General features: G+C 39.3%; 70 protein-coding genes, 1 rRNA gene, 1 pseudogene and 2 other annotated features (1 of these 74 running past the window's edge). Of the genes and pseudogenes, 71 read left to right on the forward strand and 1 reads right to left on the reverse strand.

Annotated elements, in window-relative coordinates; translation table 11 throughout:
- Positions 1-80 precede the first annotated feature (80 nt).
- From rrf to salA, 70 genes and pseudogenes are all read left to right on the forward strand, one after another.
- Positions 81-196, forward strand: a 5S ribosomal RNA gene (gene rrf, locus IEV41_RS18350).
- 223 nt (positions 197-419) lie between these two features.
- On the forward strand, positions 420-881 hold the full coding sequence (locus IEV41_RS18355) for a CtsR family transcriptional regulator (protein WP_188389970.1): 462 nt from the start codon (positions 420-422) through the stop codon (positions 879-881).
- 26 nt (positions 882-907) lie between these two features.
- Positions 908-1,450, forward strand: a complete 543-nt coding sequence (locus tag IEV41_RS18360) for a hypothetical protein (protein WP_188389971.1) — start codon at positions 908-910, stop codon at positions 1,448-1,450.
- A gap of 2 nt (positions 1,451-1,452) precedes the next feature.
- On the forward strand, positions 1,453-2,538 hold the full coding sequence (gene mcsB / locus IEV41_RS18365; RefSeq protein ID WP_188389972.1) for a protein-arginine kinase McsB: 1,086 nt from the start codon (positions 1,453-1,455) through the stop codon (positions 2,536-2,538).
- Positions 2,535-4,970, forward strand: coding sequence for an ATP-dependent protease ATP-binding subunit ClpC (clpC, locus tag IEV41_RS18370; protein WP_188389973.1), 2,436 nt, complete (start codon positions 2,535-2,537; stop codon positions 4,968-4,970). The genes mcsB and clpC overlap by 4 nt, the downstream gene beginning before the upstream one ends.
- Before the next feature lie 100 nt (positions 4,971-5,070).
- Positions 5,071-6,447, forward strand: a complete 1,377-nt coding sequence (gene radA, locus IEV41_RS18375) for a DNA repair protein RadA (RefSeq protein ID WP_188389974.1) — start codon at positions 5,071-5,073, stop codon at positions 6,445-6,447.
- A 47-nt stretch (positions 6,448-6,494) separates the two neighbouring features.
- Complete coding sequence (gene disA, locus IEV41_RS18380) at positions 6,495-7,568, forward strand: DNA integrity scanning diadenylate cyclase DisA (protein WP_188389975.1); 1,074 nt, start codon at positions 6,495-6,497, stop codon at positions 7,566-7,568.
- A 186-nt stretch (positions 7,569-7,754) separates the two neighbouring features.
- Entirely contained in the window at positions 7,755-8,855 is a 1,101-nt protein-coding gene (locus IEV41_RS18385) for a PIN/TRAM domain-containing protein (RefSeq protein WP_188389976.1), read from the forward strand.
- A 12-nt stretch (positions 8,856-8,867) separates the two neighbouring features.
- On the forward strand, positions 8,868-9,545 hold the full coding sequence (gene ispD, locus IEV41_RS18390) for a 2-C-methyl-D-erythritol 4-phosphate cytidylyltransferase (protein ID WP_188389977.1): 678 nt from the start codon (positions 8,868-8,870) through the stop codon (positions 9,543-9,545).
- A gap of 8 nt (positions 9,546-9,553) precedes the next feature.
- Entirely contained in the window at positions 9,554-10,030 is a 477-nt protein-coding gene (ispF, locus tag IEV41_RS18395; RefSeq protein WP_188389978.1) for a 2-C-methyl-D-erythritol 2,4-cyclodiphosphate synthase, read from the forward strand.
- Between the two features lie 55 nt (positions 10,031-10,085).
- Complete coding sequence (gltX, locus tag IEV41_RS18400) at positions 10,086-11,534, forward strand: glutamate--tRNA ligase (protein WP_188389979.1); 1,449 nt, start codon at positions 10,086-10,088, stop codon at positions 11,532-11,534.
- 38 nt (positions 11,535-11,572) lie between these two features.
- Positions 11,573-11,800: a binding site (T-box leader), on the forward strand.
- A gap of 120 nt (positions 11,801-11,920) precedes the next feature.
- Positions 11,921-12,595: a serine O-acetyltransferase gene (cysE, locus tag IEV41_RS18405; protein WP_188389980.1), complete on the forward strand. Its 675-nt coding sequence runs from the start codon at positions 11,921-11,923 to the stop codon at positions 12,593-12,595.
- A complete protein-coding gene (cysS, locus tag IEV41_RS18410) occupies positions 12,576-13,976 on the forward strand; it encodes a cysteine--tRNA ligase (protein WP_188389981.1) in 1,401 nt (466 codons plus the stop codon). Before cysE ends, cysS begins: the two co-directional genes overlap by 20 nt.
- A 2-nt stretch (positions 13,977-13,978) precedes the next feature.
- Positions 13,979-14,392: a Mini-ribonuclease 3 gene (locus tag IEV41_RS18415; RefSeq protein WP_229722288.1), complete on the forward strand. Its 414-nt coding sequence runs from the start codon at positions 13,979-13,981 to the stop codon at positions 14,390-14,392.
- Positions 14,393-14,397: 5 nt separating this feature from the next.
- Positions 14,398-15,141 carry a 23S rRNA (guanosine(2251)-2'-O)-methyltransferase RlmB gene (rlmB, locus tag IEV41_RS18420; RefSeq protein WP_188389983.1) on the forward strand — a complete coding sequence of 248 codons (744 nt, stop codon included), beginning with the start codon at positions 14,398-14,400 and terminating at the stop codon, positions 15,139-15,141.
- Between the two features lie 2 nt (positions 15,142-15,143).
- Positions 15,144-15,653: an NYN domain-containing protein gene (locus IEV41_RS18425; RefSeq protein ID WP_188389984.1), complete on the forward strand. Its 510-nt coding sequence runs from the start codon at positions 15,144-15,146 to the stop codon at positions 15,651-15,653.
- 45 nt (positions 15,654-15,698) lie between these two features.
- A complete protein-coding gene (gene sigH / locus IEV41_RS18430; protein WP_188390038.1) occupies positions 15,699-16,370 on the forward strand; it encodes an RNA polymerase sporulation sigma factor SigH in 672 nt (223 codons plus the stop codon).
- A gap of 89 nt (positions 16,371-16,459) precedes the next feature.
- Positions 16,460-16,606, forward strand: a complete 147-nt coding sequence (gene rpmG / locus IEV41_RS18435) for a 50S ribosomal protein L33 (RefSeq protein WP_188389985.1) — start codon at positions 16,460-16,462, stop codon at positions 16,604-16,606.
- Between the two features lie 41 nt (positions 16,607-16,647).
- Entirely contained in the window at positions 16,648-16,830 is a 183-nt protein-coding gene (gene secE / locus IEV41_RS18440; protein ID WP_188389986.1) for a preprotein translocase subunit SecE, read from the forward strand.
- A gap of 202 nt (positions 16,831-17,032) precedes the next feature.
- The gene (gene nusG, locus IEV41_RS18445; RefSeq protein WP_188389987.1) at positions 17,033-17,566 is read left to right on the forward strand and encodes a transcription termination/antitermination protein NusG; all 534 of its coding nucleotides are present in this window, start codon (positions 17,033-17,035) and stop codon (positions 17,564-17,566) included.
- A gap of 177 nt (positions 17,567-17,743) precedes the next feature.
- The gene (gene rplK / locus IEV41_RS18450) at positions 17,744-18,169 is read left to right on the forward strand and encodes a 50S ribosomal protein L11 (protein WP_028397322.1); all 426 of its coding nucleotides are present in this window, start codon (positions 17,744-17,746) and stop codon (positions 18,167-18,169) included.
- Positions 18,170-18,276: 107 nt separating this feature from the next.
- Positions 18,277-18,966 carry a 50S ribosomal protein L1 gene (rplA, locus tag IEV41_RS18455; protein WP_188389988.1) on the forward strand — a complete coding sequence of 230 codons (690 nt, stop codon included), beginning with the start codon at positions 18,277-18,279 and terminating at the stop codon, positions 18,964-18,966.
- 61 nt (positions 18,967-19,027) lie between these two features.
- Positions 19,028-19,162, forward strand: a sequence feature (ribosomal protein L10 leader region).
- A gap of 40 nt (positions 19,163-19,202) precedes the next feature.
- On the forward strand, positions 19,203-19,703 hold the full coding sequence (gene rplJ, locus IEV41_RS18460) for a 50S ribosomal protein L10 (RefSeq protein ID WP_188389989.1): 501 nt from the start codon (positions 19,203-19,205) through the stop codon (positions 19,701-19,703).
- 60 nt (positions 19,704-19,763) lie between these two features.
- Entirely contained in the window at positions 19,764-20,123 is a 360-nt protein-coding gene (gene rplL / locus IEV41_RS18465) for a 50S ribosomal protein L7/L12 (RefSeq protein ID WP_188389990.1), read from the forward strand.
- A 161-nt stretch (positions 20,124-20,284) separates the two neighbouring features.
- Positions 20,285-20,884, forward strand: coding sequence for a class I SAM-dependent methyltransferase (locus IEV41_RS18470; RefSeq protein WP_188389991.1), 600 nt, complete (start codon positions 20,285-20,287; stop codon positions 20,882-20,884).
- Between the two features lie 226 nt (positions 20,885-21,110).
- A complete protein-coding gene (gene rpoB / locus IEV41_RS18475; protein WP_188389992.1) occupies positions 21,111-24,644 on the forward strand; it encodes a DNA-directed RNA polymerase subunit beta in 3,534 nt (1,177 codons plus the stop codon).
- Positions 24,645-24,790: 146 nt separating this feature from the next.
- On the forward strand, positions 24,791-28,393 hold the full coding sequence (rpoC, locus tag IEV41_RS18480; RefSeq protein ID WP_188389993.1) for a DNA-directed RNA polymerase subunit beta': 3,603 nt from the start codon (positions 24,791-24,793) through the stop codon (positions 28,391-28,393).
- A 328-nt stretch (positions 28,394-28,721) separates the two neighbouring features.
- Complete coding sequence (rpsL, locus tag IEV41_RS18485) at positions 28,722-29,144, forward strand: 30S ribosomal protein S12 (protein ID WP_188389994.1); 423 nt, start codon at positions 28,722-28,724, stop codon at positions 29,142-29,144.
- 38 nt (positions 29,145-29,182) lie between these two features.
- Complete coding sequence (gene rpsG / locus IEV41_RS18490; RefSeq protein WP_188389995.1) at positions 29,183-29,653, forward strand: 30S ribosomal protein S7; 471 nt, start codon at positions 29,183-29,185, stop codon at positions 29,651-29,653.
- 75 nt (positions 29,654-29,728) lie between these two features.
- Entirely contained in the window at positions 29,729-31,810 is a 2,082-nt protein-coding gene (fusA, locus tag IEV41_RS18495; protein ID WP_188389996.1) for an elongation factor G, read from the forward strand.
- 120 nt (positions 31,811-31,930) lie between these two features.
- Complete coding sequence (gene tuf / locus IEV41_RS18500) at positions 31,931-33,118, forward strand: elongation factor Tu (protein WP_188389997.1); 1,188 nt, start codon at positions 31,931-31,933, stop codon at positions 33,116-33,118.
- 327 nt (positions 33,119-33,445) lie between these two features.
- On the forward strand, positions 33,446-33,754 hold the full coding sequence (rpsJ, locus tag IEV41_RS18505; RefSeq protein ID WP_188389998.1) for a 30S ribosomal protein S10: 309 nt from the start codon (positions 33,446-33,448) through the stop codon (positions 33,752-33,754).
- 32 nt (positions 33,755-33,786) lie between these two features.
- Entirely contained in the window at positions 33,787-34,410 is a 624-nt protein-coding gene (gene rplC, locus IEV41_RS18510) for a 50S ribosomal protein L3 (protein WP_188389999.1), read from the forward strand.
- 29 nt (positions 34,411-34,439) lie between these two features.
- A complete protein-coding gene (gene rplD / locus IEV41_RS18515) occupies positions 34,440-35,063 on the forward strand; it encodes a 50S ribosomal protein L4 (RefSeq protein WP_188390000.1) in 624 nt (207 codons plus the stop codon).
- Positions 35,063-35,353, forward strand: a complete 291-nt coding sequence (gene rplW, locus IEV41_RS18520; protein ID WP_188390001.1) for a 50S ribosomal protein L23 — start codon at positions 35,063-35,065, stop codon at positions 35,351-35,353. Before rplD ends, rplW begins: the two co-directional genes overlap by 1 nt.
- A gap of 26 nt (positions 35,354-35,379) precedes the next feature.
- Positions 35,380-36,210, forward strand: a complete 831-nt coding sequence (rplB, locus tag IEV41_RS18525; RefSeq protein WP_188390002.1) for a 50S ribosomal protein L2 — start codon at positions 35,380-35,382, stop codon at positions 36,208-36,210.
- A 57-nt stretch (positions 36,211-36,267) separates the two neighbouring features.
- On the forward strand, positions 36,268-36,546 hold the full coding sequence (gene rpsS, locus IEV41_RS18530; protein ID WP_188390003.1) for a 30S ribosomal protein S19: 279 nt from the start codon (positions 36,268-36,270) through the stop codon (positions 36,544-36,546).
- Positions 36,547-36,563: 17 nt separating this feature from the next.
- The gene (gene rplV / locus IEV41_RS18535; protein ID WP_188390004.1) at positions 36,564-36,905 is read left to right on the forward strand and encodes a 50S ribosomal protein L22; all 342 of its coding nucleotides are present in this window, start codon (positions 36,564-36,566) and stop codon (positions 36,903-36,905) included.
- A gap of 3 nt (positions 36,906-36,908) precedes the next feature.
- Complete coding sequence (gene rpsC, locus IEV41_RS18540) at positions 36,909-37,565, forward strand: 30S ribosomal protein S3 (protein ID WP_188390005.1); 657 nt, start codon at positions 36,909-36,911, stop codon at positions 37,563-37,565.
- Position 37,566: 1 nt separating this feature from the next.
- Entirely contained in the window at positions 37,567-38,001 is a 435-nt protein-coding gene (gene rplP, locus IEV41_RS18545) for a 50S ribosomal protein L16 (RefSeq protein ID WP_188390006.1), read from the forward strand.
- On the forward strand, positions 37,991-38,191 hold the full coding sequence (rpmC, locus tag IEV41_RS18550) for a 50S ribosomal protein L29 (protein WP_188390007.1): 201 nt from the start codon (positions 37,991-37,993) through the stop codon (positions 38,189-38,191). Before rplP ends, rpmC begins: the two co-directional genes overlap by 11 nt.
- A 22-nt stretch (positions 38,192-38,213) precedes the next feature.
- On the forward strand, positions 38,214-38,477 hold the full coding sequence (gene rpsQ, locus IEV41_RS18555; protein ID WP_188390008.1) for a 30S ribosomal protein S17: 264 nt from the start codon (positions 38,214-38,216) through the stop codon (positions 38,475-38,477).
- Between the two features lie 43 nt (positions 38,478-38,520).
- The gene (gene rplN / locus IEV41_RS18560; RefSeq protein WP_188390009.1) at positions 38,521-38,889 is read left to right on the forward strand and encodes a 50S ribosomal protein L14; all 369 of its coding nucleotides are present in this window, start codon (positions 38,521-38,523) and stop codon (positions 38,887-38,889) included.
- A gap of 38 nt (positions 38,890-38,927) precedes the next feature.
- Positions 38,928-39,239, forward strand: coding sequence for a 50S ribosomal protein L24 (gene rplX / locus IEV41_RS18565; protein WP_188390010.1), 312 nt, complete (start codon positions 38,928-38,930; stop codon positions 39,237-39,239).
- Between the two features lie 29 nt (positions 39,240-39,268).
- On the forward strand, positions 39,269-39,808 hold the full coding sequence (rplE, locus tag IEV41_RS18570) for a 50S ribosomal protein L5 (RefSeq protein WP_188390011.1): 540 nt from the start codon (positions 39,269-39,271) through the stop codon (positions 39,806-39,808).
- Between the two features lie 33 nt (positions 39,809-39,841).
- Positions 39,842-40,027 carry a type Z 30S ribosomal protein S14 gene (locus tag IEV41_RS18575; protein ID WP_025909738.1) on the forward strand — a complete coding sequence of 62 codons (186 nt, stop codon included), beginning with the start codon at positions 39,842-39,844 and terminating at the stop codon, positions 40,025-40,027.
- 30 nt (positions 40,028-40,057) lie between these two features.
- Positions 40,058-40,456, forward strand: coding sequence for a 30S ribosomal protein S8 (gene rpsH, locus IEV41_RS18580; RefSeq protein ID WP_188390012.1), 399 nt, complete (start codon positions 40,058-40,060; stop codon positions 40,454-40,456).
- 30 nt (positions 40,457-40,486) lie between these two features.
- Positions 40,487-41,026 carry a 50S ribosomal protein L6 gene (rplF, locus tag IEV41_RS18585; RefSeq protein WP_188390013.1) on the forward strand — a complete coding sequence of 180 codons (540 nt, stop codon included), beginning with the start codon at positions 40,487-40,489 and terminating at the stop codon, positions 41,024-41,026.
- Between the two features lie 31 nt (positions 41,027-41,057).
- The gene (gene rplR / locus IEV41_RS18590; RefSeq protein WP_188390014.1) at positions 41,058-41,420 is read left to right on the forward strand and encodes a 50S ribosomal protein L18; all 363 of its coding nucleotides are present in this window, start codon (positions 41,058-41,060) and stop codon (positions 41,418-41,420) included.
- A gap of 21 nt (positions 41,421-41,441) precedes the next feature.
- Positions 41,442-41,942, forward strand: a complete 501-nt coding sequence (rpsE, locus tag IEV41_RS18595) for a 30S ribosomal protein S5 (protein WP_188390015.1) — start codon at positions 41,442-41,444, stop codon at positions 41,940-41,942.
- Between the two features lie 19 nt (positions 41,943-41,961).
- Positions 41,962-42,144 carry a 50S ribosomal protein L30 gene (gene rpmD / locus IEV41_RS18600; protein WP_188390016.1) on the forward strand — a complete coding sequence of 61 codons (183 nt, stop codon included), beginning with the start codon at positions 41,962-41,964 and terminating at the stop codon, positions 42,142-42,144.
- A 33-nt stretch (positions 42,145-42,177) separates the two neighbouring features.
- Positions 42,178-42,618 (forward strand): 50S ribosomal protein L15, encoded by a 441-nt coding sequence (rplO, locus tag IEV41_RS18605; protein WP_188390017.1) that lies wholly within the window; start codon positions 42,178-42,180, stop codon positions 42,616-42,618.
- Positions 42,618-43,913, forward strand: coding sequence for a preprotein translocase subunit SecY (secY, locus tag IEV41_RS18610; RefSeq protein WP_188390018.1), 1,296 nt, complete (start codon positions 42,618-42,620; stop codon positions 43,911-43,913). The genes rplO and secY overlap by 1 nt, the downstream gene beginning before the upstream one ends.
- Before the next feature lie 60 nt (positions 43,914-43,973).
- The gene (locus IEV41_RS18615) at positions 43,974-44,627 is read left to right on the forward strand and encodes an adenylate kinase (protein WP_188390019.1); all 654 of its coding nucleotides are present in this window, start codon (positions 43,974-43,976) and stop codon (positions 44,625-44,627) included.
- Complete coding sequence (gene map, locus IEV41_RS18620) at positions 44,624-45,370, forward strand: type I methionyl aminopeptidase (protein ID WP_188390020.1); 747 nt, start codon at positions 44,624-44,626, stop codon at positions 45,368-45,370. Before IEV41_RS18615 ends, map begins: the two co-directional genes overlap by 4 nt.
- A 78-nt stretch (positions 45,371-45,448) precedes the next feature.
- Positions 45,449-45,667, forward strand: coding sequence for a translation initiation factor IF-1 (gene infA, locus IEV41_RS18625; RefSeq protein WP_188390021.1), 219 nt, complete (start codon positions 45,449-45,451; stop codon positions 45,665-45,667).
- 39 nt (positions 45,668-45,706) lie between these two features.
- The gene (gene rpmJ, locus IEV41_RS18630) at positions 45,707-45,820 is read left to right on the forward strand and encodes a 50S ribosomal protein L36 (RefSeq protein WP_003156543.1); all 114 of its coding nucleotides are present in this window, start codon (positions 45,707-45,709) and stop codon (positions 45,818-45,820) included.
- Positions 45,821-45,841: 21 nt separating this feature from the next.
- A complete protein-coding gene (gene rpsM / locus IEV41_RS18635; RefSeq protein ID WP_188390022.1) occupies positions 45,842-46,207 on the forward strand; it encodes a 30S ribosomal protein S13 in 366 nt (121 codons plus the stop codon).
- A gap of 23 nt (positions 46,208-46,230) precedes the next feature.
- Positions 46,231-46,620: a 30S ribosomal protein S11 gene (gene rpsK / locus IEV41_RS18640; protein WP_188390023.1), complete on the forward strand. Its 390-nt coding sequence runs from the start codon at positions 46,231-46,233 to the stop codon at positions 46,618-46,620.
- Positions 46,621-46,756: 136 nt separating this feature from the next.
- Positions 46,757-47,448 (forward strand): annotated as a pseudogene (gene rpoA, locus IEV41_RS18645) (DNA-directed RNA polymerase subunit alpha).
- 102 nt (positions 47,449-47,550) lie between these two features.
- Positions 47,551-47,913 carry a 50S ribosomal protein L17 gene (rplQ, locus tag IEV41_RS18650; protein WP_188390024.1) on the forward strand — a complete coding sequence of 121 codons (363 nt, stop codon included), beginning with the start codon at positions 47,551-47,553 and terminating at the stop codon, positions 47,911-47,913.
- Positions 47,914-48,116: 203 nt separating this feature from the next.
- Positions 48,117-48,959, forward strand: a complete 843-nt coding sequence (locus IEV41_RS18655; RefSeq protein ID WP_188390025.1) for an energy-coupling factor ABC transporter ATP-binding protein — start codon at positions 48,117-48,119, stop codon at positions 48,957-48,959.
- Positions 48,935-49,810, forward strand: coding sequence for an energy-coupling factor ABC transporter ATP-binding protein (locus IEV41_RS18660; protein ID WP_188390026.1), 876 nt, complete (start codon positions 48,935-48,937; stop codon positions 49,808-49,810). The genes IEV41_RS18655 and IEV41_RS18660 overlap by 25 nt, the downstream gene beginning before the upstream one ends.
- Positions 49,800-50,594 (forward strand): energy-coupling factor transporter transmembrane component T family protein, encoded by a 795-nt coding sequence (locus tag IEV41_RS18665; RefSeq protein WP_188390027.1) that lies wholly within the window; start codon positions 49,800-49,802, stop codon positions 50,592-50,594. Before IEV41_RS18660 ends, IEV41_RS18665 begins: the two co-directional genes overlap by 11 nt.
- A 12-nt stretch (positions 50,595-50,606) precedes the next feature.
- Positions 50,607-51,362, forward strand: coding sequence for a tRNA pseudouridine(38-40) synthase TruA (gene truA / locus IEV41_RS18670; protein ID WP_188390028.1), 756 nt, complete (start codon positions 50,607-50,609; stop codon positions 51,360-51,362).
- Positions 51,363-51,521: 159 nt separating this feature from the next.
- Positions 51,522-51,959, forward strand: a complete 438-nt coding sequence (gene rplM, locus IEV41_RS18675; RefSeq protein ID WP_188390029.1) for a 50S ribosomal protein L13 — start codon at positions 51,522-51,524, stop codon at positions 51,957-51,959.
- 24 nt (positions 51,960-51,983) lie between these two features.
- Positions 51,984-52,376 (forward strand): 30S ribosomal protein S9, encoded by a 393-nt coding sequence (gene rpsI, locus IEV41_RS18680; protein WP_188390030.1) that lies wholly within the window; start codon positions 51,984-51,986, stop codon positions 52,374-52,376.
- Positions 52,377-52,504: 128 nt separating this feature from the next.
- Positions 52,505-52,951, forward strand: coding sequence for a DUF2521 family protein (locus IEV41_RS18685; protein WP_188390031.1), 447 nt, complete (start codon positions 52,505-52,507; stop codon positions 52,949-52,951).
- Positions 52,952-53,015: 64 nt separating this feature from the next.
- Positions 53,016-53,729, forward strand: a complete 714-nt coding sequence (cwlD, locus tag IEV41_RS18690; RefSeq protein WP_188390032.1) for an N-acetylmuramoyl-L-alanine amidase CwlD — start codon at positions 53,016-53,018, stop codon at positions 53,727-53,729.
- A gap of 102 nt (positions 53,730-53,831) precedes the next feature.
- Positions 53,832-54,890: an iron-sulfur carrier protein/transcriptional regulator SalA gene (gene salA / locus IEV41_RS18695; protein WP_188390033.1), complete on the forward strand. Its 1,059-nt coding sequence runs from the start codon at positions 53,832-53,834 to the stop codon at positions 54,888-54,890.
- A 40-nt stretch (positions 54,891-54,930) separates the two neighbouring features.
- On the opposite strand, the gene gerD is transcribed toward salA, so the two are convergent.
- Positions 54,931-55,560, reverse strand: coding sequence for a spore germination lipoprotein GerD (gerD, locus tag IEV41_RS18700; RefSeq protein ID WP_188390034.1), 630 nt, complete (start codon positions 55,558-55,560; stop codon positions 54,931-54,933).
- Positions 55,561-55,700: 140 nt separating this feature from the next.
- Between gerD and IEV41_RS18705 the strand changes: the two genes are divergently transcribed.
- Positions 55,701-56,093, forward strand: the 5' portion of a protein-coding gene (locus IEV41_RS18705; protein WP_188390035.1) for a KinB-signaling pathway activation protein. Its footprint extends 258 nt past the window's final position; 393 of the gene's 651 nt are visible here — the first part of the coding sequence; its start codon is at positions 55,701-55,703; the stop codon falls past the right edge of the window.

Consider the following 56,093-nt stretch of genomic DNA (forward strand, 5'->3'; position numbering starts at 1 on the left):
AGGACTTAACTAACGTTTATGCAAGGTTTAGCACACATTATCTAGTTTTGAAGGAATAAATACTTCAAAAATTAAATAAGTCTGGTGATGATGGCAAAGAGGTCATACCCGTTCCCATACCGAACACGGAAGTCAAGCTCTTTAGCGCCGATGGTAGTTGGGGGTTTCCCCCTGTGAGAGTAGGACGTCGCCAGGCAATGTAAAAAGAACTAGCATATATATGCTAGTTCTTTTTGTGTTTTCCTTTATATACAAAGAGAATATATTCCGTATTCTTTTTCAATAGAATAGTATGGATTTATATAGAAAATGGTTAGGATGTAAATAAATGCAGAAACAAAATAGTTGAAAAAATTCTATGTAGTTATATAATGTAACTAAAGTCAAAGTTAGTCAAAGTCAATAAAGGTGGAGGATGAATGAAAAACGTATCCGATATCATTGAACAGTACTTAAAGCAAGTGTTTAATGGGAATGAAAATAATGTGGTAGAGATTAAACGGAGTGAGATTGCAGATCGCTTTGATTGTGTACCATCTCAAATTAACTATGTTATTAATACTCGTTTTACGTTAGAAAGAGGTTACTTAGTAGAGAGTAAGCGAGGTGGGGGAGGCTATATTCGCATTATTAAGGTGAAGCTTCATGAAGACATTCATGTAATTGATCAAATGCTAGAGCTAATTGATAACAATATCCCTCAATCAAGCGCCGAAGACATTATTGAGCGCTTAATGGAAGAAAAACTAGTAACGAAGCGTGAAGCAAAATTAATGCTTAGTGTTTTAGACCGATCTGTGTTAATGATTGATTTACCATTTCGAGATGAATTAAGAGCAAGAATGTTAAGGGCAATGTTAAAGAGTTTAAAATATAAGTAATGTTTTGTTGCAAAGGAGGGATTTTTTTGATTTGTGAAGAATGTAAAGAAAGACCTGCAGCATTGCATTTTACAAAAATAATAAATGGAGAAAAGACAGAAGGACATTTGTGTGAACAATGTGCAAAAGGTGATACGTTGTTTAATGACTCTAGTCATGACATACCCATTCACAATTGGTTAGCGGCGTTTCTTCAGGCAGAGCATCCATTTATACAAAAGAAGGCAGATATGCATGTGCATCCGCATATATTAATATGCGATAAATGCCATTTAACGTACAAAAGATTTACAGAATTAGGTCGTGTCGGTTGTGACCATTGTTATGACGTATTTGAAAAACAACTACCACCATTTTTGAGAAGATTACAAGGTGGAAATACGATGCATAAGGGAAAAGTCCCTACGAAGTTGCAATATAGTATTTCTATGGAAAAAGAAATTATGTATTTAAAAGAATGCTTACAACAACAAATCCAAGAAGAAGAATTTGAAGAAGCAGCAAAAACTCGTGATCACATTCGTACCCTTGAACAACAATTAGTTGTTCAACGAAAGGGGGAGAACTAGGGATGTCATTACATCGTGTGATGAATCAAGTAATTAGTCCATGGATGATAGAAGATGGCCCTGACTCTGACATTGTGATGAGCACGAGAATACGTTTGGCGCGTAATATAAAGCATTATCGTTTTCCGCACTTAATGGACGAAGAAGAAGCGTTAACAGTTGTAGATGAGTTAAATGAAAAGTTAGATGGAAAGGCATTTGAACAGAAAGTCCCACTTCTGACATTGAGGATGGAAGAGTTACAGCCAATACATCGACGTGTCCTTATGGAAAAACATGTGATTAGTCCATATCTAGCGCAACATGCTACATATGGGGCATGTATGCTATCTGATGATGAGAGAATTAGCATGATGGTAAATGAAGAGGATCATATTCGTATTCAATGTTTATTTCCCGGCTTACAATTAGAAGATTCATTAGAGATGGCCAACAAAGTAGATGATTGGATTGAGCAAGAAATAGATTATGCATTTGATACACAACTTGGATATTTAACAAGTTGCTTAACGAATGTTGGTACTGGGCTCAGAGCATCCGTTATGATGCATCTACCAGGGCTTGTATTGACAAAACAACTCAACCGTATTGTTCCGGCTATTAACCAATTAGGATTTGTAGTAAGAGGAATATACGGAGAAGGTAGCGAAGCACTGGGGAATATTTTTCAAGTATCTAATCAAATGACACTAGGGAAATCAGAAGAAGAAACAATAAGTGATTTAAAAAATGTCGTAAAACAAATTATTTCCCAAGAAAGAATCGCAAGGGAGGCAATGAAAAAAGTGTCTCCGATTTCCTTAGAAGATAGAGTATATCGCTCATTAGGTACCTTAATGAATAGCAGAATTATTGATTCAAAAGAAGCAGCAAAGTGTTTGTCTGATATTCGACTCGGAATGGACTTATCATTTATTACGAACATCTCTACGCATGTGTTCAATGAATTGATGATTTTAACACAACCAGGAATTTTACAGCAATACGCAGGAGCTCCATTGGATACAAAGGAAAGAGATATACGTAGAGCTTCGTTAATTCGTGAGAGATTATTATTAGAGATACACAAGGAGGATGAGGATAAATGATGTTTGGAAGATTTACAGAACGTGCCCAAAAAGTTTTAGCTTTATCTCAAGAAGAAGCGATTCGAATTGGTCATAATAATATTGGAACAGAGCATATTTTGTTAGGACTTGTTCGTGAAGGAGAAGGCATTGCTGCGAAGGCATTAACAGCATTAGGTTTAAGCCCAGAGAAAGTCCAAAAAGAAGTAGAATCGTTAATTGGTCGTGGGCAAGAAAGCGTCCAAACGATTCATTACACACCAAGAGCTAAGAAAGTAATCGAATTATCTATGGATGAAGCTCGAAAACTAGGACATTCGTATGTTGGAACAGAGCATATTCTATTAGGGTTAATTCGTGAAGGAGAAGGTGTTGCCGCACGCGTTTTAAATAACTTAGGTGTAAGTTTAAATAAAGCGCGCCAGCAAGTGCTTCAGTTGCTAGGTAGCAATGAAACTGCATCTGGCCATCAAAATAGTGCAACTTCGAATGTGAATACACCAACGTTAGATAGTTTAGCACGAGATTTAACAGTGATTGCCAGAGAAGATCGATTAGATCCAGTCATTGGCCGTAGTAAAGAAATTCAACGTGTTATTGAAGTGTTGAGCCGCCGTACAAAGAATAATCCAGTACTCATTGGAGAGCCTGGTGTCGGAAAAACCGCTATTGCAGAGGGATTGGCACAACAAATTGTTCATAATGAAGTGCCTGAGACGCTACGCGACAAGCGAGTGATGACATTGGATATGGGGACAGTAGTAGCTGGTACGAAATACCGAGGGGAATTTGAAGATCGCTTAAAGAAAGTAATGGATGAAATTCGCCAAGCAGGAAATATTATTTTGTTCATTGATGAGTTGCATACATTAATTGGTGCTGGTGGTGCAGAAGGTGCGATTGATGCATCAAATATCTTAAAACCATCTCTTGCACGAGGCGAATTACAATGTATTGGTGCTACAACGTTAGATGAGTATCGTAAATACATTGAAAAAGATGCTGCACTAGAGCGTCGTTTCCAACCAATTCATGTAGATGAGCCAAGTATGGAAGAGTCGATTCAAATTTTAAAAGGGTTACGTGATCGTTATGAGGCACATCATCGTGTATCTATCTCAGATGAGGCGATTGTTGAAGCTGTAAAGTTATCAGATCGATACATTACAGATCGTTTCTTACCAGATAAAGCAATTGATGTTATTGATGAGGCAGGCTCTAAAGTGCGTCTTCGTTCTTTCACAACACCACCTAATTTAAAAGAATTAGAAATAAAGTTAGAAGAGGTTCGCAAAGAGAAAGACGCAGCTGTTCAAAGTCAAGAGTTTGAGAAAGCAGCATCATTACGTGATGCTGAACAACGTCTACGTGAACAGTTAGAAGACACGAAGAGAGTATGGAAAGAGCAACAAGGAAAAGAAAACACGGAAGTAACCGTTGAAGATATTGCAAGTGTTGTATCTACATGGACACGAATTCCTGTATCAAAAATTGCCCAAACAGAAACAGATAAGTTACTTAACATGGAGAAACTGTTACACTCTCGTTTAATTGGGCAGGAAGAAGCTGTTGTAGCAGTATCAAAAGCGGTTCGTCGTGCAAGAGCAGGATTAAAAGATCCAAAACGCCCAATTGGTTCGTTCATTTTCTTAGGGCCAACAGGTGTCGGAAAAACAGAATTAGCAAGAGCTTTAGCGGAAGCAATGTTTGGCGATGAAGATGCAATGATTCGTGTAGATATGTCTGAGTACATGGAGAAGCATTCGACATCTCGTCTCGTTGGTTCACCTCCAGGATACGTTGGACATGATGAAGGTGGTCAGTTAACGGAGAAAGTACGTCGTAAACCGTACTCAGTTATCTTGTTAGATGAAATCGAAAAGGCACATCCAGAAGTATTTAATATTTTATTACAAGTATTAGAGGATGGGCGTTTAACGGATTCGAAAGGGCGCACAGTAGACTTCCGTAATACAATTGTTATTATGACTTCAAACGTTGGAGCTAGTGCACTAAAGAAAAATAAATATGTTGGTTTTAACGTACAAGATGAGTCGGCAAAGCATAACGATATGAAAGGAAAAGTGATGGATGAACTAAAGAAAGCATTCCGTCCAGAGTTCTTAAATCGTATCGATGAAATTATTGTGTTCCATTCATTAGAAGACAAACACTTAAAAGAAATTGTAACATTAATGGCGCGTCAGTTAACGAAGCGTCTAGAAGAACAACAAATCGAGTTAATTCTAACCGATGCAGCAATTGATAAGCTTGCAAAAGAAGGCAGTGATTTAGAATATGGAGCTCGTCCGTTACGCCGTGCAATTCAAAAGCATGTAGAAGATCGCTTGTCAGAAGAACTACTACGTGGTGAAATTGAACGTGGTCAACAAGTAACGTTAGATGTTGAGCAAGAATCATTTGTCATTCGCACAGTAGAAAAGGTAAAATAATAAATAAGAGAAGTAGAACAAAGGGGCTTGTCGATAGCTCCTTTGTTTGCATTATAAGGTTATGCAGATAGTGTTGTAGAAAAGTGAGGAAAGTATAGACATGGCAAAACAAAAAACAAAGTTTATGTGTCAAGATTGTGGGTATGAATCGCCGAAATGGATGGGGAAATGTCCAGGTTGTAACGCTTGGAATAAGATGGTTGAAGAGATAGCGCCACAAAAATCCTCTAGAAGATTAACATATACAACAACTTTATCCACTGAAGCATCAAAACCACAAAAAATCACGAGTGTTGAGACAAAGAATGAGGCTCGTATCCCAACGAAATTTAGTGAATTTAATCGCGTATTAGGCGGGGGAATTGTACAAGGGTCTCTTGTACTAATTGGAGGCGATCCTGGAATTGGAAAGTCGACGATTCTCTTGCAAGTATCTTCACAAGTAGCAGAAGCAAATCATCGTGTTTTATATATATCAGGGGAAGAATCTCCGAAACAAATTAAGCTACGTGCAGAGAGATTAGGTGTAGAGAGCGACAATCTTTACGTGTTATCAGAAACTGATCTACAATATATTACCCGCTATATAGAGGAAGTAAATCCGGACTTAGTTGTTATTGACTCGATTCAAACGATCTATCTGTCGGAGGTTACTTCTGCACCGGGAAGTGTATCCCAAGTACGAGAGTGTACGGCAGAGTTAATGAAGTTAGCTAAGACGAAAGGCATTCCTATTTTTATCGTTGGTCATGTAACAAAAGAAGGATCAATAGCTGGACCAAGAATGTTAGAACATATGGTTGATGCAGTGCTCTACTTTGAAGGAGAACGTCATCATACGTATCGAATTTTGCGAGCTGTAAAGAACAGATTTGGTTCAACAAATGAGATGGGTATTTTTGAAATGAAAGAGCTTGGATTAGAGGAAGTGTTGAATCCGTCTGAAATCTTCTTAGAAGAGCGTCCGGTAGGAGTAGCTGGATCTACGGTTGTTGCTTCTATGGAGGGAACGCGCCCGGTTCTTGTCGAGATTCAAGCGTTAATTTCTCCGACGAGTTTTGGGAATCCTAGAAGAATGGCGACTGGTATTGATCATAACCGCGTATCCTTGATTATGGCGGTGTTGGAGAAACGTGTCGGGTTACTGTTACAAAACCAAGATGCATATTTAAAGGTAGCTGGTGGGATGAAGTTAGATGAACCAGCAATTGATTTAGCAGTGGCACTGAGCATTGCATCAAGTTTCAAAGATAAGCCAACATCTCCAACTGATGTTGTTGTAGGGGAAGTTGGACTAACAGGTGAAGTAAGACGTGTTGCACGCATTGAACAACGTGTCCAAGAAGCAGCGAAGCTTGGGTTTAAGCGAATTATTATCCCCAATAAAAACTTCGGTGGTTGGACAATCCCAGATGGTATTGAAGTAATTGGTGTAAATAATGTTGGAGAGGCAATACGTCATACATTAGGACAATAGGGAAGGAGGATACTGGTTTCTAGATGATGAATACCAGAGTAACCTAGATGGAAGAAAACAAACAAAAATCAAAAAATATTGTTAATTTATTACAACTCGTTGCACCTGGGACACCGTTACGTGATGGTATTAATAACGTTTTACGAGCTGAAACAGGTGGATTAATTGTGTTAGGATATAACGAACTTGTGAAAGAGATGGTGGATGGTGGATTTTTTATTCAATGTCCATATTCTCCAGCTAGCCTTTATGAATTGGCAAAAATGGACGGTGCCATTGTGTTAAATGAAACAGGAAGTAAAATTATTTTAGCCAATGCACAGCTTATTCCAGATGCATCGATTAGTTCTATTGAAACAGGAATGAGGCATCGTACAGCGGAACGAGTAGCGAAGCAAACAGGAAACCTTGTAATTGCTATTTCCCAACGTCGTAATGTTATAACTCTTTACCAAGGGAATGTACGTTATACACTTCGAGATATTGGGGTTATTTTGACGAAAGCGAATCAAGCAATTCAAACGCTAGAAAAATACAAAGTCGTATGGAATCAGCGTATTACAACGCTAGGGTTGTTAGAATTTGAGGAAGTAACAACATTAGCAGAAGTGGTATCCGTTTTACATAGTGTGGAAATGGTACTGCGTATTAAAAATGAAGTGCATAACTATGTGAATGAATTAGGGACAGAAGGTCGACTTATTCGGTTACAATTAGCGGAATTAGTATCTGATATTGAGAAAGAAGCACTTTTACTTATTAAAGATTATCATTATGATAAAGAACAAGATCCACATGTTATCTTACGTAAGTTGCAAGAACTGTCTAATATGGAATTGCTAGATGATGTTGTTATCGTGAAATTATTAGGATACCCACCCCATATGAATATGGAAGGGTTAATTGTCCCAAGAGGATATCGTATTTTAACAAAAATATCACGCTTGCCTCCACTTGTAATTGAAAATTTAATTGAGACGTTTAGGCATTTAAAAGGTGTTTGTCGTGCGACAATGTCTGATTTAGATGAAGTAGAGGGTATTGGTGAAGTACGAGCAAGGAAAATAAAGGACGGATTGAAGCGAATTCAAGAACACTTACATATTAATCGCCATCATTAATAAAATAAATCCCAACAAAGAAAAGGATTATTCTACCAATTTACTGTATACTTAAAAGATAGAATATTTTTCATTCTATATTAAAAAGGTGTTTATGAAATGGCAGGGGTGTCAAATAATAAAAGAAACTTATATTATAACGTGGTATAATGCTAGAAAGCACATTATACATTCAGGAGGTGTGTTATGTTAAAAAGAGCAGTTCAAATTGCATTTTGGATTATTGGGGGAATACTAGGCATTGTCTTTATTCCGATGTTAACAGATAAACTAGAAATCGGCTTTTTAGCCAATCCATATATAAGTGGTACAGTAGGTGCCATTGTTGGTGCAGCTGTGTTTTATGCATTAACATTTTGGGCGGTTGATCATATTGTTGGTTTGATTAAATATGTGGAAGAGCGATTAGTAAAGGCGCCAGTTACGGATATTTTATTCGGTAGCTTAGGGCTTATCTTCGGATTAATTGTTGCTTACTTTTTATCTATTCCGATGCGAAACTTTTCATTGGAAATTATTAGCACCGTCGTACCATTGTTCATTACGGTACTATGTGGCTATTTAGGGTTTCAAGTTGGGTTTAAAAAGCGTCATGAATTGGCAAGTATTTTAACGGTGCAACGTAGTGCGAAGAAGAAAGGTGCAGGTGGAGAAACAGAAGATGTAGAAGCGGCCCAATCATCATGGAAGATACTTGATACAAGTGTCATTATTGACGGGCGTATTGCAGATATATGTCAAACTGGTTTCTTAGAGGGAACAATTGTTATTCCACAATTCGTATTAGGTGAGTTGCAGCACATTGCTGATTCATCTGACTCATTGAAAAGAACCCGCGGACGCCGAGGCCTTGATATTTTGAATCGTATTCAAAAGGAATTACCGATTAAAGTAGAGGTATACGAAGGTGACTTTGAAGATATTCATGAAGTAGATAGTAAGCTTGTGAAATTAGCAAAGTTAACAAATGGTGTCGTTGTAACGAATGACTTCAATTTAAACAAGGTATGTGAATTACAACGAGTATCTGTCTTGAATATTAATGATTTAGCTAATGCAATTAAACCAGTTGTTCTTCCTGGCGAAGAAATGAAAGTATTAGTTGTTAAGGACGGGAAAGAACAGAAACAAGGTGTTGCATATTTAGATGATGGTACGATGATTGTTGTAGAAGATGGGAGAGAATACATTGGAAAAGAAATTGATGTGCTTGTAACAAGTGTATTGCAAACATCGGCAGGTCGTATGATTTTCGCGAAATTCAAGGCGTTAGAGAAAGCGTTGTAAGAGGACAAGGTAATGAAATATACATTAATTATTCCCGCTGCTGGACAAGGAAAGCGAATGGGAGCAGGGAAGAATAAATTATTTCTAGAGATGGATGGAAAGCCGGTCATTGTACATACGTTACAGCAGTTTGATATGGATGAACAATGTGAGAAAGTAGTGCTTGTAATAAATATGGAAGAAAAAGAAATCTTTCAAATGTATCTTTCTACGTATGGTATTAAGAAGCACGTAGAATATATACCTGGTGGACAAGAGAGACAAGAGAGTGTATATAACGGCGTTAAACACCTGCAAGATGCGGAATATGTTGTTGTGCATGACGGTGCTAGACCATTTGTGGAGAAAGAAGTAACACATCGTGTAGTAGGAGCATCTATGCTGACAGGGGCGGCAATTTGTGCAGTTCCTGTTAAAGATACAATTAAGCGTGTAGTGAATGAAGTCGTACAAGATACGGTAGAACGTTCGAGCTTGTGGTCTGTGCAAACACCACAGGCTTTCCGTTTGTCTCTATTAAAAAAGGCGCACGAGTATGCTATAAGAGAGGCATTCGTTGGAACAGATGATGCAAGCCTAGTCGAGCGTTTAGGTGATAAGGTACAAGTCGTGATGGGAGATTATTATAATATCAAAGTAACGACTCCAGAAGATTTACTTATTTCGGAAAGCTTTTTAAAGAGAAAGTAGGTATGAGGATGTTTCGAATTGGACAAGGATTTGATGTGCATGCTTTTTGTGAAGGAAGGCCGTTAATTTTAGGTGGTATTACGATTCCTCACGAAAAAGGTTTACTAGGTCATTCGGATGCAGATGTATTATTACATACGGTTTCAGATGCCATCTTAGGAGCAATTGCAGAAGGTGATATTGGGAAACATTTCCCGGATACAGATATGCGTTTCAAAGATGCGGATTCTGCTGTTTTATTAGAAGAAGTATGGAAACTGGTAGAAGAGAAAGGGTATGAATTAGGGAATTTAGACTGTACGATTATCGCACAGCGCCCGAAAATGCGCCCATATATCGACCAAATGTGTGCTCGTATTAGTGAGTTACTTCATGCATCAATCGATCAAGTGAATGTAAAGGCAACGACAACAGAACAGCTTGGATTCACAGGGCGTGAAGAAGGAATTGCCGCACAAGCAATTGTACTATTGAAAAAAAGGTAAGAAACTTATAAAATTTGAAAGTATATATTTAATGAAACGGAAGGTGCGTTAGAAGATGGAAAAACGAGTTCGTGTACGTTATGCGCCAAGTCCAACAGGACATTTACATATTGGTAATGCGCGTACGGCACTGTATGTATATTTATTTGCACGTCACTATAATGGAGATATGGTTCTTCGTATTGAAGATACAGACCTTGAGCGTAATGTAGAGGGCGGCGAAGAGAGTCAAGCTCGCTTCTTACATTGGTTAGGAATTGATTGGAATGAAGGTCCAGAAAAAGGTGGCGAATATGGTCCTTACCGCCAATTAGAGCGTTTAGATACGTACAAGAAGTATGCAGATGAATTAATGGAGAAAGGTTTCGCATATAAGTGTTTCTGTACGGAAGAAGAGTTGACGGCAGAACGTGAGGCACAAATGGCAGCTGGCATGCCAACAACGCGTTATAGCGGAAAGTGCCGTCATTTATCAGCTGAGGAACGTCAAGCATTAGAAGCAGAAGGAAAAGAATATACAATCCGCTTCGCTGTTCCTACGGATGAGACGTATGAGTGGGAAGATATTGTTCGTGATAACATTAAATTTGAATCAAAAGATGTAGGTGACTGGGTAATCGTAAAGAAAAACGGCATCCCAACATACAACTATGCGTGTGTAATTGATGATTACTTAATGGAAATTAGCCACGTATTACGCGGAGAAGAACACATCTCTAATACACCGAAACAATTAATGGTGTACCGTGCATTAGGATGGGAAGCACCTGGTTTCGGTCACATGGCAGTTATCGTAAATGAAAATCGTAAGAAGTTATCAAAACGTGACGAAGCGGTTATCCAATTCATTGAACAATACCATGATCTTGGCTATTTACCAGAAGCATTATTTAACTTTATTGCGTTACTTGGTTGGTCACCAGTTGGAGAAGAAGAAATCTTCAGCAAAGATGAATTCATCTCTATTTTCGATCCGAAGCGTTTAAGTGCAGCACCTGCAATGTTTGACCGTGATAAATTAGCATGGATTAACAATCGTTACGTAAAAGCGGCTACATTAGAAGAAGTAGTAGCATTAGCGAAACCACACTTAGCAAAAGCATACGATTTAAGTGATAAATCAGAGGAGTGGGTAACAAACTTAATCGCTCTGTACAAAGATCAGATGAGCTATGGTGCGGAGATTGTAGAATTAGTTGATTTATTCTTCAAAGATGCATTAACATTAAATGAAGAAGCACAAGCTGTTATTGACGGAGAGCAAGTGAAAGAAGTACTAACTGCTTTAGTGCAAGAATTACAAGCATTAGATACATTAGCTCCAGATACAGTAAAAGCATCAGTGAAAGCTGTTCAAAAAGCGACAGGCCAAAAAGGAAAAGCGTTATTCATGCCTATCCGTGTCGCAACAACTGGTCAAACACATGGTCCAGAATTGCCTAATGCCATTGTATTATTAGGGAAAGAGAAAGTAATTGCTCGCCTGCAATCGTTTATTGGGTAACATTTTGTAGGTTGGATAATATATTAGTAAACACATATGAAAAAGCGTCGACAAGGAGAGTAAGACGTACCGTTTCTTTAATAGAGAGAATCACCGTAGGCTGAAAGTGATTTAAGAAAAGGACGTTTGAAGTGCACCTTGGAGTCTTCTGTTGAACTGTAGTAGACAGAAGCGGTGAGAGCCGTTATGAAAAGGAAAAGTTGGGATTATCCTTAAGAGAGGATGATTCAAACAGAGTGGAACCGCGCTGTAACAGCGTCTCTGTGTATATATCAATGATATGCATAGGGGCGCTGTTTCTTTTTTTGGTCTTATGTTTCGCTTTGGTGTAAAGAGGTGACGGTAACGAATACTTAGTTGCTTTTGAATAACGAGGGGGGATTTTGTTGTTTAAGCGTATGAAAGAGGATATACAAGTAATCTTCGAACAAGATCCTGCAGCACGGAGCTATATCGAAGTTATTTTAACATATTCTGGTTTGCATGCGATTTGGGCACATCGTATTGCGCATTGGTTGTTTAAAAGACGTTGGTTTTTCCTAGCGAGGATAATATCACAAGTGAGCCGTTTCTTTACAGGGATTGAGATTCATCCAGGAGCAACAATTGGCCGGCGCTTTTTCATTGACCACGGCATGGGAATTGTCATTGGTGAAACGTGTGAGATAGGTGATAATGTAACGATTTATCAAGGTGTGACGTTAGGTGGTACCGGAAAAGAAAAAGGAAAACGCCACCCAACGTTAAAAGATAATGTACTCGTTGCAACAGGTGCGAAAGTGTTAGGTTCCATTACAATTGGAGAGAATGCTAAAATTGGGGCAGGTTCAGTTGTATTAACAGAAGTGCCACCAAATTCTACGGTAGTTGGAATTCCAGGGAAAGTTGTAATTCGGGATGGCATCCGAATTGGAAAAGATTTAAATCATTGTAATTTACCAGACCCAGTGACAGATAAATTAAAGGTTATGGAAGAAGAAATAGAACGGTTAAGGGATGAATTACAGACGCTAAAGAACGAGAAAGAAGGGAAGAATGTAAATGACTATTTATCTTTATAATACAATGACTCGTCAGAAGGAAGAGTTTAAACCTCTTACCCCGAATAAAGTGAAGATGTACGTATGCGGACCAACTGTATATAACTATATTCATATTGGAAATGCACGACCAGTAATCGTATTTGATACGGTGCGTCGTTACTTTGAATATAGTGGATACGACGTGGAGTACGTGTCGAATTTTACAGATGTGGACGATAAATTAATTAAAGCAGCAAATGAATTAGGAGAAGATGTTCCAACGATTGCGGAACGCTTTATCGATGCATTCTTTGAAGATGTGTCAGCATTAGGATGCAAGAAGGCAAGTGTTCATCCTCGTGTAACAGAAAGCATGGATATCATCATTGAATTCATTGAGCAATTAATTGAAAAAGGTTATGCATATGAATCAGAGGGGGATGTTTACTTCCGAACGAAAGAATTCAATGGATATGGAAAGCTTTCACACCAATCAATTGATGAACTTCGTTTAGGGGAGCGTATTGAAGTTGGGGAGAAGAAGCAAGACCCACTTGATTTCGTTCTTTGGAAAGCAGCGAAAGAAGGTGAGATTTATTGGGAAAGTCCGTGGGGGCATGGGCGACCAGGTTGGCATATTGAATGCTCAGCAATGGCGAAGAAGTATCTAGGTGATACAATTGATATCCATGCAGGCGGACAAGATTTATCGTTCCCACACCATGAGAATGAAATTGCACAGTCAGAAGCATTAAATGAAAAGACATTTGCAAATTATTGGATGCACAATGGTTATATTAATATTAACAATGAAAAAATGTCGAAGTCGTTAGGTAACTTCGTTCTCGTACACGATATCATTAAACATATCGATCCACAGTTAATTCGTTTCTTTATCTTATCTGTACATTACCGTCATCCAATTAATTTCAGTGATGAGTTATTAGAGAATACGAAAAATGGATTTGAGCGTATTAAAACGGCATATCAAAATGTTAAGCACCGTTTAGATACCAGCACGAATTTAACAGATCGTGATGAGGTGTGGCTAGACGAGATTGAAGAGAGTCACGAAGAGTTTGTGACACATATGAACGATGACTTTAATACGGCAAACGCAATTAGTGTTCTGTACGGACTTGCACGTCAAGCGAATCAATATTTATTAGAAACAAATACATCACAAAATGTATTAAATGCATTCTTACACCAGTTTTCATCATTAGCTTCTGTGTTAGGCCTTGAATTAGAGGTAAAAGAAGAACTATTAGATGAAGAAATTGAAGCGTTAATTGAACAACGAAACACAGCACGTAAGGAACGTAATTTCCAACTAGCAGATCAAATTCGTGATGAATTAAAGGAAAAGAACATTGTCTTAGAAGATACAGCGCAAGGAGTAAGATGGAAGAGAGGGTAAGGATGACAGAACGTACAAGAATAGATGCAAAACAATTGAATAGTCTTGCGCTAGCTTATATCGGTGATGCCGTATATGAAATTTATGTACGACATCACATCCTTCAAAAAGGTACGATACGTCCAAATCAATTACATAAGACGGCTACGACATTTGTATCAGCGAAGTCTCAGGCGAAAGTCATTCATTACTTATTAGAAGAGGAGCGTTTGACAGAAGAGGAGTTAGCTGTTTTCAGACGTGGTCGTAATGCGAAGTCTGGAAGTGTACCGAAGAATACGGATGTACAAACATATCGATATAGTACAGGATTTGAAGCGTTAATTGGCTATTTGGATTTACTCGGTAGGCAAGAACGATTAGAAGAAATAATTACGACAGCAATTCAATTTGTCGAAGAGAATGGAAAGGGGTAACAAACGTGTCAAGTGAATTCATCATTGGAAGAAACACCGTAATTGAAGCGTTAAAGTCAGGACGCGATTTAAATAAACTGTGGGTAGCAGAAGGGGCTACGAAGGGGCAAATTCAAATTGTTCTTCAGTTAGCAAAGGAAAATGGCGTTATCGTTCAGTTTTCTCCGAAAAAAAAGTTAGACCAAATGGTAGAAGGAAATCATCAAGGCGTAGTAGCTTCTGTAGCGGCATATAGTTATGCAGAGATGGATGATTTATTTAAGGTAGCAGAGGAGCGTAACGAGGCACCGTTCTTCTTATTATTAGATGAAATTGAAGACCCGCATAACTTAGGGTCAATTATGCGTACAGCAGATGCAGTTGGTGCACATGGCATTATTATTCCGAAGCGCCGTGCAGTTGGATTAACGGCAACGGTTGCAAAAGCATCAACAGGAGCAATTGAATACATTCCTGTCGCACGTGTAACAAATATGGCGCGAGCGATGGATGAATTAAAAGAGCGTGGGGTATGGATTGTTGGTACAGACGCAAAGGGTAAGGATGATTATCGTAACATTGATGGCAAAATGCCGATAGGTTTAGTGATTGGAAGTGAAGGGAAGGGGATGAGTCGCTTAGTGAAAGACAAGTGTGATTTCCTGATTAATCTTCCGATGGCCGGAAAGGTAACATCGCTAAATGCTTCTGTTGCTGCAAGCTTATTAATGTATGAGGTATACCGCAAACGTCATCCGCTCGGAGAATAAGTGTGGATATTCTAATTGTAGATGGCTATAACATTATTGGATCATGGCCAGAATTACAAAAAGCAAAAGAACGAGATTTAGAAGAAGCAAGAGATATACTTATTAACAAAATGGCAGAATACCAAGCTCATACGGGATACCGCGTTATTATTGTATTTGATGCATATTATGTGCAAGGGATAGAGAAGAAAATGAAGCAGTCACGTGTAGAAGTGATTTTTACAAAAAAAAATCAAACTGCAGATGAACGAATTGAACAATTAGCTATCTCGCTTCGAAAAGTGAATACGCACATCCATGTTGCGACTTCTGATTATACAGAGCAGTGGGCGATTTTTGGACAAGGGGCACTGCGGAAATCTGCCCGTGAGTTGCTTATTGAAATGGAAGTAATGGAGAAGTCCATTACAAAGCATGTAAAGAAAACGAATGAAGAAAAGCTACCGAATCGACAAGTATTTAGTGACAAAGTGACAGAAATGTTTGAAAAAATGCGTCGAGGCAAACAATGAACGTTGACCTCTTTAAAACGCTTACTGTATAATATTTCTAACTACATGCGGTCGGGAGGAATAGATGTGACGGCAGACTTGGAAGAAAATATGCGTTTGAAGTATGCTACTTTAGAGGATGAAGAGATTTTAGAATTCGTGCAAAACGGTGATTTAGAGTCGCTAGAGTATTTAATTTATAAATATAAGAATTTTGTACGAGCGAAGGCGCGATCATATTTTCTTGTTGGAGCGGATCGAGAGGATATTATTCAAGAAGGAATGATTGGTCTGTATAAGGCGATTCGTGATTACAAAGGGGACAAGCAATCTTCTTTTAAAGCATTTGCAGAACTATGTATCACAAGGCAAATTATTACAGCAATTAAGACGGCAACGAGACAAAAACATATTCCTCTAAACTCGTATGTTTCGTTAGATAAACCAATTTATGATGAAGAGTCTGACCGCACTCTATTAGACGTCATCTCAGAAGCAAAAGTAATGGATCCAGAGGAAATGGTCATTAACCAAGAAGAGTTTGACGATATTGAACTGAAGATGGCAGAGTTATTAAGTGATTTAGAGAAAAAAGTATTGTCACTTTACTTAGATGGTAGATCGTATCAAGAGATATCAGTTGAATTAAATCGACATGTGAAATCAATTGATAACGCACTTCAGCGTGTGAAAAGAAAAGTAGAGCGATACTTAGAAATTCGAGAAATTACGATGTAGGACAGCGTTTATAATTGACGTTGACATTGTCTTTTTAAATATGGTAGATTTTAATAGACATAATAGACTTAAAATAGGTTGGTGTACACATGAGAAAGAAAGTAATTCTTGCATGTAGTGTATGTAACAATCGTAATTATACAACGATGAAGAACAGCTCTGAAGTAGAAAGACTGGAAATGAAAAAGTTTTGTAATAACTGCAACTCGCATTCGGTTCATCGTGAAACGAAATAAATAGATTTTACTAGTTTAGTGTAATAATTGGAGGTTCTTACATGCAACGTTTGACAGGGTTTTTCAGTGGTGTAGGTCGTGAAATGAAAAAGGTTAGCTGGCCTAAAGGGAAAGAACTGACTCGCTACACTGTAGTTGTAGTCGCAACTGTATTATTTGCTGTTGCCTTCTTTGCGGCAGTGGATTATGGAATTTCTTCTTTAATTCGTGCAATACTTGAATAAGAACTAACAGTTCATGGTATAATGGTGAATAAACGCATCAAATAGAAGGCCCGGAAACGGGTTTTTTAATTTGGGAAAAAAGCCGCGTGAGCAGAGTTTGGAAGGATTCTTTTCTTAGTATGCTCATTTAATTGGCTCAAATAAACAACGTAAGTAAAGAAAACTTATTGCCAGGGAGGGAAGGACGAGAGTCCTGAATAATATGGAAAAAAATTGGTATGTAGTACATACGTACTCTGGATATGAAAATAAAGTAAAAGCAAACCTGGAGAAACGCGTTGAATCAATGGGGATGCAAGATAAGATTTTTCGTGTCATTGTCCCAGAAGAAACAGAAGTAGAAATGAGAAATGGGAAAGAAAAAGTAATAAAACGTAAAGTATTCCCAGGCTACGTATTAGTAGAATTAATCATGACAGATGATTCTTGGTATGTGGTAAGAAATACACCTGGTGTAACTGGATTCGTTGGATCGGCTGGTTCTGGTTCAAAGCCTACACCACTATTAGAAGAAGAAGTAGAAGTTATTTTAACCCATATGGGTGTAGATGCAGCTTCTGTAGAGTTCGATTATGAACTATTCGAAACAGTTCGTGTAAATGAAGGTCCATTCGCGAATTTAACTGGCTCAATCCAAGAAATAGATTTAGAAAAGAAACGAATTAAAGTGTTAGTTGACTTCTTAGGTCGCGAAACGCCGGTAGAACTTGATTTTTCTCAAATTGAAAAATTATAATCGTAAAAAACTTGAAATTAAAAATGAAAAGTGATAATATTTTTAAGGTCAGTATGTCTTGCGTGGCAAGACTGTGATTTTAAATTTTTATCTTTATACAAGTAAAAATAAAGATTAAGTTGAGTGGGAGGACCTCGTGTCCAATGACCACATCACGGACTTAAGGAGGTGTGTCTCGTGGCTAAAAAAGTAATTAAAATGGTAAAATTACAAATTCCAGCTGGTAAAGCTAACCCAGCACCACCAGTAGGACCGGCATTAGGTCAAGCAGGTGTTAACATCATGGGATTCTGTAAAGAATTCAATGCGCGTACAGCTGATCAAGCTGGTCTAATTATCCCTGTTGAAATTACGGTATTCGAAGACCGTTCATTTACATTTATTACAAAAACTCCGCCTGCTGCTGTTCTTCTTAAAAAAGCGGCTGGAATCGAGTCTGGTTCTGGTGAACCAAATCGTAATAAAGTAGCAACAGTTAAACGCGATAAAGTACGTGAAATCGCTGAAACAAAAATGCCTGACTTAAACGCTGCATCTGTTGAAGCTGCAATGCGTATGGTTGAAGGTACTGCACGTAGCATGGGTATCGTTATCGAAGACTAATCCATGTAAGTTGTTTTTGTATAGAAGGTTGCGGGTAGAATTGTTCCATTCGCAACCTTTATTCGTGGGAGGTAATTCCGCTATAACCACATAAGGAGGAAATAAAAATGGCTAAAAAAGGTAAAAAGTACGTTGAAGCTGCTAAGTTAGTGGATCGTGCAACTGTATATCCAGTAGCTGAAGCTATTGAATTAGTAAAGAAGACAAGCACAGTTAAATTTGATGCAACTGTTGAAGTAGCATTCCGTTTAGGTGTAGATCCGAAGAAAGCTGACCAACAAATTCGTGGTGCAGTAGTTCTTCCACACGGTACTGGTAAAGTACAACGTGTATTAGTATTCGCTAAAGGCGAGAAAGCAAAAGAAGCAGAAGCTGCTGGCGCTGACTTCGTAGGCGATACAGATTACATTGCGAAGATCCAACAAGGTTGGTTCGACTTTGACGTAATCGTTGCAACTCCAGACATGATGGCTGAAGTTGGTAAATTAGGTCGCGTATTAGGACCAAAAGGCTTAATGCCAAACCCGAAAACTGGTACAGTTACATTCGACGTAACAAAAGCAGTTAACGAAATCAAAGCTGGTAAAGTTGAGTACCGTGTTGATAAAGCGGGTAATATCCATGTTCCAATCGGTAAAGCTTCTTTCGAGAACGCAAAGTTAGCTGAGAACTTTAACACTGTATACGAAACAATGTTAAAAGCTAAGCCTGCTGCTGCTAAAGGAACTTACATGAAGAACGTAACAGTTACTTCAACTATGGGTCCTGGTGTAAAAGTAGACGTAGCTACTTTCTAATTATTGGAAGTTAAAAACGTTTGACTTTAAGGTCAAAGTTTTATAATATATATCTTGTGTTTGAAAAAGAATAGTTGTACCGTAGACAGTAGGTGCCCTTGGGCTTAATATCCTACCGAGGTGTGTTATACGTGTTTATACTAATAAACAATATACCTCCATGTCTTGATTTACATGGAGGTTTTTATGTGATTACACTTTACGGTATTATGATAAAACTACAGGAGGTGTAATAAATGAGCAACGCAATCGAAATGAAACAACAAGTAGTTTCTGAAATCGCTGCTAAATTACGTGAGTCTAAATCAACAATCGTTGTTGACTACCGTGGTTTAACGGTTTCTCAAGTTACTGAACTTCGTAAACAATTACGTGAAGCTGGCGTTGAGTTCAAAGTTTACAAAAACTCTTTAACTCGTCGTGCTGCTGAGCAAGCTGAATTAGCTGGCTTAAACGATGTATTAGTTGGGCCGAATGCTATCGCATTCAGTACTGAAGATGTTATCGCTCCTGCGAAAGTTCTAAACGAATTCGCTAAGAAGAATGAAGCATTAGAAATTAAAGCTGGTGTAATCGAAGGAAATGTTGCGACTGTTGAAGAAGTTAAAGCTCTTGCTGAACTTCCATCTCGCGAAGGTTTACTTTCTATGTTACTATCAGTACTTCAAGCGCCAATCCGCAATCTTGCACTTGCTACAAAAGCTGTGGCAGATCAAAAAGAAGAGCAAGGCGCTTAATTGTAAGACAAAACAACCATATAGCATAAAATATGCTTAATCCATAAGGAGGAACTTAAAATGACTAAAGAACAAATCATTGAAGCAGTTAAATCTATGACTGTTTTAGAATTAAACGACTTAGTAAAAGCTATTGAAGAAGAATTCGGAGTAACTGCTGCAGCTCCTGTAGCTATGATGGCAGGTGCTGGTGAAGCTGCTGCTGAGCAAACTGAATTTGATGTAGTATTAGCTAACGCTGGTGCTCAAAAAATCAAGGTTATCAAAGTAGTTCGTGAATTAACTGGCTTAGGCTTAAAAGAAGCTAAAGAAGTAGTTGATAACGCTCCTAAAGCTCTTAAAGAAGGCGTAACTAAAGAAGAAGCTGAAGAAATCAAAGCTAAACTTGAAGAAGTTGGCGCTTCTGTAGAAGTTAAGTAATTAACTTATGCAATTGTAAAAAGCTCGCATCTGCGGGCTTTTTTTTATCCCACTTACAATAGTATAGGTTAGCTATGGTGAGTTTGTTTCAGTCTAGACACATGGTGTATAGTTATACGTACGCTATGTACATAGGTATAGTAATAAAATGGGGTGAAAACATGAGTGATCATTATTATTCAAATGCACCGAATAGTAAAAGTGAAAAGCGTGAATGGACTTTCGAATTGAAGGGGCATACATTTAAGTTTGCTTCGGATGCTGGGGTGTTCTCTAAGAAGGAAGTGGATTTTGGTTCTCGTCTACTTATTGAAAGTTTTGCTCCTGCGGAAGTGGAAGGTGGCATTTTAGATGTAGGTTGTGGATACGGCCCGATTGGATTGTCACTTGCAAAATGCTATACAAATTGCACGGTAGAGATGGTAGATGTGAATGAACGCGCAATGGAGTTAGCGAGAGAAAATGCAGCGAAAAACAATATATCAAATGTCGTGATCTTCAAAAGTGACGTCTACGAAAATGTAAACAAGCAGTATGCTTCTATCTTATCAAATCCTCCGATTCGTGCAGGGAAAAAAGTTGTGCATGCCATCTTAGAAGGTGCTTTCGAACGCCTTGTATCTGGTGGGGAGCTTTGGATTGTTATCCAAAAGAAACAAGGAGCTCCGTCTGCGCTTGAGAAATTGGAATTGCTATTTTCAGAGGTGGAAGTAGTGGTGAAGAAAAAAGGGTATTATATCATAAAATCAAAAAAACATTGACGGTTATTTTTGGTTATGTTAATATTGTTAAATGCCAATATATTATTTTCTAAGTTTTCATCGACAATATTTGAATAAAATCGATAATCTTGGAAAAAATAGTAAAATGAGTATGTCGTTAAACAGAATGATGGTTTTCTTTCGAAGCCATTTTTCTTTTTTGTCTATTTGTTTAAAATAAGCGGTAGACAGTAATAAAAAACTCTTGATTTGAGGGGTGAAGCAGTTGACAGGTCAACTAGTTCAGTATGGACGACACCGCCAACGAAGAAGTTATGCTCGTATCAGTGAAGTTTTAGAATTGCCAAATCTTATCGAAATTCAAACCTCTTCATATCAATGGTTCTTAGATGAAGGTTTAAGAGAAATGTTCCAAGAAATTTCTCCTATCGAAGATTTTACAGGTAATCTTTCTTTAGAATTCATTGATTACAGTTTAGGTGAACCAAAGTATTCTGTTGAGGAGTCGAAAGAGCGTGATGTTACTTACGCCGCGCCTTTACGTGTAAAGGTACGATTAATCAATAAAGAAACTGGTGAAGTGAAGGAACAAGATGTATTTATGGGTGATTTCCCACTGATGACAGAGACGGGAACTTTCGTTATTAACGGCGCAGAGCGCGTTATCGTTTCACAGCTTGTTCGTTCATCTAGTGTGTATTATAGCGGGAAAGTGGATAAGAACGGTAAGCGTGGTTTCACAGCGACTGTTATCCCAACTCGTGGTGCTTGGTTAGAGTATGAAACAGATGCGAAAGACGTTGTATACGTTCGTATTGATCGTACAAGAAAATTACCTGTTACCGTATTATTACGTGCATTAGGTTTAGGGTCTGACCAAGAAATTCTTGATTTATTAGGTGAAAATGAATACTTGCGTAATACGCTTGAAAAAGACAACACGGATTCTATTGAAAAAGCGTTGTTAGAGATATATGAAAGATTACGTCCAGGTGAACCACCTACAGTAGAAAATGCGAAGAGTCTATTAGTATCACGTTTCTTCGATCCAAAGCGTTATGACTTAGCGAACGTAGGACGTTACAAGATTAATAAGAAGCTTCATATTAAAAATCGCTTATTCAACCAACGTTTAGCTGAAACATTAGTCGATCCTGAAACAGGAGAGATTTTAGTTGAAAAAGGTACTGTGTTAGATCGTCGTAATTTAGATCGTATTCTTCCTTTCATTGAGAAGAATATTAACGCAAAAGACGTACGACTAGTTGGCGGTGTAATGGAAGAAGATGTAATGCTTCAATCCATCAAAATTTACGCGCCAAACGATGCAGATGGCGAAACAGTTATCAATGTAATTGGTAATGCGAATATCGATAATAGCGTAAAGAATATTACGCCAGCTGATATTGTTGCATCTATTAGTTACTTCTTTAACTTGCTATACAAAGTTGGGGATGTAGACGATATTGACCACTTAGGTAACCGTCGTTTACGCTCAGTTGGTGAGTTATTACAAAATCAATTCCGTATCGGTTTATCTCGTATGGAACGTGTTGTTCGCGAGAGAATGTCGATCCAAGATACAAATGCAATTACACCGCAGGCGTTAATTAATATTCGTCCTGTTATTGCTTCTATTAAAGAGTTCTTTGGTAGTTCTCAGTTATCTCAGTTCATGGACCAAACAAACCCACTAGCTGAGTTAACACACAAACGCCGTCTATCTGCGTTAGGACCGGGTGGTTTAACACGTGAGCGCGCTGGCTTCGAAGTTCGTGACGTTCATTACTCTCACTATGGTCGTATGTGTCCAATCGAGACACCAGAGGGACCGAACATCGGTCTAATCAACTCTCTTTCTTCATTCGCAAAAGTAAATGAGTTTGGCTTCATTGAGACACCATACCGTCGTGTTGACCCTGAAACTGGTAAAGTAACAGGTCGTATCGACTACTTAACAGCGGACGAAGAAGATAACTATGTTGTAGCCCAAGCGAATATGCGTTTAGGAGAAGATGGTTCATTCTTAGATGAAGACATCGTAGCTCGTTTCCGTGGAGAGAACACTGTTGTTAAGCGCGACCGTGTTGACTACATGGACGTATCTCCGAAGCAAGTCGTATCTGCTGCAACAGCATGTATTCCGTTCTTAGAGAACGATGACTCCAACCGTGCCCTAATGGGAGCGAACATGCAACGACAAGCTGTTCCATTATTAAATCCAGAAGCACCATTCGTTGGTACTGGTATGGAGCACGTGTCTGCAAAAGACTCAGGTGCTGCAGTTATCTGTAAGCATGCGGGTGTTGTAGAACGCGTTGAAGCAAAAGAAGTTTGGGTACGTCGTTACGTAGAAGTAGACGGACAGCAAGTAAAAGGTGACCTTGATAAGTATCGTATGCTTAAGTTCGTTCGTTCGAACCAAGGTACTTGTTACAACCAGCGCCCAATCGTTGCGGTTGGCGATGAAGTAGAAAAGGGTGAAATCCTTGCAGATGGTCCATCAATGGAACAAGGTGAATTAGCACTAGGACGTAACGTACTAGTAGGATTCATGACATGGGATGGCTATAACTATGAGGATGCTATCATCATGAGCGAACGTTTAGTAAAAGACGATGTGTACACGTCTGTTCACATTGAGGAATACGAATCAGAAGCTCGTGATACGAAGTTAGGACCAGAAGAAATCACACGTGATATCCCGAACGTAGGGGAAGATGCGCTTCGCAATCTTGATGAGCGTGGAATCATCCGAGTAGGTGCGGAAGTGAAAGACGGAGACTTATTAGTAGGTAAAGTAACACCTAAAGGTGTAACGGAACTTACAGCAGAAGAGCGTCTACTTCATGCAATCTTCGGAGAGAAAGCTCGTGAAGTTCGTGATACGTCATTACGTGTACCACATGGCGGTGGCGGTATTGTCTTAGACGTAAAAGTCTTTAACCGTGAAGACGGAGATGAGTTACCACCAGGTGTGAATCAATTAGTGCGTGCATACATCGTTCAGAAACGTAAGATTTCTGAAGGTGATAAGATGGCCGGTCGACATGGTAACAAGGGTGTTATCTCTCGTATTTTACCAGAAGAAGATATGCCATTCTTACCAGACGGTACACCAATTGATATCATGTTAAACCCATTAGGGGTACCATCACGTATGAACATCGGACAGGTGTTAGAGCTTCATTTAGGTATGGCAGCTCGTTACCTTGGTATTCATGTTGCATCACCAGTATTCGATGGTGCGCGTGAGGAAGATGTATGGGAAACATTAGAAGAAGCTGGTATGGCTCGCGATGCGAAGACTATTCTTTATGATGGCCGTACGGGTGAAACATTCGACAACCGTGTGTCTGTTGGTGTCATGTACATGATCAAACTTGCCCACATGGTAGACGATAAGTTACATGCTCGTTCAACAGGACCATACTCACTTGTTACACAGCAACCACTTGGTGGTAAAGCACAGTTCGGTGGACAGCGTTTTGGTGAGATGGAAGTATGGGCACTTGAAGCATATGGTGCTGCTTATACGCTACAAGAAATCTTGACTGTGAAGTCGGATGATGTTGTAGGTCGTGTGAAAACATATGAGGCAATCGTTAAAGGTGAAAACGTACCAGAACCAGGTGTTCCTGAGTCATTCAAGGTATTAATCAAAGAATTACAATCACTTGGTATGGATGTTAAGATGTTATCAAGCGATGAAAAAGAAATTGAAATGCGTGATGTAGATGAGGATGAAGAAGCTCCAACTAACCGAGCAGAAGCAGAATTAGAAACTGCGCAAGAATAATAAATAACAGCACTGCTGCCTAGCCCCAAAAGGATGTCAATTCTATACGTTAGATGATCTTTTAGGGGCTAGTTGCGTGCATAAGAAATTTAAGATACTTTCGACGTTTTGGGTAAAACCTGTAGATTGAAAGGGAGGTAGGCCCCTTGATAGATGTAAATAACTTTGAATATATGAAGATTGGTCTTGCTTCACCTGATAAAATCCGTTCATGGTCTCATGGTGAAGTTAAAAAACCAGAAACAATTAACTATCGTACGTTAAAACCGGAAAAAGACGGCTTATTCTGTGAGCGTATTTTCGGTCCAACAAAAGATTGGGAATGTCATTGTGGTAAGTACAAGCGTGTACGCTACAAAGGCGTTGTCTGTGATCGATGTGGTGTAGAAGTAACACGTGCAAAAGTACGTCGTGAGCGTATGGGTCACATTGAATTAGCAGCTCCTGTATCACATATTTGGTACTTTAAAGGCATTCCAAGCCGTATGGGCTTAGTGTTAGACATGTCTCCACGTGCATTAGAAGAAGTAATTTACTTTGCTTCTTATGTTGTAACAGAAAATGGAGATACACCTCTTGAGAAGAAGCAACTGTTATCTGAGAAAGAATACAGAGCTTACAGAGAAAGATACGGACAGTCTTTCCAAGCTTCAATGGGTGCAGAAGCAATTAAAAAGCTTCTTCAAGACATTGACTTAGAAAAAGAAGTAGATTTCTTAAAAGAGGAATTAAAAACAGCGCAAGGTCAACGTAGAACACGTGCGATCAAACGTTTAGAAGTGTTAGAAGCATTCCGTAACTCAACAAATGCACCATCATGGATGATCTTAGATGTACTTCCGGTTATTCCACCAGAATTACGTCCGATGGTTCAATTAGATGGTGGTCGTTTCGCGACTTCTGACTTAAACGATTTATATCGTCGTGTAATCAACCGTAACAACCGCTTAAAACGTCTACTTGACTTAGGAGCACCAAGCATTATCGTTCAAAACGAGAAGCGTATGCTTCAAGAAGCTGTAGATGCGTTAATCGATAACGGTCGTCGTGGTCGTCCAGTTACAGGACCGGGTAATCGTCCGTTAAAATCACTTTCACACATGCTGAAAGGTAAACAAGGTCGTTTCCGTCAAAACTTATTAGGCAAACGTGTTGACTACTCTGGCCGTTCGGTAATCGTAGTAGGACCAAACTTAAAGATGTACCAATGTGGTTTACCAAAAGAAATGGCACTTGAGTTATTTAAGCCATTCGTTATGAAAGAATTAGTAGAAAAAGGCTTAGCACATAATATCAAGAGTGCGAAACGTAAAATTGAGCGCTTAAACCCAGATGTGTGGGATGTATTAGAATCGGTTATTAAAGAACATCCAGTTTTACTTAACCGTGCCCCAACGCTACACAGACTTGGTATCCAAGCGTTCGAACCAACACTTGTAGAAGGCCGTGCAATTCGCCTTCACCCGTTAGTATGTACAGCATATAACGCTGACTTCGACGGTGACCAAATGGCGGTTCACGTTCCGCTTTCATCAGAAGCACAAGCGGAAGCTCGTCTGTTAATGTTAGCTGCACAAAACATTCTAAACCCGAAAGATGGAAAACCAGTTGTTACGCCATCTCAGGATATGGTATTAGGTAACTATTACTTAACATTAGAACGTGCTGGTGCAGTTGGAGAAGGTATGATCTTCAAAGATACAAATGAAGCAGTATTAGCTTACCAAAATGGCTATGTACATCTTCATACACGTATCGCAGTTCAAGCTGGATCGTTAAACAACGTGACATTTACAGAAGAACAAAACAGTAAACTATTAATTACAACAGTTGGTAAGTTAATTTTCAACGAAATTCTTCCAGAATCGTTCCCTTATATTAACGAACCGACTCAACATAACTTAGAAAAAGAAACGCCAGTAAAGTACTTCGTTGAAAAAGGCGAAAACGTAAGAGAAATCATCGCATCACGCGAAGAAATTGCGCCGTTCAAGAAGAAAATTTTAGGTAACATCATTGCGGAAGTATTCAAACGCTTCAAGATTACAGAAACGTCGAAGATGCTTGACCGTATGAAGAACTTAGGATTTAAACATTCGACAAAAGCTGGTATCACAGTTGGTGTATCTGACATCATCGTATTAAGTGAGAAGGATAAGTTACTACACGAAGCCCAAATTAAAGTAGATAACGTTATGAAGCAATTCCGTCGTGGTTTAATTACAGAAGAAGAGCGTTATGAGCGTGTTATTTCGATTTGGTCTGCGGTTAAAGATGTTATCCAAGGCTTACTGATGAAGTCCTTACCAAGACTGAACCCGATCTTCATGATGAGTGATTCAGGTGCCCGTGGTAACGCATCGAACTTTACGCAGCTTGCGGGTATGCGTGGTCTGATGGCCAACCCGTCTGGTCGTATCATTGAATTACCAATTAAATCTTCATTCCGCGAAGGTTTAACAGTATTAGAGTACTTCATCTCGACGCATGGTGCGCGTAAAGGTCTAGCCGATACAGCCCTTAAGACAGCCGATTCAGGTTACTTAACTCGTCGTCTTGTAGATGTAGCACAAGACGTTATCGTTCGTGAGGATGATTGTGGAACAGACCGTGGTCTATTCGTTCAAGCAATCAAAGAAGGCAACGAGATTATCGAACCTTTATACGAGCGCTTAGAAGGACGTTTTGCTCGTATTCCAGTGAAACATCCAGAAACAGATGCTGTATTAGTAGATGAAAATGAATTAATCACAGAAGATATCGCACGTGAAATTATCAAAGCTGGTATCGAGGAAGTGAAGATTCGCTCGGCATTTACATGTAATACACGCCATGGTGTGTGTAAAAAATGTTACGGTCGTAACTTAGCGACTGGTTCTGATGTAGAAGTTGGGGAAGCGGTTGGTATTATCGCAGCTCAATCGATTGGTGAGCCAGGAACACAGTTAACGATGCGTACATTCCATACAGGTGGGGTAGCTGGAGACGATATCACACAAGGTTTACCGCGTATCCAAGAGCTATTCGAAGCTCGTAATCCAAAAGGTCAAGCGGTAATCACAGAAATCGATGGTTACGTATCACATATTAGTGACACGAAAGATAAGCAAGAGATTACTGTTCAAGGTGAAGTAGAAGCCCGTACGTATGCAATTCCTTACGGTGCACGTGTCAAAGTAACGGAAGGCCAAGATTTAAATCGCGGTCAAGTATTAACAGAAGGTTCTATCGATCCGAAAGAATTACTAAAAGTTACGGACATCGCAGGCGTTCAAGAATACTTATTACGTGAAGTTCAAAAAGTATACCGTATGCAAGGGGTAGAAATTGGCGATAAGCACGTAGAAGTAATGGTACGTCAAATGCTACGTAAAGTACGTGTGATGGATGCTGGTGAAACAGATTTATTACCAGGAACTCTATTAGATATTCACCAATTTACAGATGCGAATTTACAAGTATTACTAGAAGGAAAACAACCAGCTACTGCTCGTCCGATCTTACTAGGTATTACAAAAGCGTCTCTTGAAACAGACTCATTCTTATCTGCTGCATCATTCCAAGAAACAACTCGTGTGTTAACGGATGCTGCAATTAAAGGTAAGCGCGATGAGTTACTAGGTCTGAAAGAGAATGTAATTATTGGTAAGTTAGTTCCTGCAGGTACTGGTATGAACCGCTACCGCAAAGTAGAACTTGTAAAGTCTGCTACTGAAACTGTAGAAGATGAAGTATTCATCGAAAGCTAAAATAAAAAATAATGCAAGATTAGTTGACATCATCTTCTTATAGATGTTAATATGTTTAAGGTTGCTCCAAAAGATGTTTGTTAAGTCATTAGCAGATAGTTGATAAGATGGTGAGTGTCTTATGAAAAGCGTCTCACATACATCTGTCGGATTTACATTCAATATGCTTAGGCAGTTGAAAAGGAGCTACAGCATTACAAATTATTTAAGTTAAAACTGTTTTTGTGAGGAGGGTTTTCTAACCCTCTCTTGCAAGAACTTTGTTTTCAACTAAAAATGAACCACCTGGATGTGTGGTCTTATAAATGTGTGAAGGGAGGATAATATAATGCCTACAATTAACCAATTAGTACGTAAGGGTCGTTCTAGCAAAATCGTTAAGTCTGACTCTCCAGCATTAAACAAAGGTTACAACAGTTTCAGAAAGGTACAAACTGACGTATCATCTCCACAAAAACGTGGTGTATGTACTCGTGTTGGTACAATGACTCCGAAGAAACCTAACTCAGCGTTACGTAAATACGCTCGTGTACGTTTAACTAACGGAATCGAGGTTACAGCATATATCCCAGGGATTGGCCATAACCTACAAGAGCATAGCGTAGTATTAATCCGTGGCGGTCGTGTAAAAGACTTACCAGGGGTACGCTACCATATCGTTCGTGGAGCACTTGACACTGCTGGTGTTGACAAGCGTATGCAAGGCCGTTCTAAATACGGTACGAAGCGTCCGAAAGCACCTAAGAAATAATAACTACAAACTAGAATGTATTGAAAGGAGGAACAAACATGCCTCGTAAAGGACCTGTTGCAAAAAGAGACGTATTACCAGATCCAATGTATAACTCAAAATTAGTATCTCGTTTAATCAACAAAATGATGATTGACGGTAAAAGAGGTAAGTCACAAGCTATTATCTATAGCGCGTTTGAAATTATCCAAGAGCGTAGCGGAAAAGAGCCTATGGAAGTGTTCGAACAAGCAATGAAGAACATCATGCCAGTTCTTGAAGTTCGTGCTCGTCGTGTTGGTGGTACTAACTACCAAGTACCAGTTGAGGTTCGCCCAGAGCGTCGTACAACTTTAGGTCTTCGCTGGTTAGTTAACTATTCTCGTCTTCGTGGTGAAAAAACTATGGAAATGCGTTTAGCTAACGAGCTTCTTGATGCAGCTAACAGTACTGGTGCTGCAGTTAAGAAACGTGAAGATACACACAAAATGGCAGAAGCTAACAAAGCATTCGCTCACTACCGTTGGTAGGATTCGGCTTCAGCTGTTATATTTTTTCAAAAAAATATACTATATTCCCATTAGAGGAAGGAGAAATGAATCATTATGGCAAGAGAGTTCTCCTTAAATAATACTCGTAATATCGGTATCATGGCTCACATCGATGCTGGTAAAACGACTACGACTGAACGTGTACTTTACTACACAGGTCGTATCCATAAAATTGGTGAGACTCACGAAGGTGCTTCTCAAATGGACTGGATGGAGCAAGAGCAAGAGCGTGGTATTACTATCACATCTGCTGCGACAACAGCTGCTTGGAAAGGCCACCGTGTAAATATCATTGACACACCTGGTCACGTAGACTTCACTGTAGAAGTTGAACGTTCTTTACGTGTACTTGATGGTGCTGTTGCGGTTCTAGATGCACAATCTGGTGTAGAACCACAAACAGAAACTGTTTGGCGTCAAGCGACAACATATGGAGTTCCACGTGTTGTGTTCGTTAACAAAATGGACAAAATCGGCGCAGACTTCTTATATTCTGTAAAAACGTTACATGATCGTTTACAAGCAAACGCTCATCCAATCCAATTACCAATTGGTGCGGAAGATGAGTTCGAAGGTATTATCGACCTTGTTGAAATGAAAACGTACATGTACCAAAACGACTTAGGTACTGACATTCAAGTTCTTGACGAAATCCCTGCTTCTCACGCTGAGCAAGCTGAGGAACTTCGTGGTCAATTAATCGAAGCATTAGCTGACTTTGATGAAGAATTAATGATGAAGTACTTAGATGGTGAAGAAATTGAAGTAGCTGAATTAAAAGCGGCTATCCGTAAAGCAACTACAAGTGTAGAATTCTACCCTGTAATTTGTGGTTCAGCATTCAAAAACAAAGGTGTTCAGTTAATGCTTGATGCAGTAATTGACTACCTACCATCACCATTAGATATCCCTGCAATCAAGGGTATCAACCCTGATACAGAGGAAGAGACTACTCGTGAGTCAGACGATAACGCTCCATTCTCTGCATTAGCATTCAAAGTTATGACTGATCCTTATGTTGGTAAATTAACTTTCTTCCGCGTATACTCTGGTATTGCAGAAGCTGGTTCTTACGTTATCAACTCATCTAAAGGTAAGCGTGAGCGTTTAGGTCGTATCCTTCAAATGCACGCGAACTCTCGTCAAGAGATTCCAGCATGTCATGCTGGTGATATCGCTGCAGCAGTAGGATTAAAAGATACAACAACTGGTGATACTTTATGTGATGACAAAAACCCTGTTATCCTTGAGTCTATGGAATTCCCAGAGCCAGTTATCTCTGTTGCTATCGAACCTAAATCTAAAGCTGACCAAGATAAAATGGGTACAGCATTAGCAAAACTTGCAGAGGAAGATCCAACATTCCGTGCTGAAACTAACGTTGAAACAGGCCAAGTAATCATCTCTGGTATGGGTGAGCTTCACTTAGATATCATTGTTGATCGTATGCGTCGTGAGTTCAAAGTTGAAGCTAACGTTGGTGCTCCGCAAGTAGCATACCGCGAAACATTCCGTGGTTCTGCTAAGGTTGAGGGTAAATTTGCTCGTCAATCTGGTGGACGTGGACAATTCGGACACGTTTGGATTGAATTCTCTCCAAACGAAGAAGGAAAAGGTTTCGAATTCGAAAACAAAATCGTTGGTGGTGTAGTACCTCGTGAATACATCCCAGCTGTAGGAGCAGGTCTAGAAGATGCAATGAAGAACGGTGTATTAGCTGGATATCCACTAATCGACGTTAAAGCTGCATTAGTAGACGGTTCTTACCATGACGTTGACTCTTCTGAGATGGCATTCAAAATTGCTGCATCTATGGCACTTAAAAACGCAGTTTCTAAGTGTAACCCAGTAATTCTTGAGCCAATGATGAAAGTTGAAGTAGTAATCCCTGATGAGTACCTAGGTGACATCATGGGTGACATCACTTCTCGTCGTGGACGCGTTGAAGGTATGGAAGCTCGTGGAAACGCACAAGTTGTTAAAGCTTTCGTTCCACTTTCAGAAATGTTCGGATATGCAACGTCTCTACGTTCTAACACGCAAGGTCGCGGAACGTACACAATGCACTTCGATCACTATGAAGAAGTACCAAAATCAATTTCTGAAGAAATTGTGAAAAAAAATAAAGGAGAATAATTGATTTTCAATTGTTCTTCAAGTATAACTACTTATGTAGGCGTGAAAGGGTGATTCACCCTTTCACCATATAATATAGTAAAAACTATAAATACTTATATTTTCGAGGAGGCTATTAGAATGGCTAAAGCAAAATTCGACCGTTCAAAACCGCATTGTAACATCGGTACAATCGGACACGTTGACCACGGTAAAACAACTTTAACAGCTGCTATCACTGCAGTTCTTGCTAAAAAAGGTGGAGCGCAAGCAATGGCGTACGATCAAATCGATGGTGCACCAGAAGAGCGCGAGCGTGGAATCACAATCTCAACTGCACACGTTGAGTACGAAACTGACAACCGTCACTATGCACACGTTGACTGCCCAGGTCACGCTGACTATGTTAAAAACATGATCACTGGTGCTGCACAAATGGACGGAGCTATCTTAGTAGTAGCTGCTACAGATGGTCCAATGCCACAAACTCGTGAGCATATCTTATTATCTCGTCAAGTAGGTGTACCATACATCGTTGTATTCTTAAACAAATGTGACATGGTAGACGACGAAGAATTATTAGAGTTAGTTGAAATGGAAGTTCGTGACTTATTATCTGATTACGATTTCCCAGGAGACGACACTCCAGTAATCAAAGGTTCAGCTTTAAAAGCTTTAGAAGGAGATGCTGCTTGGGAAGATAAAGTAGTTGAGTTAATGGCTGCTGTTGATGAGTACATCCCTAACCCAGAGCGTGCTACTGATAAGCCTTTCTTAATGCCAGTTGAGGACGTATTCTCAATCACTGGTCGTGGAACAGTTGCTACAGGACGTGTTGAGCGTGGACAAGTTAAAGTTGGTGACGTAGTAGAAGTTATCGGTTTAGCTGAAGAAAATGCTTCAACTACTGTAACTGGTGTTGAAATGTTCCGTAAATTATTAGACTATGCTGAAGCTGGAGACAACATTGGTGCTTTACTTCGTGGAGTATCTCGTGAAGATATCCAACGTGGTCAAGTATTAGCTAAGCCAGGTTCAGTTAAGCCTCACACAAAATTCAAAGCTGAGGTTTACGTATTATCTAAAGAAGAAGGTGGACGTCACACTCCATTCTTCAACAACTACCGTCCACAGTTCTACTTCCGTACAACTGACGTAACTGGTATCTGCCAATTACCTGAAGGTACTGAAATGGTAATGCCTGGAGATAACATCGAAATGACTGTTGAGTTAATCGCTCCAATCGCTGTAGAAGAAGGAACTAAGTTCTCTATTCGTGAAGGCGGACGTACTGTAGGTGCTGGAATCGTAGCTACAATCGTTGAGTAATTTCGACGTTCAAAAGAGTTTAGACATTTGTCTAAACTCTTTTTTTATTTGCTGATTCTAATTGCTAGTATCTTACAATCTGTTCCCACTTGATATCTGTTTTATTCCTGTGTATAATGACAAAGTATCGTTTGAGATGCACATTTAAAAAAGATTTAATAAAAAGTTGCAAAGGCCCAATTAATCATGTATAATATTTAATGTTGGTCTTTGACTGCGATGAAGTGGAAGGTTGCTGACACACCCGGCCGCTTTGCCATGGCGAGTGTGAGGAAATTTCCATGGAGAAGGTCTATTTATAAAATAGGCGAAAAAGGAGGGAAAATAATGGCAAAAGAAAAAATTCGTATCCGTTTAAAAGCTTATGATCACCGTATTTTAGATCAATCAGCAGAAAAAATCGTTGAAACGGCTAAGCGTTCTGGTGCTTCTGTATCAGGTCCAATCCCGTTACCAACTGAGCGTTCAGTTTACACGATTTTACGTGCGGTTCATAAATACAAAGATTCTCGTGAGCAATTCGAAATGCGTACTCATAAACGCTTAATCGATATCGTGAATCCTACACCACAAACTGTAGATTCATTAATGCGTTTAGATCTACCGTCTGGCGTAGACATCGAAATCAAATTATAAATTTTTATGCATAACAACAGGAGGTGTGACTAATGGTCAAAGGAATCTTAGGTAAAAAAATTGGTATGACTCAAGTTTTCGCTGAAAATGGTGAGTTAATCCCAGTAACGGTTATCGAAGCTACTCCAAACGTTGTTTTACAAGTGAAAACAACTGCTACTGACAGCTATGATGCAGTTCAGTTAGGTGTTACTGATAAACGTGAAAAGTTAGCTAACAAACCTGAACAAGGTCATGTAGCAAAGGCTAATACTGCTCCTAAGCGCTTCGTTCGCGAAATTCGTGATGCAGCTGGAGAGTATGAAGTTGGTCAAGAAATTAAAGTTGAAGTTTTCGCGGAAGGCGAATTAGTTGATGTAACTGGAATCTCTAAAGGTAAAGGTTTCCAAGGTGCAATCAAACGCCATAACCAATCACGCGGACCTATGTCCCATGGTTCTCGTTACCACCGTCGTCCAGGTTCGATGGGTGCTATCATTAACCGTGTATTCAAAGGTAAAAAACTAGCTGGACGTATGGGTGGAGACACTGTTACTGTTCAAAACTTAGAAATCGTTAAAGTTGACGCTGAGCGTAACTTATTATTAGTTAAAGGTAATGTTCCAGGTGCTAAAAAGTCTTACGTGACTGTACGTAGCGCGGTAAAAGGGAACTAATTTAATATAATAGGAAAGGAGGAAACACAATGCCAAAAGTTACTGTATACAATCAAAGCGGTTCTACAACTGGAGAAATCGAGTTAGCTGAATCTGTATTTGGTATTGAACCTAACAATCATGTATTATTTGACGCAATCATTATGCAACAAGCATCATTACGTCAAGGTACACACAAAGTAAAAGGACGTTCTGAAGTACGTGGCGGAGGTCGCAAACCTTGGAAACAAAAAGGTACTGGCCGTGCTCGTCAAGGATCGATCCGTTCACCACAATGGCGTGGTGGTGGTGTGGTATTCGGACCAACACCAAGAGGGTATGCTTACAAGCTACCTAAAAAAGTTCGCCGTTTAGCTATCAAGTCTGCTTTATCAACTAAAGTTCTTGAGCAAAACGTGTTAGTACTTGAAGAATTAACATTCAACGCTCCTAAAACAAAAGAGATGGTTACAATGTTACAAGGTCTTTCTGTAGAGAAAAAGGCTCTTATCGTAACTGCTGACCACAACGAATTCGTTGAGTTATCAGCTCGTAACATCCCAGGCGTTACAGTATTAAACGCTAACGGAATTAACGTTTTAGACGTTGTTGCTCATGAGAAATTAATCATGACTAAAGCAGCAGTTGAAAAAGTAGAGGAGGTGCTTGCATAATGAGAGATCCTCGTGATATTATTAAGCGCCCAGTAATCACTGAACGTTCTATGGAAATCATCGCTGAGAAAAAATTCACATTTGATGTGGATGTAAAAGCTAATAAAACTGAAGTTAAAGATGCTATTGAAGCTATCTTCGGTGTTAAAGTTGAGAAAGTTAATATCATGAACTACAAAGGTAAGTTCAAGCGTATGGGTAAATATGCTGGTTACACGAACCGTCGTCGTAAGGCAATCGTGAAATTAACTGCTGACTCTAAAGAAATCGAAATCTTCGAAGGTATCTAATCTAGTAAGAAAAGGAGGGAAACCTGATGGGAATTAAAAAGTATAATCCTACTACTAACGGTCGTCGTAATATGACTAGCAATGATTTCGCTGAAATCACTGCAAGTAAGCCGGAAAAATCACTTTTAGCGCCTTTAAGCAAAAAGGCTGGTCGTAACAACCAAGGTAAAATCACTGTACGTCATCAAGGTGGCGGACACAAACGTCAATACCGTATTATTGACTTCAAACGTACAAAAGATGGCATACCAGGACGCGTTGCTACTATCGAGTACGATCCAAACCGTTCTGCGAACATCGCATTAATCAACTACGTGGATGGAGAGAAGCGTTACATCTTAGCTCCTAAAAACCTAGAAGTTGGAATGGAAATTATGTCAGGTGTAGATGCTGATATTAAAGTAGGTAACGCGTTACCACTTGTAAACATTCCAGTTGGTACAGTAGTTCATAACATCGAATTAAAGCCAGGACGTGGCGGACAATTAGTTCGTTCTGCTGGTACAAGTGCACAAGTACTTGGTAAAGAGGATAAATACGTATTAGTACGCTTAAACTCTGGAGAAGTACGTTTAGTATTAGCTACTTGCCGTGCTACAATCGGTCAAGTTGGTAATGAGCAACACGAGCTTATCAATATTGGTAAAGCTGGTCGTTCTCGTTGGATGGGTAAACGCCCAACAGTTCGTGGTTCTGTTATGAACCCTTGCGATCACCCACACGGTGGTGGTGAAGGTAAAGCACCAATCGGACGTAAATCACCAATGTCTCCATGGGGCAAACCAACTCTTGGAGCGAAAACTCGTAAGAAAAATAAGGCGTCTGATAAATTTATCGTTCGTCGCCGTAAAAAATAACGTAATTGCTCTACGGTTCACCTGAACCGTAGCATGATTACGAAGGGAGGTACACACATGGGCCGCAGTCTTAAAAAAGGACCATTTATTGATGATCATTTAATGAAGAAGATTGAAAAATTAAATGAGACAGATTCTAAGCAAGTTGTTAAAACTTGGTCTCGTCGTTCAACAATTTTCCCTAATTTCATCGGTCACACAGTCGCTGTGTATGATGGACGTAAGCATGTACCAGTATACGTAACAGAGGATATGGTAGGTCACAAATTAGGTGAATTCGCACCAACTCGTACGTACAAAGGTCATGATGCTGACGATAAGAAAACTAGAAGATAATGAGAGGAGGCATTCTGATGCAAGCTAAAGCTGTAGCAAAAACGGTTCGTATTGCTCCTCGTAAAGTTCGTCTAGTAGTGGATTTAATCCGAGGTAAGCAAGTAGGTGAAGCAATCGCTATTCTTCGCCACACTCCAAAAGCTGCTTCTCCAGTGGTAGAAAAGCTTTTAAAATCTGCAATTGCTAATGCAGAGCATAACTATGAAATGGACATCAACAACTTAGTTGTTTCAGAAACTTTTGTTGACGAAGGTCCAACAATGAAACGTTTCCGTCCTCGTGCAATGGGACGTGCAAGCCAAATTAACAAACGCACAAGCCACATTACAATCGTGGTAACTGAGAAGAAGGAGGGATAATCGATGGGTCAAAAGGTCAATCCTATAGGTTTACGAGTGGGTATCATTCGTGACTGGGAATCTAAATGGTTCGCTGAGAAAGATTACGCTAACTTATTACATGAAGACTTAAAGATTCGTGAATATATTAGTGCTCGTCTTAAAGATTCTGCTGTATCTAAAGTAGAAATCGAGCGTGCTGCTAACCGTGTGAACATCACAATTAACACAGCTAAGCCTGGTATGGTTATCGGTAAGGGTGGTACTGAAGTTGAAGCACTTCGTAAAGCTCTTAACGCATTAACTGGCAAACGTGTTCATATCAATATCATCGAAATCAAAAAAGCTGATTTAGATGCGAAACTTGTTGCTGAGAATATTGCTCGTCAATTAGAGAACCGTGTTTCATTCCGTCGTTGCCAAAAGCAATCAATCCAACGCTCTATGCGCGCTGGTGCATTAGGAATCAAAACACAAGTATCTGGTCGTCTTGGCGGAGCTGATATTGCTCGTGCAGAGTCTTATAGTGAGGGAACTGTACCACTTCATACACTTCGTGCAGACATCGACTATGCAACTGCTGAAGCAGACACTACTTACGGTAAATTAGGTGTTAAAGTATGGATCTACCGTGGTGAAGTTCTTCCTGCAAAAAAGAAAGCTCAGGAAGGAGGAAAATAATATGTTAATGCCTAAACGTGTAAAATATCGTAGAGAACACCGCGGTAAGATGCGTGGTAAAGCTAAAGGCGGTACGGAAGTTCATTTCGGTGAGTTCGGTTTACAATCTTTAGAAGCTTCTTGGATTACTAACCGTCAAATCGAAGCTGCTCGTCGTGCGATGACTCGTTATATGAAACGTGGTGGTAAAGTTTGGATTAAAATTTTCCCTTCTAAGCCATACACTGCTAAGCCTCTTGAAGTCCGAATGGGTTCTGGTAAAGGTGCTCCTGAAGGATGGGTTGCAGTAGTTAAGCCTGGTAAAGTAATGTTCGAAATCGCAGGTGTTTCTGAAGAAGTAGCGCGCGAAGCATTACGTCTTGCTGCTCACAAATTACCAGTTAAGTGTAAGTTTGTAAAACGCGAAGAAAATGGTGGTGAAACTAATGAAAACTAATGAAATTCGTGACTTAACCACTGTTGAAATCGAATCAAAAGTAAAATCTTTAAAAGAAGAGTTATTCAATCTTCGTTTTCAATTAGCTACAGGCCAACTTGAGAATCCAGCTCGTATCCGTGAGGTTCGTAAGGCGATTGCTCGTATGAAAACTGTAGTTCGTGAAAGAGAGATCGGAATTAATAGATAATTAATGAGGGGAGGTTTGCACAATGAGCGAACGCAACCAACGTAAAGTTTATCAAGGTCGTGTTGTTTCTGACAAAATGGACAAAACAATCACTGTACTTGTAGAAACTTACAAAACGCACACATTATATGGTAAACGTGTTAAGTACTCTAAGAAGTACAAAGCACATGATGAGAATAATGTTGCAAAAATGGGCGATATCGTAAAGATCATGGAAACTCGTCCATTATCAGCTACAAAACGTTTCCGTTTAGTAGAAGTTGTTGAAGAAGCAATTATTATCTAATTGATGATCGGATAGCTAAAATCCGAAAGGAGGGACAATTCGCATGATTCAACAAGAATCTCGTTTAAAAGTTGCAGATAACTCTGGTGCGCGTGAAATTCTTTGCATTAAAGTACTAGGTGGATCTGGCCGTAAAACAGCTAACATTGGTGACATTATCGTTGCTTCTGTAAAAAAAGCAACACCAGGTGGCGTTGTTAAAAAAGGTGACGTTGTAAGAGCAGTTATCGTTCGTACTAAGAGCGGTGCTCGTCGCAACGACGGTTCATATATCCGCTTCGACGAAAACGCAGCAGTTATCATTAAGGACGATAAGAGCCCACGTGGTACTCGTATCTTCGGACCTGTAGCTCGTGAGTTACGTGAAAATAACTTCATGAAGATCGTTTCTTTAGCTCCAGAAGTATTATAATAAAAGATTTAATTCCTGTATAAGGAGGTGCTAAGAAGATGCATGTAAAAAAAGGTGATAAAGTTCAAGTAATCTCTGGTAAAGACAAAGGCAAACAAGGCGTAATCCTTGCTAGCTTCCCTAAGCAAAACCGTGTACTTGTTGAGGGTGTTAACATCGTGAAAAAACACTCTAAACCATCACAAGCTAACCCACAAGGTGGCATCATTACAAAAGAAGCACCTATCCATGTATCTAATGTTATGGCATTAGATCCTAAGACTGGCGTTCCTACACGTGTAGGCTTCACAGTAGTGGATGGTAAGAAAGTACGTATCGCTAAGAAATCTGGCGAATTATTAGATAAATAATAAATCTTTAGAAAGGAGGTCTGTACAGGATGAACCGCCTAAAAGAAAAATTCCAAAAAGAAATTACTCCTGCTCTAATGAGCAAGTTTAACTATAAATCAGTTATGGAAGTACCAAAAATCGAGAAAATCGTAATCAACATGGGTGTTGGTGAAGCTGTAAGTAACTCTAAAGCTTTAGATGTAGCTGTAGAAGAGTTAGCTACTCTTTCAGGTCAAAAACCAGTTGTAACACGTGCGAAAAAATCGATCGCAGGTTTCCGTCTTCGTGAAGGTATGCCAATCGGTGCAAAAGTTACATTACGCGGAGAGCGTATGTATGAATTCTTTGATAAGTTAATTGCTGTATCATTACCTCGTGTACGTGACTTCCGCGGTGTTTCTAAGAAAGCATTCGACGGTCGCGGTAACTACACTTTAGGTGTTAAAGAGCAATTAATCTTCCCAGAGATTGATTATGATAAAGTAAACAAGGTTCGTGGTATGGATATCGTTATCGTAACAACTGCGAACACTGATGAAGAATCTCGTGAGTTATTAACTCAATTCGGTATGCCATTCCAAAAATAATGGAAGCCCACGCTAAGTAGAGGAGGCGAAAATGTGGCTAAGAAATCAATGATTGCAAAACAAAAACGCCAGCAAAAGTTTAAAGTACAAGAGTACACACGTTGCGAACGTTGCGGACGTCCTCATTCAGTACTACGCAAATTTAAACTTTGCCGTATTTGTTTCCGTGAACTTGCATATAAAGGACAAATTCCAGGTGTTAAAAAAGCTAGCTGGTAATATCACAGTAGTGGAAGGAGGTAAAATACAATGGTCATGACAGATCCAATTGCAGATATGCTTACTCGCATCCGTAATGCGAACATGGTACGTCACGAGGTGTTAGAAGTTCCTGCTTCTAACATCAAGAAAGAGATTGCTGAAATCTTAAAACGTGAAGGTTTCATTCGTGATGTAGAATATATCGAAGACAACAAGCAAGGTTTCATCCGTATGTTCTTAAAGTACGGTTCAAACAATGAGCGTGTAATTACAGGATTAAAGAGAATCTCTAAACCTGGTTTACGTGTTTACGCTAAAGCTGATGAAGTACCACGTGTATTAAACGGCTTAGGTATCGCTATCTTATCTACTTCAAAAGGAGTAGTTACTGATAAAGAAGCTCGTCAAACTCAAACAGGCGGAGAAATCTTAGCATACGTTTGGTAATAAGTTGTAGAAAGAATGGAGGTGCAATGAATGTCTCGCGTAGGTAAAAAAGTTCTTGAAATCCCTGCTGGTGTTACAGTTACAGTTGCTGAAGATAACACTGTAACAGTAAAAGGACCAAAAGGTGAATTAACTCGTACTTTCAATGCTGATATGAAAATCAACATTGAAGAAAATACATTAACAGTAGAACGTCCTTCTGATAACAAGGAGCATCGTTCGTTACATGGTACTACTCGTGCTCTTTTAGGTAACATGGTTGAAGGTGTTACTAATGGTTACACTCGTAACTTAGAGTTAGTCGGTGTAGGTTACCGTGCTGCTAAACAAGGTACTAAATTAGTATTAAACGTTGGATACTCTCACCCAGTTGAGATCGAAGCAGAGGCTGGTATTACAATTGAAGTACCTGCTAACACTAAAATCTCTATCTCAGGTATCGACAAAGAGCGTGTTGGTGCATTAGCTGCTAACATTCGCGCTGTTCGTGCTCCAGAGCCTTACAAAGGTAAAGGTATTCGTTACGAAGGCGAAGTTGTTCGTCGTAAAGAAGGTAAAACAGCTAAGTAAACCCTTTAGGTGAATGAAAGGAGTGACACAGATGATCACTAAACCTGATAAAAATGCGGTACGTAAAAAGAGACATGGTCGTGTTCGTGCGAAACTTTCAGGTACTGCACAACGTCCTCGTTTAAACGTATTCCGTTCTAACCAACACATTTACGCTCAAGTTATTGATGATGTAAATGGTTTAACATTAGCAAGTGCATCTACTATGGATAAAGAAGTATCTTTAGATGCTACAAGTAACGTGGCTGCTGCGACTGCAGTTGGTACATTAGTTGCTAAACGTGCTGTTGAAAAAGGTGTTAAAGAAGTAGTATTTGATCGCGGTGGATATTTATATCACGGACGTGTTAAAGCTTTAGCAGAAGCTGCTCGTGAAGCTGGATTAGAATTTTAATAGTAAAAGGAGGGACAATAGATGCGTCGCATTGACCCAAACAAATTAGAACTTGAAGAACGCGTTGTTACGGTTAATCGTGTTGCGAAAGTAGTTAAAGGTGGACGTCGTTTCCGTTTCGCAGCATTAGTTGTAGTTGGTGACAAAAATGGTCATGTAGGTTTTGGTACAGGTAAAGCACAAGAGGTACCTGATGCAATCCGCAAGGCAATCGAAGATGCTAAGAAAAACTTAATTAGTGTACCAGTAGTTGGTACAACAATTCCACACGAAGTTATCGGTCGCTTCGGAGCTGGTGAAGTATTCTTAAAGCCAGCATCTGAAGGTACTGGAGTTATCGCTGGTGGACCAGTTCGTGCGGTACTTGAATTAGCTGGTGTACATGACATTCTATCTAAATCATTAGGTTCAAACACTCCTGTTAACATGGTTCGTGCAACTATGAACGGATTAAATAGCTTAAAGCGCGCTGAAGAAGTGGCTAAGTTACGTGGTAAGAGTGTAGAAGAAATTAGAGCATAAGATAAGGAGGGAATAGACAATGGCAAAGAAATTAGAAATTACCCTCGTACGTAGTGTGATTGGTTCTAAACCAGACCAACGTGCTACTATTGAAGCACTAGGTCTTAAAAAGACTAACCAAACTGTGGTGAAGGAAGAAAATGCTGCAATGTTAGGCATGATCAACAAAGTTTCTCACCTTGTATCTGTAAAAGAAATTTAATATAAATTCATAAAACATAAGGAGGTGCGCATAATGAAACTTCATGAATTAAAACCTGCTGAAGGTTCTCGTAAAGTTGCAAAACGTATCGGACGTGGACACGGTTCTGGTAACGGTAAAACTGCTGGTAAAGGTCATAAAGGACAAAACGCTCGTTCTGGTGGCGGTGTTCGTTTAGGATTCGAAGGTGGTCAAACTCCTTTATTCCGTCGTTTACCAAAACGTGGCTTCACTAACGTGAACCGTAAAGAGTTTGCAATCGTGAACCTTGAAACATTAAATGTTTTTGAAGAAGGAACGGAAGTAACACCAGCTTTATTAATTGAAACAGGTGTTATTAAGAAAGAGATGAACGGTGTTAAAATCTTAGGTAACGGTAAGTTAGAAAAGAAATTAACAGTAGTTGCTCACAAGTTCTCTCAATCTGCTAAGGAAGCTATCGAAGCTGCTGGCGGAAAAACTGAGGTGATTTAATGTTTCGTACAATCTCCAACTTTATGCGCGTTGCTGATATAAGACGAAAAATCTTTTTCACCTTACTTATGCTTATTGTTTTTAGGATTGGCACATTTATCCCTGTTCCAGGTGTAAATACAGAAGTACTTAAGTTGCAAGATCAGTTGAGTGCATTTGGCATGCTGAATACATTCGCTGGTGGAGCACTTGAGAAATTCTCTATTTTTGCAATGGGGATTATGCCTTATATTACGGCATCCATCATTGTACAATTACTACAAATGGACGTTGTACCTAAATTCTCTGAATGGGCGAAACAAGGTGAAGTAGGGCGTCGTAAATTAGCTCAGTTTACCCGCTATTTCACTATCGTGTTAGGTTTATTCCAAGCGATTTTCATGTCAATTGGATTTAACAACATGGCAGGTGGCGGGCTGATTGAAGATTCTAGTTGGACAACATATCTTTATATCGCTCTTATCTTAACGGCAGGAACAGCTTTCCTTATGTGGTTAGGCGAACAGATTACAGCTAAAGGTGTTGGGAATGGTATCTCTATTCTAATCTTTGCTGGTATCGTCGCGGCTGTGCCGACTACTATTAATGAAGTTTACGTACAGCAATTCCAAGATGCTGGTGACGCGTTATTCATGAATAGCGTGAAAGTTGGATTAGTCGTTCTTGCCCTTCTTGCTGTAATCGTAGGTACAATCTACATTCAACAAGCAACAAGAAAGATCCCAATTCAATATGCAAAACGCCAAGTTGCTGGTGGTAATACAGTGGGTGGTCAAAACACACACTTACCATTAAAAGTTAACTCGGCGGGTGTTATCCCAGTTATCTTTGCGGTATCGTTTATTATGACGCCACCAACGATTGCTGGATTCTTCGAGAAAAATGCGGTAACGACATGGATTATTGAGAACTTTGATTATTCCAAGCCTGTTGGAATGGCCATCTATCTTGCATTAATCGTCGCGTTCACGTATTTCTATGCATTTGTTCAAGTTAATCCTGAACAAATGGCGGAGAATCTGAAAAAGCAAGGCGGGTATGTTCCTGGTATTCGTCCAGGGAAAAATACAGAAGATTACTTAACAAGTGTGTTATATCGTTTAACATTCGTGGGAGCTATCTTCTTGGCGGTAATTGCAATCTTACCAGTAGTCTTTATTGCGATTGCAAAATTACCACCATCTGCTCAAATTGGTGGAACAAGTATCTTAATCGTAGTTGGTGTTGCTCTAGAAGTGATGAAGCAACTTGAAAGCCAATTAGTGAAACGACACTATAAAGGTTTTATTAAATAATGAGCGAGTGGGAAGAAGTATCTTCCCTACAAGCTCATCTTAAATCGAAGGGGAAAAAATATGAACTTAATTTTAATGGGGCTTCCGGGTGCTGGTAAAGGTACACAAGCTGAAAAAATTATTGAAAAATATCATATCCCTCATATCTCTACAGGTGATATGTTCCGTGCTGCAATCAAAGATGGAACAGAACTTGGTTTAAAAGCGAAATCTTATATGGATCAAGGAAATCTTGTTCCAGATGAGGTAACAATCGGTATTGTACGCGAGCGTTTAGGAAAAGATGATTGTAAAAATGGTTTCTTGTTAGATGGATTCCCAAGAACTGTTGCACAAGCATCTGCACTACAAACAATTTTAGAAGACTTAGATCGGAAGTTGCATTATGTCCTAAATATTGATGTAGATCCTAGCGTGTTAGTGGCACGATTAACTGGTCGACGTATTTGTAAAGAATGCGGCTCTACGTATCATTTAATTTACAACGCTCCTGTTAAAGAGGGCGTATGTGATAAATGTGGTGGAGAGTTATACCAACGTTCTGATGACAACGAAGAAACAGTAACGAACCGCCTAAATGTTAATATCGAGCAATCGAAACCGCTTTTAGATTTCTACGGAGAGCGTGGATATGTAAAAACGATTAACGGTGAGCAAGATATTAATAAAGTATTTGACGATGTAAATGCAATTATTGGGGGCTTATCGCAATGATTATTTGCAAAACCCCGCGCGAAATTGAGATCATGCGTGAAGCTGGAAAAATAGTGGCGTTAACTCATCAAGAGCTGAAGAAGCATATTGTACCTGGTATCTCGACAAGAGAATTAGATGCAATTGCAGAGAAATTTATCCGAAGTCAAGGTGCAACGCCTTCGTTCAAAGGATATAACGGCTTTACAGGGAGCATTTGTGCGTCTGTTAATGAAGAGTTAGTTCATGGCATCCCAGGGAAACGAGTTCTTAAGGAAGGCGACATTATTAGCATTGACATCGGTGCTAAATACAATGGATATCATGGTGATTCTGCTTGGACGTATCCAGTAGGAAAAATCGCAGATGATGTTCAAACGTTACTAGATGTAACAGAGAAATCTTTATATCTTGGTATCGAAGAAGTAAAGCCAGGTGTACGTTTATCAAATATTTCACATGCTATTCAAACCTATGCCGAAGCAAATGATTTCTCAATCGTGCGTGAATATGTTGGTCATGGCATCGGCCAAGACTTACATGAAGCGCCGCAAATTCCTCATTACGGTCCTCCAAACAAAGGTCCAAGACTAAAGCCAGGTATGGTATTAGCCATTGAACCGATGGTGAACCAAGGAAAACGCTATGTGAAAACATTAACCGACAATTGGACAGTAGTAACTGTGGATGGTAAATGGTGCGCTCACTTTGAGCATACAATAGCCGTTACCGAAACAGGATATGAAATATTAACAAAGATTTAGCGGTAACATCTTCATTGAAATATATCTCCAAAATCTCAGAGAAGTAAGCTACTGATTTGAAGAAGGGAGAACGTTAAAATGGCAAAAGATGATGTAATTGAAATTGAAGGTACTGTAATTGAAACTTTACCTAATGCTATGTTTAAAGTAGAATTAGAAAATGGTCATGTAGTGTTAGCTCATGTATCAGGTAAAATTCGTATGAATTTCATCCGTATTCTACCTGGTGACAAAGTAACTGTTGAGTTATCCCCGTATGATCTGAATCGTGGACGTATTACGTACCGTTTTAAATAAAAAACTTAGCACTCCGTAATATTTAAGGAGGTTCGAGATATGAAAGTAAGACCATCCGTAAAGCCTATCTGCGAAAAATGTAAAGTTATTCGCCGTAAAGGTAAAGTAATGGTTATTTGCGAAAACCCGAAACATAAACAAAAACAAGGTTAATAACAAGGAGGTGCTCGTTACATGGCACGTATTGCAGGTGTTGATATCCCTCGCGACAAGCGCGTTGTGATTTCATTAACTTATATCTTTGGTATTGGTCGCACGACTGCAACAAAAGTACTAGCAGAAGCTGGTATTTCTGAAGACGCTCGTGTTCGCGACTTAACAGAAGATGAATTAAACAAAATCCGTGAAGTGATCGACAGCTTAAAAGTTGAAGGTGATTTACGTCGTGAAATCTCTCTTAACATTAAGCGTTTAATCGAAATCGGAAGCTACCGTGGTATCCGCCACCGTCGTAGTTTACCAGTTCGTGGTCAAAACTCTAAAAACAACGCTCGTACACGTAAAGGTCCACGTCGTACAGTAGCTAACAAAAAGAAATAATTAAGTAAAGGAGGTAAACGAACATGGCTCGCAAAACAAACACTCGTAAGCGTCGTGTGAAAAAGAATATCGAAGCTGGTACAGCTCATATTCGCTCAACTTTCAACAATACAATCGTAACTATTACTGATGTTCATGGTAACGCGTTAGCATGGTCTTCAGCAGGTGCTTTAGGATTCAGAGGTTCTCGTAAATCTACTCCTTTCGCTGCACAAATGGCTGCTGAAACTGCTTCTAAAGCTGCGATGGAGCATGGTTTAAAAACATTAGATGTTACAGTAAAAGGTCCTGGAGCTGGTCGTGAAGCTGCTATTCGTGCACTTCAAGCTGCTGGTTTAGAAGTAACTGCTATTAGAGACGTTACTCCAGTACCTCATAATGGATGCCGTCCACCAAAACGTCGCCGCGTATAATTTGTCTGTATAGATTTTCAAACTTTGTCTATAATGGGATATGATAGACCTATTTTAGATAGTATTATACAGAATTATCGCTTGTTGTTGTGCGCATTCGGGAACTGCCTAATGAGGACCCTATCGGTTAGACTTTATGTCTAGCCGGGGGTTGAATGACGATGCCAAGTTTGGCAAATTTGTTATTGAACCGATTATCTTCTCTTCCTGGAGCTGCTGTAACATCGATTCAAATTGATGGAGTTTTACATGAATTCTCTACGATCGAAGGTGTAGTAGAAGATGTAACAACTATCATCTTAAACGTGAAAAAGCTTGCACTGAAAATCTATTCAGATGAAGAAAAAACGCTTGAAATTGATGTTCAGCGTGAAGGTGTTGTCACAGCTGCTGATATTACGCATGATAGCGACGTGGAAATCTTAAATCCAGATCTTCATATTGCTACTTTATCAAAAGATGCTAACTTACGTATTCGTTTTACTGCAAAACGTGGACGTGGTTACTCACCAGCTGATTCCAACAAACGAGAAGATCAACCAATAGGTGTTATTCCTATTGACTCTATTTATACACCAGTATCACGTGTGACATACCAAGTGGAAAACACACGTGTAGGCCAAGTTGCTAACTACGACAAGCTGACACTGGATGTATGGACTGATGGAAGCATCGGACCAAAAGAAGCAATTGCCTTAGGTGCGAAAATCTTAACAGAGCATTTAAATATCTTTGTTGGATTAACGACGTAACTTAGGACGTAAATCTTTAGAAGAAGTAAAACATAAGCTTGAAGAATTAGGTTTAGGCTTACGTCAAGATGACTAGTACAATCTAGGCATCTTCTTGTTTTGAAGATTTTCCTATGATTAGATAATGAAAATTGACTCTTATATATGTTGACATTATCAACAAAGGAGGGAACTAGACATGGCATACAGAAAATTAGGACGTACAAGTGCACAACGTAAAGCTTTATTACGTGACTTAGCAACTGATTTAATCATCAACGAGCGCATCGAGACAACTGAAACTCGTGCGAAAGAGCTTCGTTCAGTAGTAGAGAAAATGATCACTTTAGGTAAGCGTGGAGATCTTCATGCTCGTCGTCAAGCTGCTGCATTCATCCGTAAAGAGGTTGCAAACGCTGAGACAAAACAAGATGCATTACAAAAACTATTCGCTGATATCGCTCCTCGTTACACAGAGCGTCAAGGTGGTTACACTCGTATCGCGAAAATCGGCCCACGCCGTGGTGATGCAGCTCCAATGGTAATCATTGAGTTAGTGTAATATTAATAGAACCCAAAGGGCAGGACGATGCTATTTTATAGCTGGTCATGTCCTTTTTTTTATCTTGTTTGTCCCGTATGAATGGCTAGTAAGAAAGGGCCCTTTTGCTATACCATTCATAGGGGAGAAAGGATAGGTAGTGTATAGATACGTTGTGTAGTATATAATCGAAATAGCAAGATTAGTTGATAAGGGGGATAGTAATGAAGAAAGAGCAATTACGTGTAGAGAATATTTCCTTTACATATCCAAGTCGTGATACATCGGCACTAGAAGAAGTGTCTTTTTCCTTATATGAAAATGAGTGGTTAGCAATTATTGGTCCAAATGGGTCTGGAAAATCAACGATGAGTAAAATTATAAATGGGTTATTATTACCGAGTAGTGGAACGGTTACAGTTGGAGAAGATTTATTGTTATCAGAAGATACAGTGTGGGATATACGTGAAAAGATTGGTATTGTCTTTCAAAACCCTGATAATCAGTTTGTTGGGACAACGGTCATTGATGATCTTGCATTTGGTTTAGAGAATTTATCTATTCCAAGAGAAGAGATGGTACGCCGTATTCCCCGTGTCCTAGAGCAGGTAGGGATGACAGGGTTTGAAGATGCAGAGCCACATTTACTATCGGGTGGACAGAAGCAACGTGTAGCGATAGCGGGTATTTTGGCAATGCAACCATCCATTATTATTTTGGATGAGGCAACGTCGATGTTAGACCCAAAAGGACGTATGGAAGTAATGAAGACCGTCCGAGCATTAAAAGAAGAAATGAATCTGTCTGTTATTTCAATTACGCATGATTTAGAAGAAGCAATGCATGCTGATCGTATTCTTGTTTTACATAATGGGAAAAAAATAGATGAGGGTACACCGAGTGAAATTTTCGAACAAGCTAAGATGTTACAAGAAATTGGATTAGATGTACCATTTGCAGTGAAGCTGTCAGCATCATTACGAGAAGAAGGAATTAATATTGGAGCGAATCACCTTTCAATGGAAGGAGTCATAGAAGCATTATGCAAATTACATTCAACGAAGTAGAACATCGCTATGCTAAAGGGACTCCTTTTGAACGACGAGCTCTTTATGATATGGATCTTACGTTAGAGAGCGGTCAGTATTATGCCATTATTGGACATACTGGATCGGGGAAATCGACATTTATTCAACATTTAAATGGGCTTTTACAACCAACTAGTGGGACGGTGACGGTCGGAGAGGATGTTATTGTTGCTGGTAAGAAGAACAAAGGATTGAAGAGTCTTCGTAAAAAGGTAGGGGTTGTTTTTCAATTCCCAGAGCATCAGCTATTTGAAGAGACGGTCGAGAAGGATATTTGCTTTGGTCCAATGAATTTTGGCGTAGCAGAGGAAGATGCGAAAGAAAAAGCTAAAGAACTGGTTACACTGGTTGGTTTGTCAGAAGATGTGTTAGATCGTTCTCCGTTTGAGTTAAGTGGGGGACAAATGAGGAGAGTAGCCATTGCCGGGGTATTGGCAATGGAGCCAGAGGTACTTGTTCTAGACGAACCAACAGCAGGTCTAGATCCAAAAGGCCAGCATGAATTAATGAAGATGTTCTATCGCCTACATAAAGAAAAGAACGTAACAATCATACTTGTAACACATAACATGGAGGATGCAGCGAGATATGCAGATCATCTTGTCATTCTTCATAAAGGTACAAAGTACATAGAAGGAACGACAGAAGAAATTTTTTCACAAAGGGAACAGTTAGAGAGGGTAGGGTTATCTCTTCCTATTACGATTCACTATCAACAACAAATTGAGGAGAAGCTAGGTATTACACTTCCAAGGAAGGCGCTAACGCTAGAATCATTAACGAAATCACTTGTTCCTTTTTTACAAGGAGGAATGAACGATGCTAAGTAATATGATTATTGGTCGGTACGTACCTGGTCGCTCCTTTATCCATCAGCTTGATCCACGTTCGAAGTTAACAGCAACGTTTATCTTTATGATTATCGTATTCTTAGCGAATAACGTGTACACATATGGTTTATTGATAGGGTATACGGCACTTGCTATTTATGTATCAAATGTTCGTCTTCGGTTCCTTGTAGCTGGGTTGAAGCCAATATTATGGCTCTTCTTATTCACATTCTTCTTGCATATTTTGACGAATAAGCAAGGAGAGGTATTAATTCAAGCTGGATGGTTTTCTGTTCACGCAGAAGGGCTTAGACAAGGAATTTTTATTTCAATACGTTTCCTCCTGCTTATTACAATGACAACATTGTTGACATTGACGACAACACCTATTGCCATTACAGATGGTATGGAGAGTATTCTATCTCCTGTGAAGCGTATATTACCTGTTCATGAAATTGCGTTAATGATGTCTATCTCATTACGATTTATTCCCACGTTAATGCAAGAGATGGAAAAAGTAATGAAAGCTCAAACAGCACGAGGAATTGATTTTGCAAGTGGACCGATGAAAGAGAGACTTCGTGCGATGGTATCACTTCTTATTCCATTGTTTGTGAGTAGTTTTAAACGAGCAGAAGATTTGGCAATGGCGATGGAGTCGAGAGGGTATCGTGGAGGAGAACATCGCACCAAATACCGAGAACTAATATGGCGACGAAATGACACTCTAATAATTGGTAGTTTACTCGTGGTCACGATTGTTTTATATTTAATAAGGTCGTAACGGAGAGTGAAAATGGAAAGAATAAAATGTATTGTTGCGTATGATGGAAATGGTTTTGCAGGTTATCAAGCGCAACCGAAAGAACGAACGGTGCAAGGTGTCATTGAACAAGTATTAGAGCGTATGCACTGCCAACCTATTCGGGTGCATGCATCTGGTCGAACAGACGCGACTGTTCATGCAGTAGGACAAGTATTGCATTTTGATACAACAGTAGAGATGACTGCCGACCGTTGGAAATATGCATTAAATGCGCAGCTACCAGAGGATATATGGATTGTCAGTGTAGAGAAGGCGGACTCTTCATTCCATGCACGTTACGATGCAGTAAAGAAAGAATACCGCTATAAAGTATGGAATAGCAAAGAAAAGAATATCTTTGGTCGCCATTATCATTATCATTATCCATATGCTGTGTCAGTAGAGGCCATGCGAGAAGCAGCTTCATATCTTGTTGGTACACATGATTTCACGGCCTTTTGTTCTGCGAAGAGTGATAAAGAGGATAAAGTACGTACGATTTATGAAATAAATATTTTACAAAAAAATGAAGAAATTATATTCGAATTTGTTGGAAATGGTTTTTTGTATAATATGGTACGTATTATGATGGGAACGTTACTCGATGTGGGACAAGGACGGCAGAAACCAGTAGAAGTATTGGGAATACTAGAAAAGAAGGATCGTTCACTCGCAAGGAAGACCGCTCCTGGACATGGATTGTACTTATGGGAAGTGACATATCCTTCTCATAGAAAAGACAACTAATCCTGGTGTAACATTTTCTTGACATTAGTTTTTAGAAGTTATAAAATAGCATATGGTATTGTTTCAAAACCACGGTTAGCCCCGGAAGATTAATCGTGTTTAAATAAACAATAAAATAAGAAATTTTTTAATGACTTATTATTTTTAGGAGGGAAAGAAATGCGCACAACTTACATGGCGAAAGCTAGCGAAGTTAACCGTAAATGGTTCGTTGTTGACGCTGAAGGTAAAACTTTAGGTCGTCTTTCAACTGAAGTAGCATCTATCTTACGTGGGAAACACAAACCAACATTCACACCACATGTTGACTGTGGAGATCATGTAATCATCATCAACGCTGAGAAAATTGAATTAACAGGTAAGAAATTAACTGATAAAATTTACTACCGTCATACAAACCACCCAGGTGGTTTAAAACAACGTACTGCATTAGAAATGCGTACAAACTACCCAGTACAAATGCTAGAATTAGCAGTTAAAGGTATGCTTCCAAAAGGCCGTTTAGGTCGTCAAATTGGTAAGAAGTTATACGTTTACGCGGGTAACGAACATCCACATCAAGCACAAAAGCCAGAAGTTTTCGAACTTCGCGGTTAATTGACTATTTAAGGAGGGTTTACATTGGCACAGGTTCAATATTATGGTACTGGACGTCGTAAAAGTTCAGTAGCACGAGTACGTTTAGTTCCAGGCGAAGGACGCGTAATCATCAACGGTCGTGATTTTGAAAACTATATCCCATTTGCTGCACTACGTGAAGTTGTTAAACAACCACTTGTAGCAACTGAAACTTTAGGCAGCTATGACGTTTTAGTAAACGTTAGCGGTGGTGGATACACTGGTCAAGCTGGTGCAATCCGTCACGGTATCGCACGCGCTTTATTAAAAGCTGACCCTGAGTTCCGTCCAACACTTAAGCGTGCTGGATTATTAACTCGTGATGCACGTATGAAAGAGCGTAAGAAGTACGGTCTTAAAGGCGCTCGTCGTGCACCTCAGTTCTCAAAACGTTAATTTTATATTTCCGTTTCAACCCTTTCAACTTTGTTGGGAGGGTTTTTTTATGTGCTTTTTTAGTTGGTTGTTTTAGGTATGTATGAACCCTTTATGTGTGCCCACACTACACACAAGGGGGTTTTTTGATGGGTGTTATTTTTACATTTAAAGAAAAAAGACGACAAAAGCAAATGATATTTGAGAAACGCGCATTACGTGAGTTATCACTTGAATCACTTCGAGCGAGTATTTCTCGTTTTTTAAAAGAGCAACCAATTAAAAATCGTTCCATTGAATCCATTATGGAAGATTATTTTCTTGAGTCAGCAATTGAATCGTATCTACTAGGTGCTCGCTATAGTAAGTTTAGTTATTACGGAGAGCAGGTTGATGCGATTCGAAATCGTTCATTAGAAGAGGAGAAACATTTAGTCAATCATTTATATCATTACTTTTATTTTGCAGGAGGTTTAGAGGATGCCGCAAATAAGCAAGAAGTCATTTATGAGAAGTGCAAAGGGTTTGTAGAGACGTGGTGGAGAGAAGGGTTCCATAAGGGAGAGCGTCGATATAAACTACGATTAATTCGATGAAGGTCATATTTCTCCTCCTTGTCCCATATAGTGAAAGAGTAGAGGACTAGCAGGAGGGGGAGAAATGAAAAGGATAGTGAAATATGGTTCATTGCTGGTAGCGGCAATTTTGCTTTTTTTTCTCGTAAAGCATACATTCCCTTTCTCTGATTCGTGGAAGCAGTGGAACTTGCCGCTCTCTGGGAAAATTATTGTGCTTGATCCAGGTCACGGTGGTCCAGACGGTGGTGCGACTAAGTCTGGGGTGAAAGAGGAAGATATCACGCTTCTTATAGCAGAGAAGACAAGGGATTATTTACAAGAGCAAGGCGCACTTGTTCTCCTTACCAGAGAAGGAGATTATGATTTAGCAGATAAGGATACGAAAAGTTTGAGTCGGCGGAAAGCGCAAGACTTAAAGTCTCGAGTAGAATTAATCAATTCGTCGAATGCTGACTTTTTTGTAAGTATTCATTTGAACTCGTTTCCTTCTTCTAATTCCCAAGGGGCCCAAACATTTTACTACCATGCGCGAGAGGAAAATGAACGAGCGGCGAAATTTGTACAAGATGAGTTCCGTAAGAGTTTAGAAAATACGGACCGTATAGCAAAGGAAATTAGTCGTGTATACTTATTAAAGCATGCAAAAGTTCCTGGAGTACTAATAGAGGCAGGGTTCTTATCCAATTCAGAAGAGCGAAAATGGCTTAAGACGAAGACCTATCAGGAAAAAGTAGCAGAAGCATTATATCGTGGAATTATGCGATATTATACAGATAAAGGAGACCCTCCGGATTAAGACGGGGGTTTTTTGTATGTAAGTGCTCGTGAAGGTGTAAGGAAGAAGAGTGTGTTATACTAATAGTCATAAGATTAGAAATTTTAATAGGTGGTGTAGGGCATGTTCACGAATGAAGTAGTAGTAAATGTACTTGGAGATTTACAAGATCCTTTTTTACATAAACCATTAAAAGAAACGAATGGGATTAAAGAAATATCAATTAAGGAAGAAAAAAATCATGTGAGTGTAAAGGTTGCTCTTTCGAAGACAGGTACACCAGAGCAATTGCAATTACAGATGCAAATAGTTAACTTATTGAAAGAAGCTGGAGCAAGTACAGTAGGTATTCGTTTCACGAACTTAACAGAGGAAGAAATGGCCCAGTTTGGCGGAGAAGAAGCAAATGGAGAGTCGTTATTAACAAGTAAGAAGCCTCCTGTATTCCTTGCGATTGCTTCGGGTAAAGGTGGCGTTGGGAAATCAACGGTATCGGTAAATATTGCAGTGGCATTAGCTCGTTTAGGGAAAAAAGTCGGCATTATTGATGCTGATATTTACGGTTTCAGCGTACCTGATATGATGGGGATTTTAAAACGTCCGGTTGTACGTGGTGAGCGAATCATTCCTGTTGAGCGCTTCGGGGTAAAGGTAATGTCTATGGGCTTCTTCGTAGAAGATAATGCACCTGTTATTTGGAGAGGACCGATGTTAGGGAAGATGTTAAATCATTTCTTTGATGAAGTAGAATGGGGAAATCTTGATTACTTAATTCTTGATTTACCACCAGGAACAGGTGATGTTGCATTAGACCTACATAATATGCTTCCTTCATGTAAGGAGATTATCGTGACGACGCCACATCCAACAGCGGCATTTGTTGCTGCTCGTGCAGGTACGATGGCACTAAAGACGGACCATGAGATTATTGGGGTCATTGAGAATATGGCATACTTTGAAAGTGAGAAAACAGGTGGGAAAGAATATGTCTTCGGTAGAGGAGGCGGCACGAAGTTAGCGGAGGAGTTACAAACAATGTTATTAGGACAAATCCCGCTACAACAACCGTATGAAGACGAAAATGATTTTGCGCCTTCTATTTATAGTGAGGATCATCCAACTGGGCGTATTTACATGGATATTGCAAAGAGAGTCATACAAGAAGCTGTAATAACAAAATAAGTATACAAAACAGGACACGAATTTTCGTGTCCTGTCGTTGTTATTGTCCTTCTTCTCCTTCCTCCTCTTTTTTCTCGCCGCCCTCTTGTTTGTTACCTTCTTTCTTTTCACCGCCTCCTTGCTTCGATAAGATATCATTTGATGCTTGGCTAATCATATCAATCATCTTCGCTTGGAAGACAGGGCTATTTAATGTCTCTAATATAATTCCTTGTAGATGTTGTCTATATTGTTGACTCTTTAGTAAGTCGAGTGTTTGTTTTTCGATTTCAGGATTTTTTAGAATTTCTAACATGCTCGCTTGGTATTCAGGGTCTTTCATTAATGATTTCATTAACTCTTCTTGTTGAGGTTGGAGACTTTTTCCGAAGCTTGCTGCGAACTTCGGATCTTTGAATGTCTTCTCCCAAAATTGCTTTCCTTTATCAGAGAGGAGTGTATTTTCGATAGAAGAGGCAATAACAGCTTGATCCATGACGAGTGCCTCTTTCATCTTTTCGTCTTTCATTAGGTCAGTAAGAGCTTTTTTAGCTTGATCAGATTTCAAGATGTCGACAACCATTTTTTTTGTATCGTCATAATTAGGCTCGGATTGACTATTGTTATTCCCACCGATGCATCCTGTTAGGACAGAACATGTAAGGAAGAGTGTGGCAATGGTTCGTTTCATAACAGTAGAAGCTCCTTTCATTTAGCTTACCTATTTCTAATATTGATTTTTCAGCTAAAAATATACATCGTCTGACTAGCTTTTATAGGTAGTGATTGGTAGAATTTATTACGAAGAAAGTTTTAACGGGGGAATGGGAAATGAAAAGTAGGCAATGGGTACGCTTCTTCTTGACGACCTTATTAATTGGGGGATTAAGTACGTTTTTCGTAGCGATAGTCATGAAGTGGGAAAAGTATATAGAGGTGTTTACGTCATTTGATGGAATGAAGATTTTGACGGAAGTGATTTGGCTAGTGGGGATGGGCTTCTTATTTAGCTTAGTAAGTCAGATGGGCTTCTTTGCTTATTTAACGGTACATCGTTTTGGATTAGGATTCTTCCGCACGCCGAGTCTTTGGAATATAATCCAAGTATTTCTAATTGTTATTGCATTAGTGGATTTCCTATATTTACAATCGGTATTCTCAAATGAAGATTTATCTTTCTTGTCACATCTACTAGCTGTAGTATGTATTGGTATAGTGGCAGTG

The sequence above is a fragment of the Priestia taiwanensis genome (assembly GCF_014638355.1).
Taxonomy (GTDB): Bacteria; Bacillota; Bacilli; order Bacillales; family Bacillaceae_G; genus Priestia_D; species Priestia_D taiwanensis.

Bases quoted from the DNA above. Each gene is read 5' to 3' on its own strand.
- IEV41_RS18355 (WP_188389970.1), top strand. From the start codon at position 420: ATGAAAAACGTATCCGATATCATTGAACAGTACTTAAAGCAAGTGTTT.
- mcsB (WP_188389972.1), top strand. From the start codon at position 1,453: ATGTCATTACATCGTGTGATGAATCAAGTAATTAGTCCATGGATGATA.
- clpC (WP_188389973.1), top strand. From the start codon at position 2,535: ATGATGTTTGGAAGATTTACAGAACGTGCCCAAAAAGTTTTAGCTTTA.
- radA (WP_188389974.1), top strand. From the start codon at position 5,071: ATGGCAAAACAAAAAACAAAGTTTATGTGTCAAGATTGTGGGTATGAA.
- disA (WP_188389975.1), top strand. From the start codon at position 6,495: ATGGAAGAAAACAAACAAAAATCAAAAAATATTGTTAATTTATTACAA.
- IEV41_RS18385 (WP_188389976.1), top strand. From the start codon at position 7,755: ATGTTAAAAAGAGCAGTTCAAATTGCATTTTGGATTATTGGGGGAATA.
- ispD (WP_188389977.1), top strand. From the start codon at position 8,868: ATGAAATATACATTAATTATTCCCGCTGCTGGACAAGGAAAGCGAATG.
- ispF (WP_188389978.1), top strand. From the start codon at position 9,554: ATGTTTCGAATTGGACAAGGATTTGATGTGCATGCTTTTTGTGAAGGA.
- gltX (WP_188389979.1), top strand. From the start codon at position 10,086: ATGGAAAAACGAGTTCGTGTACGTTATGCGCCAAGTCCAACAGGACAT.
- cysS (WP_188389981.1), top strand. From the start codon at position 12,576: ATGACTATTTATCTTTATAATACAATGACTCGTCAGAAGGAAGAGTTT.
- IEV41_RS18415 (WP_229722288.1), top strand. From the start codon at position 13,979: ATGACAGAACGTACAAGAATAGATGCAAAACAATTGAATAGTCTTGCG.
- sigH (WP_188390038.1), top strand. From the start codon at position 15,699: ATGCGGTCGGGAGGAATAGATGTGACGGCAGACTTGGAAGAAAATATG.
- rpmG (WP_188389985.1), top strand. From the start codon at position 16,460: ATGAGAAAGAAAGTAATTCTTGCATGTAGTGTATGTAACAATCGTAAT.
- secE (WP_188389986.1), top strand. From the start codon at position 16,648: ATGCAACGTTTGACAGGGTTTTTCAGTGGTGTAGGTCGTGAAATGAAA.
- nusG (WP_188389987.1), top strand. From the start codon at position 17,033: ATGGAAAAAAATTGGTATGTAGTACATACGTACTCTGGATATGAAAAT.
- rplA (WP_188389988.1), top strand. From the start codon at position 18,277: ATGGCTAAAAAAGGTAAAAAGTACGTTGAAGCTGCTAAGTTAGTGGAT.
- rplJ (WP_188389989.1), top strand. From the start codon at position 19,203: ATGAGCAACGCAATCGAAATGAAACAACAAGTAGTTTCTGAAATCGCT.
- rplL (WP_188389990.1), top strand. From the start codon at position 19,764: ATGACTAAAGAACAAATCATTGAAGCAGTTAAATCTATGACTGTTTTA.
- IEV41_RS18470 (WP_188389991.1), top strand. From the start codon at position 20,285: ATGAGTGATCATTATTATTCAAATGCACCGAATAGTAAAAGTGAAAAG.
- rpsL (WP_188389994.1), top strand. From the start codon at position 28,722: ATGCCTACAATTAACCAATTAGTACGTAAGGGTCGTTCTAGCAAAATC.
- rpsG (WP_188389995.1), top strand. From the start codon at position 29,183: ATGCCTCGTAAAGGACCTGTTGCAAAAAGAGACGTATTACCAGATCCA.
- fusA (WP_188389996.1), top strand. From the start codon at position 29,729: ATGGCAAGAGAGTTCTCCTTAAATAATACTCGTAATATCGGTATCATG.
- tuf (WP_188389997.1), top strand. From the start codon at position 31,931: ATGGCTAAAGCAAAATTCGACCGTTCAAAACCGCATTGTAACATCGGT.
- rpsJ (WP_188389998.1), top strand. From the start codon at position 33,446: ATGGCAAAAGAAAAAATTCGTATCCGTTTAAAAGCTTATGATCACCGT.
- rplC (WP_188389999.1), top strand. From the start codon at position 33,787: ATGGTCAAAGGAATCTTAGGTAAAAAAATTGGTATGACTCAAGTTTTC.
- rplD (WP_188390000.1), top strand. From the start codon at position 34,440: ATGCCAAAAGTTACTGTATACAATCAAAGCGGTTCTACAACTGGAGAA.
- rplW (WP_188390001.1), top strand. From the start codon at position 35,063: ATGAGAGATCCTCGTGATATTATTAAGCGCCCAGTAATCACTGAACGT.
- rplB (WP_188390002.1), top strand. From the start codon at position 35,380: ATGGGAATTAAAAAGTATAATCCTACTACTAACGGTCGTCGTAATATG.
- rpsS (WP_188390003.1), top strand. From the start codon at position 36,268: ATGGGCCGCAGTCTTAAAAAAGGACCATTTATTGATGATCATTTAATG.
- rplV (WP_188390004.1), top strand. From the start codon at position 36,564: ATGCAAGCTAAAGCTGTAGCAAAAACGGTTCGTATTGCTCCTCGTAAA.
- rpsC (WP_188390005.1), top strand. From the start codon at position 36,909: ATGGGTCAAAAGGTCAATCCTATAGGTTTACGAGTGGGTATCATTCGT.
- rplP (WP_188390006.1), top strand. From the start codon at position 37,567: ATGTTAATGCCTAAACGTGTAAAATATCGTAGAGAACACCGCGGTAAG.
- rpmC (WP_188390007.1), top strand. From the start codon at position 37,991: ATGAAAACTAATGAAATTCGTGACTTAACCACTGTTGAAATCGAATCA.
- rpsQ (WP_188390008.1), top strand. From the start codon at position 38,214: ATGAGCGAACGCAACCAACGTAAAGTTTATCAAGGTCGTGTTGTTTCT.
- rplN (WP_188390009.1), top strand. From the start codon at position 38,521: ATGATTCAACAAGAATCTCGTTTAAAAGTTGCAGATAACTCTGGTGCG.
- rplX (WP_188390010.1), top strand. From the start codon at position 38,928: ATGCATGTAAAAAAAGGTGATAAAGTTCAAGTAATCTCTGGTAAAGAC.
- rplE (WP_188390011.1), top strand. From the start codon at position 39,269: ATGAACCGCCTAAAAGAAAAATTCCAAAAAGAAATTACTCCTGCTCTA.
- rpsH (WP_188390012.1), top strand. From the start codon at position 40,058: ATGGTCATGACAGATCCAATTGCAGATATGCTTACTCGCATCCGTAAT.
- rplF (WP_188390013.1), top strand. From the start codon at position 40,487: ATGTCTCGCGTAGGTAAAAAAGTTCTTGAAATCCCTGCTGGTGTTACA.
- rplR (WP_188390014.1), top strand. From the start codon at position 41,058: ATGATCACTAAACCTGATAAAAATGCGGTACGTAAAAAGAGACATGGT.
- rpsE (WP_188390015.1), top strand. From the start codon at position 41,442: ATGCGTCGCATTGACCCAAACAAATTAGAACTTGAAGAACGCGTTGTT.
- rpmD (WP_188390016.1), top strand. From the start codon at position 41,962: ATGGCAAAGAAATTAGAAATTACCCTCGTACGTAGTGTGATTGGTTCT.
- rplO (WP_188390017.1), top strand. From the start codon at position 42,178: ATGAAACTTCATGAATTAAAACCTGCTGAAGGTTCTCGTAAAGTTGCA.
- secY (WP_188390018.1), top strand. From the start codon at position 42,618: ATGTTTCGTACAATCTCCAACTTTATGCGCGTTGCTGATATAAGACGA.
- IEV41_RS18615 (WP_188390019.1), top strand. From the start codon at position 43,974: ATGAACTTAATTTTAATGGGGCTTCCGGGTGCTGGTAAAGGTACACAA.
- map (WP_188390020.1), top strand. From the start codon at position 44,624: ATGATTATTTGCAAAACCCCGCGCGAAATTGAGATCATGCGTGAAGCT.
- infA (WP_188390021.1), top strand. From the start codon at position 45,449: ATGGCAAAAGATGATGTAATTGAAATTGAAGGTACTGTAATTGAAACT.
- rpmJ (WP_003156543.1), top strand. From the start codon at position 45,707: ATGAAAGTAAGACCATCCGTAAAGCCTATCTGCGAAAAATGTAAAGTT.
- rpsM (WP_188390022.1), top strand. From the start codon at position 45,842: ATGGCACGTATTGCAGGTGTTGATATCCCTCGCGACAAGCGCGTTGTG.
- rpsK (WP_188390023.1), top strand. From the start codon at position 46,231: ATGGCTCGCAAAACAAACACTCGTAAGCGTCGTGTGAAAAAGAATATC.
- rplQ (WP_188390024.1), top strand. From the start codon at position 47,551: ATGGCATACAGAAAATTAGGACGTACAAGTGCACAACGTAAAGCTTTA.
- IEV41_RS18655 (WP_188390025.1), top strand. From the start codon at position 48,117: ATGAAGAAAGAGCAATTACGTGTAGAGAATATTTCCTTTACATATCCA.
- IEV41_RS18660 (WP_188390026.1), top strand. From the start codon at position 48,935: ATGCAAATTACATTCAACGAAGTAGAACATCGCTATGCTAAAGGGACT.
- IEV41_RS18665 (WP_188390027.1), top strand. From the start codon at position 49,800: ATGCTAAGTAATATGATTATTGGTCGGTACGTACCTGGTCGCTCCTTT.
- truA (WP_188390028.1), top strand. From the start codon at position 50,607: ATGGAAAGAATAAAATGTATTGTTGCGTATGATGGAAATGGTTTTGCA.
- rplM (WP_188390029.1), top strand. From the start codon at position 51,522: ATGCGCACAACTTACATGGCGAAAGCTAGCGAAGTTAACCGTAAATGG.
- IEV41_RS18685 (WP_188390031.1), top strand. From the start codon at position 52,505: ATGGGTGTTATTTTTACATTTAAAGAAAAAAGACGACAAAAGCAAATG.
- cwlD (WP_188390032.1), top strand. From the start codon at position 53,016: ATGAAAAGGATAGTGAAATATGGTTCATTGCTGGTAGCGGCAATTTTG.
- salA (WP_188390033.1), top strand. From the start codon at position 53,832: ATGTTCACGAATGAAGTAGTAGTAAATGTACTTGGAGATTTACAAGAT.
- gerD (WP_188390034.1), bottom strand. From the start codon at position 55,560: ATGAAACGAACCATTGCCACACTCTTCCTTACATGTTCTGTCCTAACA.